Raw genomic sequence first — 56351 nt, 5'->3', positions numbered from 1 at the left:
TGGCTGCTCACCGGACTCGGGCAACTGCGGTACGAGCAGGACGAGTTCGAGGAGTCCTACGCCTACTTCCGGGACGCCCTCAGGCTGTTCGAGACTCACGACGACGTACCGCAGGGAGCGGCCCAGGCCCTGCTCGGCATGGCCACGGCCCGGCGTGAACAGGCCAGCTACCCCGAGGCGTTGCAGCTGCTCGGCGCGGCCCTGGAGCACTACGGGCGCCTCGACGACCGCGCTGCCCGGGCCCGGGTGCTGTACGGCCTCGGCTATGTGTACCGGGAACAGGGCGACGACCCCGCCGCCCGTGAGGCCTTCGCACAGGCGCTGGAGCTGTACCGGGCGGAGGGCGACCGGCACGGGGAGGCGCTGGTGCGGCGCGCCGTGGCCCTGTGCCACCGCGCGGAGGGGGAGTACGCGGAGGCCCAGCGGTTGCTGCGGGACGTGCTGCGGACCTTCGCCGACCTCCACGACACCTTCGGCGTGATGTACACCGAGCAGTCGCTGGCGAAGGTGGAGCTGCGCCTGGGCCTCCTGGACACGGCACGCGAACGGCTCGGCCGGTGCCTGGAGCTGGCCCGGGAACGGCAGGACCGGTTCGGCGAGGCACTGGTGCTGCGGACGCTGGGGGAGTGGCATCTGGCCTCCGGCGACCCCGGGGGCGGGCGGGACCCGCTGGAGCGGGCGCTGTCACTGTGGGAGGCGTTGCGGCTGCCGCTGTGGCGGGCGCGGACTCTGTGGGATCTGGCCCAGGTGCGGGAGGCCACCGGGGAGACGGGCACGGCCTCGGCAGCCCGTGCCGAAGCGATGGGCGTCTTCCGGGAGTTGGGCGCGAGGGAGGCCCGGGAGGCCGGGGAGGCGCGCGAGCGGGCGTAGGTGCGAAGGGACAAGGCGTTCATGGCGGCCGTCTCACATACCGGCGATCACGCGATCACGCGATCACGCGATCACGCGATCACGCGATCACGCGATCACGCGATCAGGCGACTGGGCGGACCGGGCTGCTGGGGGACGGCTGCGGACACCTGGGCGCCGCCCTCGTAGTCCCATGCCTCGTCCGGGTCCAGTTGCGCGCCGTGCCGGGCCGCGTCCGCGGCGATGAGCGCGCTCGCGGTCAGGGGCGGGCCCTCGTACTCGGACGCGGCAGCCATCAACCGGGCCGCCGATTCCGCTCCGGTTTCGGGCGGAATGACGAGGAGATCCCAGCGGCCGGTGCCGTAGGAGAGCAGCAGAAGCTTGTGCGGGTCGATTTCCGGGGTGAACCAGCCGACCTTGACGATGTGGCCGTCCACGGGAACCTGGCGCGGGATGACCGGCCAGTGCTCCGGGTTGACGGCGATCCGCGTGATGCGGCCCCACAAGAGGTCCAACACGTCGGTCAGCGCGGGCAGTTCGCTCAGCAGATCCCGGGAGCGGGGCCACCAGGCACCGTCCAGGAGGCCACGGGAGGTGCCGTCCGCCTTCAGGGCGAGACGCGCGGCCGGGGTTGCGGCGGGCTCCGGGTGCGGCAGGGTGGGGTGCAAGGTCGCCGACATGATGCGGACCCGTCTCCGGGCCGCCTCTGCGGCGGCCCGGGTTTCATCTCTCGCCGAGAACGACCCGGCGTGGCAGCCGGTGTGCGAAATGCCCTCGGTACTGTCGACACTACTCCGCCCTCGGCCGCGATGCGGAGTAGTGGCCGCCTAGATGTGGAGCAGTCTCTGGGTGATCTCCCGGTACTGCCTCAGCGCGTGCCGAAGTTCTTCGGACTGTGCGTCGGGGTTCTGGTCCTGCCAGCCGGCGCGCAGGAGCCGCCGGCGCTCCGCGAGGGCGTTGACGAGCTGGGCGGTGGCTTCGTCATAGGCGCTCTCGGCCTCTTCCAGTGCCCCGAGCGGGGTGTCGGCGAAGGTGTTGAGGGCGTGCCGTAGGCGCTGGACGATCTTGTCCTGTTCCGCCGACGGGAGCAGCGGCTCCGGGCTCGTGCCGCGGCGTCCGGCCGGGCCCGGAGTCTGGCCGGCCGGCTGCCGGGCGCGTGTCTGGTCGTACATCATCGGGGGCCACTTCCGTTCCGCCTGAAGGCGTCCTTGGTCTTCTCCGGGGCCTGTTTCAGGCTTCCGGAGACGCGGTCGTTGCTGCCTCGGCGTCGCAGTCGCCTGTTGCTGGTGACCCGGCCGAGCTCTTGCGTGATCCTGCCCTTCATCGCCTGCGCCCGGTTCCTGGTGCTCCGTGCGACGGTCATGGCCGGCCTCGCTCTTGTCCAGGTGCATGGCCCGGCACCCTGCGGCCTTTCCGCGTCCGACGTCGGTCCGTGTCGACGCGGCGGTGACGCGATCCGGGCCGCCTCGTCACGGCCGGGGCGGCGGCGCACATGACCGCGTCTCCGCCGCCGGCCGGTCGGGCCGTCCGGTGGCGGCGCCGGCCGATGTGGAGGGGGCGTCGACCAGCTCCGCCGTCAGGAGAGCGGTCGCGGTCGACTGCGGGGCGGTGCTCGCGCTCGCGGCGGCCATCAGCCGGGCGGCCGACGGGGCGCTGACCTCCGGAGGGACCACCAGGAGGTCCCAGCGGCCCGACGTTCCGGACAGCAGCAGGATCTTGTGCGGGTCCAGCTCCGAGGTGAACCAGCCGACCTTGACCACATGGCCGTTGACGAAAATCCGTTGCGGGATGATCGGCCAGTAGCGGGGGTTGACGGCGATACGGGTGATCCGCCCCCACAGCGGGTCCAGGACGTCGGCCAGCGCGGGCAGTTCGTCGCTGAGGTCACGGGAGCGGGGCCACCAGGCGCCGTCCAGTTCGACCTGCCCCGGGGAGGGGCCCACGGGTTTGAGGGCCAGGCGTGCGGACGGGGCCCTGAAGGGTACGGCGCGCGGCGAGGAATGGTCGGTGATCGCGGACATCGTGCGAACCCGTCTCCGAACCCCTGCGTATGAGCAGTTGCCCGGTGCCGTTGCTCACCAGGAACGACACCGGTATCGGGGCCGGTGCGCGAAGTGCTCCCGATGGGTTCACGCTACTCCCCGAAGAGGCCGAACGGACCGCTCCCGGAGATCCCCTCACGTTTGGCGGCCGTCCTGGCCCGAGGAACGGCTGGTCTCCAGCCAGGACCGCGCCGGTTCTGCCGCGCTGGTGGTGTCCACGGTGAGTTCGAGGCGGGTCCCTCCCTCGGTGTCCGCGGGATAGCTGCGCTGTTCGGTGGTGGCGAAGCAGTGACGGAGAACCTCCGCGACCCGACGGGCGACGTCGGGGGAGGCGGCGACGATACGCACGTCGGCGTGGCCGTCCGGGGGAGTTTCCTGGGGCTGCATGACGACCGTTCCCTCGGTGGGCATAAATCCGTGGACTGGATCTTCCACCCTACTCCCGACCCGTGTGACCAGCGGGCTTTCCGCCTGCTGCGGGCCGCGGAGTACCGTGAGACGAGGAAGTCACTCCGTACTCTCGCAGACAGGCGGGTGTCATGTCCGACTCCGGTTCCCCGCGTGTGACCAGGCTCCTGCCGGACGCCGTCCACCAGGCGGTGAAGCCGGGGACGGCTGTCGTACGGCTACAGACCACGGGCGACCGGCGGGGCGTCCTCGACGGGGCGTGGTGGCCGTGCTCCCGCGACATCGCAGCCGAACTTCCCGCCCTGATCTCCGCACTGACCGAGCACCTCGGGCCGCTCACGCGCGTCGGCCTGGACGCCGGAGCCTGGGACGCGCTGCCGACGCGCGTGCTCGTCGACGACCGCGTCGTCCATATCGACTCCTTCCCGGTCGGCGACGACACCGTCCTCGTCACCAGGGGCGACCAGGACTACTTCTCCCTCCTCGTCATCCCCCCGCACGCGACACCCGAGGCGGCACGCACCGCGATGGCCGAAGCGGTCCGCGCCGACAACATCACGCAAGCGGAACAGATCCTCATCAACACCGGTACCGACCGGGCGGCGCCGAGGACTTGACCGGTCGGCCGAGGCGTCGCGTCCGTGACGTGCTCGTGGGACCGGGTGCCCCCGGTCCCATTCAGCCGCCTGCCATCGCGGCCACGGTCACGGCCTCCCATCACGGCCACGGTCACGGCCTCCCGGACCTCGGACCTCGGATCAACAGCCAGGTTTCTTCACAGCTTCTCGCGCCTGACCGTCCGCCCCGGCCGCCATGAGCGGTTCCGCGGCCTCCTCGGGGGTGTCCGGTGGCACGACCATCAGGTCCCAGCGCCCCTGACCGGGCGCGAGAAGGACGATGGTGTGCGCGGCGGATGCCGTGAGGGTCCGGTGCAGCTGTACGACCTGGTTGGAGACGAGCATCCGACCGGGCGCCGCGGACCAGGTCGCCCCGTTGACCGTGACGCTGCTGATCTGGCCCCACGCGCGCGGCAACCCGGCGAGCAGTCGGGGCAGTTCGGCGAGCAGGTCGTACGAACGAGGCCACCACGCTCCGTCGATGGGGCGGGGCGTGCCGCCGCGTGGTGCCAGGCGCAGACGCAGGAGGGGATGGAAGGGAAGTGGGGGCTCTAGCGCGGTGGTCATGAGATCTCCTGTCAACTGCCGTACAGGGACGGATGGTTGATGTCAGGCGCGGCGGGCGCCGGTGGGGTCGGCGTGGTGGCGGTTGTGCCCGCTCTCGCCCCACGAGAGCAGGGCGAGGGCGAGGGCGAGGAGGCTCACGGGCTGCCCAGGCGACGGCCCGGGGCGCCGGAGTCAGTTCCGGCATACGGAAAGTCCTGTCCTCTCCACCGTACTCCCGCCGGTGTCACCACCGCGTCTGTGCGCAAGCGGCATCCCGTGGACACGGGCCGGCACCGGACAGCGGTCGCAGGAGGGCCGAACACCGGACGCCCCGACGCTACGGCCGCGACGCCGCCAGGGTCCGGGCGTGCGGGTACGTGGCCGCGCGGTGCTGGAAGGCGAGCACCTTGGGGTTCTGGACGACGCCGCGGCGGATCTCGATGGCGTGCCGGACCGTGTCGTCGGTGTCCCAGCCGTCGGGGCCCTGGAGCACGACGTCCAGATACGGCAGGAGGGCCTCGCTGTTCTCCCAGGTCGCGGAGTTCCACAGGTAGGAGGGGCTGTGGTCCACCGCGTAGTACCTGACGTGGTCACCGACGGTGAACATCGGGTCGGTGAAGGTGGTGGGCCGGGCCCATTCGAAGCCCATGCCCTCGTCGCAGGAGACGTCGATGACCAGGGTGCCGGGGGCCAGCTTGGGCAGGTCCTCGTCCAGCAGGAACATCAGCGGCGCGTCGGTGTCCTGCAGCACGCAGTTGACGATGATGTCGTGCCCGGCGAGGAACTCGGCCAGCGGCAGCGGACCGTCCTCGGTGAGGGCGACGCTGCGTCGCGGGTCGAGGGTGTCGTCGGCCTTGTCGTGGTCGAAGTGGACGATCCGCGCGGAGTGGATGGGGGAGCTGACGGCGGTGACGCCACGCGCGGTGAGCACGTCGACGTCGTGCACGCCCAGGGCGCTGAGCGCGGTCACCGCGCCGCGGGCGGTCGCGCCGAAGCCGATGACCACGGCCCGCTGCCGTCGCCCGTAGTCGCCTGTCACGCCGGTCAGCTGCATGGCGTGCAGGACCGAGGAGTACCCGGCCAGCTCGTTGTTCTTGTGGAAGACGTGCAGGTTGAAGGCGCCGCTGCGGGTCCAGTGGTTCATCGCTTCGAAGGCGATCAAAGTCAGCCGACGGTCGATGGCGGTCTGGGTGAGCCTCTCGTCCTGGACGCAGTGCGGCCAGCCCCACAGGACCTGCCCCTCGCGCAGTTCCGCAAGGTCTTGGTGGAGTGGTTTGGCCAGCAGGATGACATCGCAGTCGGCGATGAGTTCCTCGCGTGTGCGGAAGCCCGCGACGAGCGGGGCGAGCCGGCTGTCCGGGACGCCGAAATGCTCTCCGTAGTTTTCCTGGAGGTAGATGCGCTTGCGGAGACCGGCGTCGATGCGGTCGAAATGAGCGGGGTGAACGGGCAGACGATGCTCGTTTTCCTTGCGGGTCTGCGACATGATTCCGAGCGTGAGCTGCTGCAAAATGCCCCTTTGATTACTCCCTGTCTAGCACACCGGGTCAAGCCGGCGGCCGGTCGCGACGGGCGGGGCCGGGGCAGACGCACGGGCGGGGCGTCCTCGTCGACGTCTCTCTGACCGGGGACCGACCTCGACAACGGGAGTCGGGCACCCCCCTGGCGCCTACGCCCGTTCCGGGCCCGACGCCCCTGCAGCTCCCCCCGCGGACGCCTACAGGCGATCTGCAGAGCATTTGCAGAGGGCCCCGCGAAGCTCTTCCCGTGACAGACATCATCACGCTCGCCGATCCCAGGGTCGCCGCGGTGACGCACGACGAGTGCGGGGAACCGCTCGTCGATCTGCGCGAGGACGGGCACCTGCTCCTCGACGCGCGGCAGGCCGACGACGAGGGGAGCTACGCCCATCTGCGGGCCGGCGCGCTGCGGCGGCTCGTGCGGGCGCAGCGGCTGCTGCCCACGGGGATCCGCCTGCTGGTGGTGGAGGGGTACCGGCCGCCCGACCTCCAGCGCCGGTACTTCGAGCAGTACGCGGCGACCATGCGGCTGGCGCACCCGGACGCGGCTCCCGAGCGGATCCGCGAGCTGGCGAGCGCGTACATCTCGCCGCCCGAGGTCGCCCCGCACGTCAGCGGCGGCGCGGTCGACCTGACCCTGTGCGACCACACGGGCCGGGAACTGCCGCTCGGCACGGAGGTCAACGCCACCCCGGAGGAGAGCGCGGGCGCCTGCCGCACCCACGCTCCGGGCATCGGCACCGAGGCGCGCCAGTACCGGGCCCTGCTGGGCCGGGTGCTGAGCGCGACCGGTTTCGTCAACTACCCGACCGAGTGGTGGCACTGGTCGTACGGCGACCGGTACTGGGCGCTGCTGCGCCGCGTACCGGCCGCCCGCTACGGCCCCGCCGACCCGCCCCGCACTCCGGCCTGACCACCGGAGCGGGACAGCGCACCAAGAACACCGCGAGCAGATCACCGCACGGGATCACCGCACGGGGTCGCCGCGAGGATCACCGCAAGGGGGAAACGACATGCACAGCCACGCCACCTGTCCGCCACCACCGCGCGAGGCCGACGACCGCATGAGCCCGGGGGACTTCGACGCGTCCTTCACGGCCGACATGCCGCGCCTGCGCAAGCGGCTGCTGGCACTGACGGGCAATCCGCACGACGCCGACGACCTGCTCCAGGAGACCTATCTGCGGCTCTCCCGGCGGGCCCGCTCCCGGAGCCTGACGCGACAGCAGCACCCGTACGCCTACACCTGCGCCGTCGCCCTCAACCTGCTGCGCGACTCCTGGCAGCACCCCTCGCGCCGAGAACGCACCACGGACCAGCTGCCGGAGGCCGGCTGGGACGGCGGACTCGCCTCCTACGAGGCCTCCGCCACGGCGCTCGCGCTGCTCGGCGTGCTCTCCGAGAAGGAGGCCGCCGCGGTGATCCTCGTGGACCTGGAGGGACTCACCCACGACACGGCCGGGGAACGCCTCGGCGCCCATCGCGGCACGGTCCAGCGCAACCGCCTGCGCGGCCTCGCCAAGATGCGCGCCGCCCTCCACAACTGACCCGGGTGGCACACCTCCACGGGGGTGGGGTGTGCCACCCGGGTTTCCCACCGCGTCTTCCACCGCGTCTCCCACCGCGTCTCCCGCAGGCGTCACCGGCATCGCGCCGACGCCACCTCGACGAAGGAAGAGTCCCTTGACGACCATCAGCACGCGCCGCCGGACCAGCGGCGCGATCCTGGGTGCCTCCGCTCTGGCGCTCACCGCGTTCTTCTCCGCCCCGGCCCAGGCCGCACCGCAGGACACCTGCGGGGTCCTCGCGCCCGGCGCCTCGGCCACCGCGCAGGCCGCCGTCGACGCGGCCTGTTCGCAGATCGGCGTCTGGTACAGCTGGGGCGGCGGCCACGCGGCCACGCCCGGCGCCAGCTACGGCTACTACGACGGCTCCGACCCGGACAGCCTGCACGACGGCGAGCGCAAGGGCTTCGACTGCTCGGGCCTGATGCGGTACGCCTACTACCGGGCCACCGGCAGGGACCTGCTCAACGGCACCGCCAACGACCAGTTCAACAGCTCGCAGGCCTCCGCCCGGTTCTCCGCCGGGCAGGGCACCGCCCCGCTGCTGCCGGGCGACCTGATGTTCTGGGGCAACGGCCACATCCACCACGTCGCCATGTACCTGGGCGGCGGCCAGATGGTCGAGGCGTACGAGTCGGGCACCCACATCCGGGTCACCTCCGTGCGCACCGGCGGCGACTACGCGGGCGCGATCCGCGTCAACGGCTCCGGTACGCCGACCCCGCCGCCCGCGAACGGCGGCACCGTCTTCGAGACCTGGGGCACCGGCGTGCGCACCCACCGGTCGCCGAGCGTGGGCTCCGGCACCGTCGACACCTTCCCGGGCCCGACCCAGGTGTCCGTCCAGTGCCAGCAGCACGCCGAGACCGTGACCGCCGAGGGCTACACCAACGACGCCTGGGCCAAGCTCGCCGACGGTTCGTGGATGACCGTCATCTACATCAAGGGCCCGGCCTGGCTGCCCGGCGTCCCGGACTGCGGCGGCAGCAGCACCCCGCCGCCGTCCGGCGGCAGCAAGGCGTTCCAGACCTGGGGCACCGGGGTGCGCACCCACAGCGAGCCCAACGTCAACGCCGGCGTGGTCGACTACTTCGCGCAGCCCACCACGGTCAACGTGGTCTGCCAGAAGCACGCCCAGGAGGTCACGGCCGACGGCTATACCAACGACGCCTGGTCGAAGCTGACCGACGGCTCGTGGCTGACCAACATCTACATCAAGGGCCCGGCCTGGCTGGACGGCGTGGCCACCTGCTGACGCTTTCCCTCCCGAGCGGGCCGGCCGTGCACGGCCGGCCCGCTCGGGGCTCTCACCATCCCGTGAGCAGCAGATGGTTGAGGAGCAGCGCCAGTACGGCCTGCCCGGCGAGCCAGCCGCGCGCCCCCGTCAAGAAGGCGCAGGCGGGCAGCAGCCACACGGCGAACGGCAGCCAGATCCGCTCGGTCTCCGCCTTGCTCATCCCGGACAGGTCGGCGAGGAGAAGCGCGAGGAGAGCACCGAGCACCAGCAGACAGAGCCGAAGACCGACGCGGCCCTCGCCCCGCCGCCGCAGCCGGACGGCGGCCCGCCGCACCCCCGCCACCGTCGCCGGCCCCACGATCAGCACCGTGCACGCGAGGTTCGCCCACACCCAGTAGCCGTACGGCCGCACCCCGCCCGCGCCCTGGTAGTACCGCGTCACCAGCAGCCGGTACGCCTCCCACCAGTCGAACCCCGCCACGGTGAACAGCACCGGCACGACCATGAGACCGGCCAGGGCGAACAGCAGGGGCCGGCGCGAGGAGCCCCGGCCCAGCAGCAGCACCGCCCCCGCGACGACGGCCATCAGTGTCAGGCCGTACGACAGGTAGACGGTCAGCCCGAAGAGCAGACCCGAGCAGAAGCCGTACAGCACCGGCCGGGACCCCCGCACCGCGAGGGCGAGCAGGGCCACCGCCCACGCCGCCACCGCCGCGAAGTACCCGTCGGCTGAGGTGCCGACCCAGACCGCGGCCGGGGCCAGGACCAGGAAGGGGGCGGCGCGGCGGGATAGCGACTCGTCGGCGAGAGTGCGTACGGCGACCAGGACCGCGACCGCGGCGGTCGTGCCGACGGTGATGCACCAGGTACCGGCCCAGCCCCCGCCGCCCAGTCCGACGCGGTCGAGCAGGACGAAGGTGAGGGTCGCGCCCGGGGGATGCCCGGCGACATGGGCGCCCCAGTTGTCCGGCGCGTCGATCAGGATGTGGTGGGTGAAGTCCCGCAGGGCGGCCGGGATGTCGTGGAAGCGGCCCACGGCCGGGAGGTACTCGTTCCTGGTGGTCAGCTGCCCGGCGATGCCCCGCTGCCAGCCGTCCACGAGGGCCAGGGACCACGTCCAGGCCATGCCCGCGCCCCAGACGGCGAGCAGCAGCGGGCGCCAGGGGAGGCGGGCGGCGAGCGAGGGGCCGTACGCCACCACGGCGGCCGCGACGACCACCGCGGCCGGGGTGCCGGGGCCGACATGCGGGTCCCAACTCGCCAGGAGAGGCGGCCAGCCGACCCGGAGCGAGCCGTGCCGGTGCTGGATCACCGTGCCGACCAGTATCGCGGTCAGCACGAGGAGCGCGGCGCACACGGCCGCGTACAGGTCACGAAGGAGGTCCCGGTTCACGCCGTCGACGCTAGGCCGCATGCCCGCCCCCGGACGGCTGACATGCGACGACGTCAGACTTTCGTCATGGTTCGCAGACCCGTTTCCGGCCTCCCGCGGACCTACCGTCGGGGCATGGCCCGGTCTCCCTTCGCACCCTCCTTCTGGCGCAGCCCGCTGCGCGGCCCCCGGTTCACCTCGGTCCTCGGGGTCGTGCTCCTCGGCGGCATCACCCTGCTCTTCGTGACGGGGCTGCTGTCGTACGCCGCCTACAACCCTGACCTCGCGCCGGTGAACGACAAGACCCCGGACAAGGGGATCCTCGGCTTCTACCTCTTCTCCTGGCCGACGGACCCGCACTGGCTGTACCGGCTGACCCAGGGCGTCCACGTCACCCTCGGCATCACCCTGATCCCCGTCCTGCTGGCCAAGCTGTGGTCGGTGGCGCCCAAGCTGTTCACGCTGCCGCCCGCGCGGTCGCTCGCGCACGCCCTGGAGCGGATCTCGCTGCTGCTGCTGGTCGGCGGCGCCCTGTTCGAGTTCGTGACCGGGGTGCTCAACGTCCAGCTGGACTACGTCTTCCCGGGGTCCTTCTACCCGCTGCACTTCTACGGGGCGTGGGTGTTCTTCACCGCGTTCGTCGCCCACGCCGTGCTGAAGACGCCGCTGGCGCTGCGCAACCTGCGTCAACTCCGCGAGGAGAGCTCCGAGTTGGTGACACCCAACCCCCTCGCCGAGCCGACCGTGTCCCGGCGCGGGGCGCTCTGGTTCGTCGGGGGCGGTTCGCTGCTGCTGTTCCTCACCACGGCCGGGCAGAGCTTCGACGGCGTCCTGCGCAGGACCGCCCTCCTCGCCCCGCACGGCGGCGCTGAGCCGGCGTCCGGTCCGGGCGGCTTCCAGATCAACAAGACCGCCGCGTACGCCGGGATCGATCCCGCGGAGACGGGGGAGGAGGCGTGGCGGCTGGTCGTCACGGGGCGCGACGGCCGCACCGTCCGCCTCAGCCGGGCCGAACTCCTCCAACTCCCTTTGCATAGTTCGGCGTTGCCCATCGCCTGTGTGGAGGGCTGGTCGACCTCCGACCAGTGGTGGCGCGGGGTGCGGCTGCGGGACCTCGCGGCGCTCGTCGGCTACGAGGACGATCCGCCGGACCTCTTCGTGGAGTCGCTGCAACGGCACGGCGCCTTCCGGCGGGCCGCCCTGCGCGCCAACCAGGTCGCCGACCCGCGGTCCCTGCTCGCCCTGTTCGTCAACGGGGAGGACCTGACCCCCGACCACGGCCACCCGGCCCGGATCATCGTGCCCGCGGCGCCCGGTGTGCTCAACACCAAGTGGGTGGCCCGGCTGACCTTCGGAGACCTGTGATGCGGATCCCTCTCGGCAGTCCCCTCCAACTCCTCCTGCTTATCTGCTCGTTCGCCCTCGCCGGGTACGCGGGGGTGCGGCTGCTGGCGGGGGACCTCTTCGGGGTCGCGCTGTGGTTCGTGGGGGCGGCGGTCCTCCATGACCTGGTGCTGCTGCCGCTGTACGCGGCGGCGGACCGGGCGCTGGTGAGGACGGCGGGGCGGCACGTCCTGTACGTCCGGGTCCCCGCCGCCCTCTCCCTCCTGCTCCTCCTGGTGTGGTTCCCGCTGATCAGCGGGCAGGTCGCGGACCGCTACGCCTCGGCGACCGGCCTGTCCCCGGACGGCTTCCTGGCCCGCTGGCTGCTGATCACGGCGGTGCTCTTCGGCACCTCGGCGGTGGTCTTCGTCGTACGGCAGGGCAGGCCGGCGCTGGTGCGGCGGCGCAGGGCGACGAAGCAACGGCCGCCCGCCGTCCACTGATCCACGGGCGCCCAGCCGGTGCGGGCCGCGTGCCGCAGCAGGGCGGGGGTGCCGAGCCGGGCCCACGGGCGGGGGTGCCGAGCCGGGCCCACGGGAACGGGCTGCCGACGGCACCGCGGGCGTCGGTGACACGCACCTGGACGCGCTCGTCGACGTCCGGGTCGGTGACCGTCTCGGCGATCAACAGACCTCCGGGGGATAGAAGTTGGGTGATCCGGTCGAGCAGGGCCTGGGGGTCGCCGCCGATGCCGACGTTGCCGTCGACCAGCAGCGCGGTGCCCCAGCGGCCCTCGCCGGGCAGGGACTCGAAGACGGACCGCCGCAGGGCCTGCCCGCCGAGCGCGACGGTCCGGGCGACCGCGGCCTCGCTCACGTCGATCCCGAGCACGCGCCGGCCGCGGGCCCCGAGTTCGGCGACGAGCCGCCCCGGCCCGCAGCCGACGTCCAGCACTGCGCCCTCACAGCGCCGCAGCACCTCCAGGTCCGCAGCGTCCGCGGCGGCACACCAGCGCTCCAGTTCGAGCAGGAGCAGCCAGCCGTCCGAGCGACGCAGAAAGAGGGGGCCCTGGCCGGTGCGGAGGGCCTGGGTGTAGGGATCGGCGGACCAGGTGCCGTCGTGGGCGTGGGCGTGGGCGGGGGCGTCCGTCGGGCGCAGCCGCAGTGCGCCGGTGCCGAGGTCGGCCCCGGCGCCCGATCCGTCGTCGAGGCCGATCCGCACGCCCGTCACCGGGGCACCCCCGCGAGCCGTCCCAGCGCCGCCGCGAACCGTCCCCCCGGGGCCGCCCTCGCGACCAGGTGCGCGTCCCGGGCCGTGTCCACGTCCCGCAGCGGCGGCAGGTCCCGGACCCGCAGTCCGGTCAGGCGGGCACGCTGGGCCGTGCCCGTGTGGGGTGTCGACATCGGGACCCCGCGCAGCCGGGACGGGTCCGGTTCGGCCAGACCGAGTGCCCAGAAGCCGCCGTCCTCGGCCGGACCGAAGTACGCCTCGCAGTCGGCGAAGTCCACCGTGAGCAGCTCCGGGGTCACCTGGGGCGTGTCCATGCCGATGAGCAGGGCCGGTCCTTCGCAGCCCGCGAAGGCCGCGGCCAGCCGTTCGTCGAGGCCGCCCGCGCACTGCCGTACGACGTCGAAACCGGGCGGCAGCCAGGGGCCCGGCGTGCCCTCCAGGACCAGGACCCGGCGCCGGGCCGGGGTACGGGCCACCACGTCCAGGGTGTCCGCGAGGGACGCCTCGGCCAGCGCGGCCGCCTCCTCGGGGGTGAACGGCGGAGTCAGCCGGGTCTTGACCCGCCCCGGCCGGGGCTCCTTGGCGATGACGAGCAACGTGGTCACGCGCGCACCTCCGTCCCGGACTCGGCGAGGACCTGGCTCATGTCCCGCACCGCCTGCCATGTGCCCCGCCAGGTGCCCGTCACCTTGGAGGCCCCGGCGCGCGGGCGGTACGGCACGTCGTGCTCGGCGATCCGCCAGCCCGCGTCGGCCGCCCGCACCACCATCTCCAGGGGGTAGCCGCTGCGCCGGTCCGTGAGGCCGAGGGCGAGGAGGGGTGCGCGGCGGGCGGCGCGCAGCGGGCCCAGGTCGTGCAGCCGGAGGCCGGTGCGGCGGCGCAGCAGCCGGGCGAGCGCGAGGTTGCCCACCCGGGCGTGCGGGGGCCAGGCGCCACGGGCCCGCGGGCGGCGCCGGCCGAGCACGAGGTCGGCCTCGCCGGCCAGCACCTCGTCCACGAACGGCACCAGGTCCGAGGGGTCCAGCGAGGCGTCGCAGTCGCAGAAGCACACGATGTCGGCCGTGGCCGCGGTCAGCCCGGCATGGCAGGCGGCGCCGAAACCGCGCCGCTCCTCGCGGACGACGGTGGCGCCGAGGGCGTGGGCGATGTGGGCGGAGCCGTCCGTGGAGCCGTTGTCGACGACGAGCGCGCGCCAGCCGGGCGGGATGCGTTCCAGCACCCACGGCAGCGCCTCGGCCTCGTCCAGACAGGGCAGCACGACGTCCACTGACGCCGCCGGTTCGTTCACTGAAGGGGTCGTCACGATGTTCACCCTACGAACGCAGAACGGACAAACCGGACTCCGGCTCCTTACGAAACAAGGACGTCGGCGGCCGTGGGCGGCATCCGCGCACGCGGGGTGCGAGGCTGGCGGCATGGAGCAGCAGCAGTACGCACAGGCCCGGCCCCGGGTGCTCGTCGTGGACGACGACCCCACCGTCGCCGAGGTGGTCTCCGGCTACCTGGACCGCGCCGGCTACCTCGTGGACCGGGCCGCGGACGGCCCCGACGCACTCGCCCGCGCCGCCGCGCACCGCCCGGACCTCGTCGTCCTGGACCTGATGCTGCCCGGCATGGACGGCCTGGAGGTGTGCCGCCGGATGCGCGGGCGCGGGCCCGTCCCGGTCATCATGCTCACCGCCCGCGGCGACGAGGACGACCGCATCCTGGGCCTGGAGGTCGGCGCCGACGACTACGTCACCAAGCCCTTCAGCCCCCGCGAACTGGTCCTGCGTGTCGAGTCGGTGCTGCGCCGCTCCCGGCCCGCCCAGCCGGCCGGCACCCTGCGCGCGGCCGGGCTCAGCCTCGACCCCCAGGCCCGCCGCGCCACCAAGAACGGCGACGAACTCGCCCTGACCATCCGCGAGTTCGACCTCCTCGCGTTCTTCCTGCTCCACCCCGGCCGGGTCTTCGGCCGCGAGGACCTGATGCGGGAGGTGTGGGGCTGGGACTTCGGCGACCTGTCCACCGTCACCGTCCATGTGCGCAGGCTGCGCGGAAAGGTCGAGGACGACCCGGCGCGGCCGCGCCTCATCCAGACCGTGTGGGGCGTCGGATACCGCTTCGAGGACGCCGCGGGAAGCGAGGCCTGACCATGCGCGACATGCTCCTCATCGCCCTGTACGCCTTCCTCGGCGCCGCCGCCGCAGGACTCCTCGGCGCGTGGGTGCTGCTGCTGATCCGGCGCCGGTCGCTCGCCCTGCACCTCACCGTGGTCGCCGCCGTCGGCGTGACCGCGATGCTGGCCGGGACCCTCGCGGTCGCCCAGGCGATGTTCCTGTCCGGGCACGACCTGAGTGTGGTCACCACCGTCGTCCTGATGGCGGCCGTGGTCTCCCTGGCCACCGCCCTGCTGCTCGGCCGCTGGGTCGCCGCCCGCAGCCGGGCCCTCGCGCTCGCCGCCCGCTCCTTCGGCGACGGCGGCGACTTCACCTCGCCCGGCGGGCCCACGACCGCCGAACTGAACGACCTCAGCCGCGAGTTGGAGGCCACCAGCGCCAGACTCGCCGAGTCCCGGGAGCGGGAACGCGCCCTGGAGTCCTCCCGGCGTGAACTCGTCGCCTGGATCTCGCACGACCTGCGCACCCCGCTCGCCGGCCTGCGCGCGATGTCCGAGGCCCTGGAGGACGGCGTCGCCGCCGACCCCGCCCGCTACCTGAGGCAGATCCGCACCGAGGTCGAACGCCTCAACGACATGGTCGGCGACCTCTTCGAACTCTCCCGCATCCACGCGGGGGCGCTGGCGCTCAGCCCGAGCCGGATCTCCCTCTACGACCTCGTCTCCGACGCCCTCGCGGGCGCCGACCCGCTGGCCCGCGAGCACGGCGTACGGCTGGTCGGCGACCGGGTGGCGGCCGTGCCGGTCGAGGTGGACGGCAAGGAGATGAGCCGCGTCCTGGGCAACCTCCTCGTCAACGCCATCCGCCGCACCCCCGCCGACGGCACGGTCGCGGTGGCCGCCGAGCACCGTGCCGAGGGTGTCGTCCTGTCCGTCACGGACGGCTGCGGCGGCATCCCCGAGGAGGACCTGCCCCGTGTCTTCGACACCGGCTGGCGCGGCACCCACGCCCGGACACCCCCGGCCGGGGCGGGACTCGGCCTCGCGATCGTCCGCGGCATCGTGGAGGCCCACGAGGGCCGGGCCACCGTACGCAACGTGCCGGGCGGCTGCCGCTTCGAGGTGGTGCTGCCGACGCCGGTTTCCTGAAAAGACCCGCCACCGCCGCTCGAAAAACGGTGGTGCCGCCCGTGGCCGCTTTCTTTCACGGACGGCACCACCGGTCCACCGCGGGCTACGCGCCCCGCATCCCGGCGCCCGCGAACTCCCGCATCCCCTCGGCGAATCCGACCTCGGCCTTCCACCCCAGCTCCGCCCGCAGCCGCGCCGAGTCCGCCGTGATGTGCCGTACGTCCCCGAGCCGGTACTCCCCGGTGACCACGGGCTCGGGGCCGCCGTACGCCCCGGCCAGCGCGCGGGCCATCTCGCCCACGGTGTGCGGCTCGCCGCTCCCGGTGTTGTACGACGTGAGCGCGCCGCCCCTCGAACCCGCCTCCAGCGCCGCCACGTTGGCCGCCGCCACGTCCCGTACGTGCACGAAGTCCCGGCGCTGACCGCCGTCCTCGAAGACGCGCGGGGCCTCGCCGCGGGCGAGCGCGGAGCGGAAGAAGGAGGCGACGCCGGCGTAGGGGGTGTCGCGGGGCATGCCCGGCCCGTACACGTTGTGGTAGCGCAGCGCCACCGCCGAACCGCCGGTGGCCCGCGCCCAGGAGGCCGCCAGGTGCTCCTGGGCGAGCTTGGTGGTCGCGTACACGTTCCGCGGGTCGACCGGGGCGTCCTCGCCGACCAGACCGGGGGACAGGTCCGCGCCGCACTCCGGACACGGGGGCTCGAAGCGCCCCGCTTCCAGGTCGGCGACGGTGCGCGGTCCCGGCCGTACGGTCCCGTGCCGGGCGCAGGTGTAGCGACCCTCGCCGTACACCACCATCGACCCGGCCAGCACCAGCCGCCGTACCCCCGCCTCGGCCATCGCGGCCAGCAGGACCGCCGTACCGAGGTCGTTGTGGGAGACGTACTCGGGGGCGTCGGCGAAGTCCACGCCCAGGCCGACCATCGCCGCCTGGTGGCACACCGCGTCCACGCCGGTCAGGGCGCGGCGGACCGCGTCAGGGTCCCGCACGTCGGACGCCGGGTCGGCCCGGACGTCGTACACGAGGGGCTCGTGGCCCTGTGCCGCGAGTGCCTCGACGATTCGGGACCCGATGAAACCGGCGCCGCCGGTGACCAGTACACGCATGTGCCCAAGCTAGGGCGGCGACCCGCCCGGAGGGCCGGTCCGCGCCGTCACGTCACGGCTTCGTAAGACTCAGCGGCAGCGACACCGTGAACACCGTCGAGCCGGGCTCGCTGCGCAGCTCGATCGTGCCGCCGTGCGCCCGGACCAGGGAGCTCGCCACCGCGAGGCCGAGGCCGCTGCCGCCGCGGTCCCGGCTGCGGGCCTTGTCGACGCGGTAGAAGCGGTCGAAGACCCGCTCCCGGTCGCCGGCCGGGATCCCCGGCCCGCCGTCGGCGATCCGCACCTGCGCGTACCCGTCCCGCACCCGCACCCCGACCGACACCTTCGTGCCCGCCGGGGTGTGCACGGCCGCGTTGGTGAGGAGGTTGTCGAGGACCTGGCGCACGCGCTGCGGGTCGAGGCGCAGCTTCAGTGCCTGCGGGCCCTCCTCGAAGGACAGCGGATGGTGCGGGTGGCTCGCGCGGAAGGCGTCGGCCGCGTGCTCCACCAGCTCCACCAGGTCCACCTCGGCGGGCCTGAGCGGGGTCTCGACCTCGGCCGCGTCCAGGCGGGCGAGCAGCAGCAGGTCGTCCAGGAGGAACCCCATGCGGGCGGCCTCGGCGCGCAGCCGGGCCAGGTGCTTGTCGCGCTCCTCGGGGGCGTTGGCGGCCGCGTACTGGAAGAGGTCCGCGTAGCCCCGTACGGACATCAGGGGCGTGCGCAGCTCGTGCGAGGCGTCCGCGACGAACCGGCGCAGCCGCTGCTCGGCCTCCGCGCGGACCGCGAGCGAGTCGTCGATGTGCTCCAGCATGGTGTTGAACGCCGTCCGCAGCTCCTCGACCTCCGGGCCACCGCCCCGCTTGTCGGCGCGCAGCGGGAGCCGGGCCGCCGTGTCGGTGAGGTCGTGCGAGGCGATGCCGTGCGCGGTGGACGCCATGGCGCTCAGCGGCTGCAGCCCGCGCCGCAGCAGCCTGCGGCCGACCACGACGAGCGCCAGCAGGGCCAGCCCGAACGCGATCACCTGGACGGTGATCAGCCGCCGCACGGTGTCGTCGATGTCCTCCAGCGGCGCGGCGCTGACCAGGACCACCCCCGGCTCGACCTCGCAGGCCCGCAGCCGGTAGTCGCCGACGTCCCTGAGGTGCGCGGTGCTCAGGATCTCGGTGTGCGCGGCGGCCTGCGCCCCGGCCAGCGCGGTGAAGTCACCGACGTCCGTCGGCAGGTCGCCGGGGTCCTCGGGCTTGCGGATCCGCGGGGAGCCGTCCGAGACGTCGTACACGGCGTAGTACCAGCTGTAGTACTTCTTGCCCGTAAGAGTGCCGTAGTCCGCGATGCTCTTGGACTGGGCGATCTGGGCCTGCGCCAGCTGGGTGTCCAGCTGGGCCGACAGGTAGTCCCGCATGTACGTGGTCAGCGCGGTGCCCACGACCGCGAACACCACCAGGGCCAGCGCCCCGAGACCCAGCGCCAGGCGGGTGCCGAGCCGCATCCGCCGGTACGCCGACCGCACCCGGCCGAGAAGGGACCTCATTCGGCCGCCTGCCGGATCACGTACCCGAAGCCCCGCACGGTGTGGATCAGCGGCTCGCCCGTGTCGTCCAGCTTGCGGCGCAGCCGGCTGACGACCAGCTCGACGACGTTGGAGCGGCCGCCGAAGCCGTACTCCCACACGTGGTCGAGGATCTGCGCCTTGGTGAGCACGGTGGGCGACTTGCGCATCAGGTACCGCAGGACCTCGTACTCGGTCGGGGTGAGCGTGAGCAGCCGGTCGCCGCGCCGCACCTCGCGGGTGTCCTCGTCCATCGTGAGGTCCGCGACCCGCAGCACCGAGCGCTGGAAGCCGGGCCCGGTGCTGCGCCGCAGCACGGTCCGCAGCCGGGCCATCAGCTCCTCCACCGCGAACGGCTTGACCAGGTAGTCGTCCCCGCCCCGGGTGAGCCCCGCCACCCGGTCGGCGACCGCGTCCCGCGCGGTGAGGAACACCACGGGCACCATCGTGCCCGAGCGGCGCAGCCGGTCCAGGACGCCGAAACCGTCGATGTCGGGCAGCATCAGATCGAGCACCACGATGTCCGGACGGAACTCCGCGGCACGGCTGAGCGCCTCTTCACCGGAGTTCGCGGTGACCGCCTCCCAGCCCTCGTAGCGGGCGACGGTCGCCACGAGATCGGCGATCGGCGGGTCGTCGTCCACGACGAGGAGTCGTACTTTTTCCACCCGCTCATAGTGCTGCACGGGGGACGTGAAGCGGGCGCGGGATGGGCCCTGGGGCCACATCGATAAGCTCTTGAAAGTTGTACGACAGGAAAACGACAGCTCCCGCCGGAGAAGCTCGTTACCCAGGCCCCGATCAAGGAGCTAGTCCGTGACGACCGTCCAATCGCCCCCCGCGCCCCCCACGGCGATACAACGCCCCAGGGTCGTGGCCCGCACCGGGCTCTACGCCCTGCTGGCCGCGAACGCGGCCGTTGTCGCCTGGTTCTTCGCCAAGGCCGGCTTCGCCTCCAACGCGCTCATCGTGCTCGGCCGCCTCACCGGCCTGTACGCCGCGCTCATCATGGCCTTCCAGCTGGTCCTGGTGGCCCGGCTGCCCTGGCTGGACCGCCGCATCGGCATGGACCGGCTCACCTCCTGGCACCGCTGGACCGGCTTCGGCATCCTGTGGACGCTCCTCGCACACGTCGTCTTCATCAGCTTCGGCTACGCCGAGGGGACGGACGTCGGCCCCATCGGTGAGATCGTCGACCTCGCCGAGACCACCGAGGGGGTGCTGCGCGCGGTCGTCGCGTTCTTCCTGATCCTCGTGGTCGGCGCGGTCTCCGCCCGCTACGCCCGGCGCCGCCTCGCCTACGAGACCTGGCACTTCATCCACCTGTACACGTACGTCGCCGTGGTGCTGGCCTTCACCCACCAGGTCTCGGTCGGTACGACCTTCACGTCCTCGTCCGCCGCCACCGCCTACTGGTACGGCGTCTGGGGCGTCGCCCTCGGCTCGGTCGTCCTGGGCCGCGCGGTGCTCCCGCTGTGGCGCAACTGGCGCCACCAGTTCCGCGTCACCGCCGTCGTCCCGGAGAACGACAACGTCGTCTCGGTCTACATCAGCGGCAAGGACCTCGACCAACTGCCCGCCCGCGCCGGACAGTTCTTCCTGTGGCGGTTCCTGACCACCGACCGCTGGTGGCAGGCCAACCCCTTCTCCCTGTCCGCCGCCCCCGACGGCCGGACCCTGCGCCTGACCGCCAAGGCGGCCGGCGAGGGCAGCGCCGCCCTCAGGCACGTCAAGGTCGGCACCCGCGTCTTCGCCGAGGGCCCCTACGGCGCCTTCACCGCCCTGCACCGCACCCGCCCCGAGTCCGTCCTGATCGCCGGCGGCGTCGGCGTCACCCCCATCCGGGCCCTCCTGGAGGAGGTGCAGGGCCACACCGTCGTCATCTACCGGGTCGGCTCCGACCGGGACGCCGTCCTCTACGACGAGCTGCGCGACCTCGCGGACGCCAAGGGCGCCGAACTGCACCTGGTCACCGGACCGCCGGTGCCCGACAAGCTGGCGGCGGGCGAGCTGGCGCGACTCGTGCCGGACATCGCGGAACGGGACGTCTTCCTGTGCGGACCGCCCCCGATGATGACCGCGGTCCTGGGCAGCCTGCGCGAGCTGAACGTGCCCAAGGCGCAGACCCACTTCGAGCGCTTCAGCCTGGCGGGATGAGGAAGAGACCGTGAAACGAGCCATACCTGTCGTCGTCCTGAGCATCGCGGGCCTGGTCCCCGTCTGGCTGTACCAGCCCTCGTCCGGCTCCTCGACCGTCCAGGCCACCACCCCCGCGCCCTCGACGTCCTCCTCCGGGGCGCCCGGTACGAACGTGGTCACGACCACCACGATCGACACGGAGAAGGGCCCGGTCCAGCTCCAGGTGACCTTCGAGGGTTCGAAGATCGCCGCCGTGAAGATGCTCCAGCAGCCGGACCACCCGCAGACCACGGCGGCCGTGCCGAAGCTGGTCGCGGAGACCCTCCAGGCGCAGAGCGCGGACATCGACACCGTCTCCGGTGCCACGATCACCAGCGAGGCCTACAAGAAGTCCCTCCAGGCCGCGATCGACGACAACGCGAAGACGGCGTCGGCGGCCTCGTCGACCCCCTCCGACTCCCCGGCCTCCTCCTCGCAGACCGTGGACGGCACCGCGGTCGACACCGAGAAGGGCACCGTCCAGGTCCAGGTGACCTTCGAGGGTTCGAAGATCGCCGCCGTGAAGATGCTCCAGCAGCCGGACCACCCGCAGACCACGGCGGCCGTGCCGAAGCTGATCGCCGAGACCCTCCAGGCGCAGAGCGCCGACATCGACACGGTGTCCGGCGCGACCATCACCACCGGTGGCTACAAGGAGTCCCTCCAGGCCGCGATCGACGCGAAGGCATGATGGCCTGATGCACCGCGTCGAACACGTCATGAGCTTCCCCGTCTCGCTGCGGGTCGACGACGAGGACGTCCCCGAGTCCGCGGCGGACGCGGTCTTCGCGTGGCTGCGCGAGGTGGACGCCCGGTTCAGCCCGTTCAAGGAGGACAGCGAGGTGTCGCGGTACGACCGCGGCGAGCTGTCCGAGGCCGCGCTGAGCGCGGACCTGCGCGAGATCCTCGACCTGTGCGAGCACTACCGGGTCGCCACCGGCGGCGCCTTCGACGTACGCCTGCCCGGCCGCCGTCTCGACCCCTGCGCGGTGGTCAAGGGCTGGTCGGTGCAGCGGGCGGCCGACCTGCTGACGGCGGCCGGCGCGACGCGGTTCGTCCTCAACGCCGGCGGTGACGTGGCCGCCGCCGGCGGCCCCTGGCGGGTGGGCGTACGGCACCCCGAACACGCCGACAAACTGTGCACGGTCCTCTCGCTGGACAGCGGGGCGGTCGCGACGTCCGCACGCTACGAGCGCGGCGACCACATCATCGACGGCCGCACCGGACGCCCGGCGACGGGCCTGCTCAGCCTCACGGTCGTGGCGAAGACCCTGACGGAGGCCGACTCGGTCGCCACGGCGGCCTTCGCGATGGGCGCCGAAGGCGTGGACTGGGCGGCGTCCCTGGAGGGCTGCGAGGTCTTCGCGGTGGACGCGGACCGCGGGGTGCTGCGGACCCCGGGGTTCCCGGCGGCCGAGGCGAAGGCGGCCTAGCAGGTCCCCTGGACGACGGCAGGGCCCCGACCAGTGATCCCGGCCGGGGCCCTCCCGGCTACGCGCCCGCGCCGGTCTGGCCGCTGCCGCTGAGAAACGCCTCGGCGAGCACGTACGGTGCGCCGCGCGACCCACCCGGCCCTTCTGTGCCGCGACACGTGGAGGGGCGGGCTGTCGGTGCCTGGAGCCCGACGCCTGCGACCCAGGGCAGCGACGTAACACAAGCCGTCTAGACTCTGCCGGACGGCCTGCTGGACCGGCCGAATGCGGACAACTTCTGCCAGACCCGAAGGGTATTCGGCGCTTTGATACGGATAGATTCAGTCACCAAGCGGTACCCGGACGGCACGGTGGCGGTGGACCGGCTCTCGTTGGAGATTCCCGACCGCTCGATCACGGTCCTCGTCGGCCCCTCGGGCTGCGGCAAGACGACCACCCTGCGGATGATCAACCGGATGGTCGAGCCCAGCGAGGGAACCATCCTGATCGACGGCAAGGACAGCCGGCAGCAGCCGGTGAACACGCTGCGCCGGTCCATGGGATACGTCATCCAGAACGCCGGCCTCTTCCAGCACCGCACGATCGTCGACAACATCGCCACCGTGCCCCGCATGCTGGGCTGGGGCAAGGAGAAGGCGCGGGCCCGGGCCCGGGAGCTGATGGAGCGGGTCGGGCTCGACGCCTCGCTCGCCAAGCGGTACCCCTACCAGCTGTCCGGCGGACAGCAGCAGCGCGTCGGTGTGGCGCGGGCGCTCGCCGCCGATCCGCCGGTGCTGCTCATGGACGAGCCGTTCTCGGCCGTCGACCCCGTGGTCCGCAAGGGACTCCAGGACGAACTCCTGCGCATCCAGGACGAGTTGGGCAAGACCATCGTCTTCGTCACCCACGACATCGACGAGGCCGTCAAGATCGGCACGATGGTCGCCGTGATGCGCACCGGCGGCAAGCTCGCCCAGTACGCGCCGCCCGCCGAACTGCTCTCCAGCCCCGCCGACGCGTTCGTCGAGGACTTCCTCGGCACCGACCGCGGCATCCGGCGGCTCTCCTTCTTCCCCTCCGCCGGACTCCGGCTGCTGACCACGCCGGTCGTCGCCGTGGACGCCACCGCCGAGCAGATCGCCGCCCGCGGCACGGCCGACGCGCCCTACCTCCTCGTCACGGACGTGGACGGCAAGCCCCTCGGCTGGAGCGAGCCGCAGGCTCTGACCGCCGGGAGCGTCGACACCGCTGAACTCCTTCCGTACGGGCGGCCGTTCGTGGCCGGCACCGACTCGCTGCGGGCCGCACTGGACTGTGCCGTGCTCTCGCCCACCGGATGGGCCGTCGGCGTCGACGCCGACGGGCGGGTGGCCGGGGTGGTGTCCCAGCAGGCCATCGGCGAGGCGATCCGCGGGGCCCACGCCCAGGGCCGTGCGGACGCCGAGGTCAGCCCATGAGCGGGTTCTTCGACATTCCGAGCGACCTCCAGCACAGCTGGCTCGGGCTGATCGGGCTGCACCTGCGGGAAGCCCTGCTGCCGGTCCTCGCCGGACTGCTGATCGCCCTGCCGCTGTCCCAGCTGTGCGTGCGCTTCAGATGGCTGTACCCGCCGGTGCTGTGGGTGACCACCGTGCTGTACGCCATCCCCTCGCTGGCCTTCTTCGTCGTCCTCATCGACTACACCGGCCAGACCGAGCTCACGGTGATGATCCCGCTCACCGTCTACACCCTCGTCATCCTGGTCCCGGCGATCGTCGACGGCGTCCGTTCGGTGCCGCAGGAGACCCTCGCGGCCGCGACCGCGATGGGCTTCGGACCCGTACGCCGCTACCTCCAGGTCCAGTTGCCGATCGCCGTGCCCGCCATCATCGCGGGGCTGCGGGTGGCGACCGTGTCGAGCATCTCCCTCGTCAGCGTCGGCGCGCTCATCGGCAACCAGGGGGCGCTCGGCAACCTCATCAACGACGCCAACATCTACAACCGGCCCGAACTCGCCGTGAACGCCGTGGTGACCATGGCGGTCCTCGCGATCCTCGCCGACGGGCTGCTGGTCGCCCTACGACTGCTTCTGACGCCGTGGATGCCGAGCGGCGCGCGTGCGCGGCGCGCGCAGCGGCCCGAACCGGAGGTCGCCGCCCGGTGAACGTCCTGCACTTCATCAACGCCTTCTTCAGCGACAGCGCGCACTGGCAGGGCTACGACGGGATTCCCACGAGGCTCGGGGAGCACGTCCGGTACACCCTGGAGGCCCTCGCCATCGCCGCGGCGATCGGACTGCCGGTCGGTCTCGTCACCGGGCACTACGGGCGGGGCGGCAACGCGCTGGCCTTCGTCGCCGTCGCCGGACGGGCCCTGCCCACCTTCGGTCTGCTGGTGCTGATGACCCTGTCGCTCGGGTTCGGGCTGATCAACGTGATGATCCCGCTGGTCGTGCTCGCCGTGCCGCCGATCCTGGTCACCACCTACGAGGCCATGCGGTCGGTGGACCCCGCCCCGGTGGACGCGGCCCGCGGGATGGGGATGCACGAGGCGGAGGTGCTCTTCCGGGTCGAACTCCCGGTCGCCCTTCCGCTGATTCTCGGCGGGCTGCGCTCGGCGGCCATCCAGATCGTGTCGACGGCCACGATCGCCGCGTACGTCTCGCTGGGCGGACTCGGGCGGTACATCGTGGACGGGCTCTACCAGCGCGACTACGAGAAGGTGGTGGGCGGGGCGACGCTGGTCGCCGCGTTGGCGCTGGTCACCCTGGCGCTGTTCTGGGGGATCACCCGGCTCACCGTGTCGCGCGGCGTGCTCAGGAGCAACTAGTCGCGGGGCCGGGGGAGTTCGTGCCCCCGGCACCCGTCACGCCTGCGTGCGGGCGAGTGCCTGTTCCAGTACGACGAGCAGCGCGTCCCGTACCGACCCGCGCTCCCGCGCGTCGAAGACGATCACCGGGACCCGGTCGTTGACGTCCAGCGCCCAGCGGACCTCGTCCAGGGTGTGCTCGACCCTGCCGTCGAAGGCGTTGACGGCGACCGCGAACGGGATCTGCTTGTGCTCGAAGTAGTCGACCGCGGCATAGCAGTCGTCGAGGCGGCGGGTGTCGACGATGACGAGTCCGCCGAGCGCGCCCTCGACGATGTCGTCCCACATGAACCCGAAGCGTTCCTGGCCCGGCGTGCCGAAGAGGTACAGCTTCAGGGTCGGGTCGACGGTGATGCAGCCGAAGTCCATCGCGACCGTCGTCGTGGTCTTGCGCGGGGTGTGGCTGAGGTCGTCCACGCCGGCCGCGACCTCGGTGATGGCGGCCTCCGTGGTCAGCGGCTCGATCTCGGAGATCGAGCCGACCGCCGTGGTCTTGCCCACCCCGAAGCCGCCCGCGATCACCATTTTGACCGGCAGCGGCGGTCGTACGGCGGCGGAGGGCGCGGCCGAGGGCCGGGTGGCCGGTTCAGTCGGTGTCACGGAGTACCCCTCGGGAGTCGGGGATGGCACGCAGGCCGTCGATGAGCCTGCGCAGGACGGAGGCGTCGTGGGTGACGCCGGTGTCGGGCACGTGCACCGTCAACTGCCCCGCCGTACGCAGGTCCTCGGCGAGGATCCTGACCACGTTCAGGTGCAGCCGCAGCCGGGCCGCGATCTCCGCGATGGACTGCGGGATCCGGCACGCGGCGACGATGTCGTGCTGTTCGAAGGAGAGCCGGTCGAGCCCGTCGAGTCCCTCGGCGGTGGCCACCACCTGGGTCTCGACGGGCATCGTCCGGCCGGACGGATCGGGTGCCACCCGGCCGGCGGTGACGAGGAACGGCCGTACGGCGGGTACGGGACCGCCCGGCTCCGGGTCCGGAGGCGTGCTGCCGTCCGCCATGACTGCGCTTCCTCCTCGGTCAGCGCTTCGACGGGGCGCCGACGCTGTTCTTCAGTTCGAGCACGAGCTGGGGGCTGAGCGCGGCACCGGCACGGTTCGCGAACAACGTCATCTCGTACGCGATGTTGCCGAGCTTGGCCTCCTTGTCGGTGACGACGCCGAGCACGGCGCCGCTGCCGATCGCCGAGACCAGCACATGGCCGCCCTCCAGGTCGATGATGACCTTGTTGAGGCCGCCCAGGCCGTAGTTGCCGGAGGCTCCGGCGGCCAGGCTCGTGATGCCGGAGACGATCGCGGCCAGGCGCTCGGAGTCGGCCGGCTCGCGCAGTTCCGACACGGCGATGAGCAGCCCGTCCGAGGACACGGCGATGGCGTCGACGACGCCCGCGGTCTCCGTCGCGAAACGGTTCAGCAGCCAGGTGAAGTCGGCTGCGGCGGCCTGCAGGTCGGCGGGCGTGGTGCCTTCCGTAGGCGTGTCACCTGTGGACGTGCTCACTGCTCCGCTCCTTCCGGGGAGTGGTTCTGGTCGTGCGGGGGGTTGGATGCGGTCTGGTGGGTCTCCACGGCGTTCCCGAGTACGGGTCTGCTGTGGCTGCCGGTGTCGCTGTCCCGGTGGGCGCGCTCCACGGCCGCCTCGAACTCGTCGAGCGCGTCGCGTACGGCCTCGGGGTCGGCGGGCGGGAGCGGAGCCGTCTTCTGCACGGCCTCGGCGCCGACGGTGGTGCGCAGGGTGGCACCGCGGACGCGGCGGCGCAGCGGGCGGGAGGCCTCGCCTCCCTCGCCGGTCCCGGGTTCTTCGCCGGTGCGGGCCTTCGGGACGAACGGGGGTGCGGGAGAAGGGGGTTCGGAGACCGCGGACGCGGTGTCCGGGCCGGTGGGGGCCGTGTCGCGGTGCGGCACCCGGCGCGGGAGCGGGGTGTGATCGCCGCCGGCGGCCCCCCTGACACCGGGCCCGGAGGCAGCGGTACCCCGGGCCACCGGGCCCGCGGCCGCCTCCTGGCCGGAGTCGGGGCGTACGGCCGTAGGACCTGTCGCTCGGACCGGATCCGGGGCCTGCGTCGTGTCCGAGGCGCTGTCCGAGGCCCAGGCCGGGACCGGGCGCATCCCCGCGGCGGCGTCCGAACCGACACCCGCGGCGGCGGCCGGAACCGCGCCGGAGCGCGCTGCGACCGCGGCCGGCCCGGAGGCTGCCGCCGAGACCGTACGGGACTCCGCCGCCGCGGCCGTAAGGGCGCCGGAGTGGTCCGCGGCGACCGCCACCGGGCTCATCGTCAGCAGGAGCGAGGAGGGGATGGTCACCTCGGCCGTGACGCCGCCTCCCGGGGTGCGGGAGAGAGCCACGCTCACGTCCCAGCGGCGCGCCAGGGTGCCGACCACGAACAGGCCGAGCACCTTCGTCGGGACCAGGTCAAGGCGTTCGCGGCGGATGAGGCGGGCATTCTCCTCCTCCAGGCGCTCGGCGCTCATACCGAGACCGTGGTCGGAGATCACGACCAGCGCGCCCTCGTGGCCGTCCTTGACGATCACCTCGACGGGGCTGCCCGCGGGCGAGAACGCCACGGCGTTCTCGACGAGTTCGGCCACCATCAGCGTGAGGTCGCCGATGATGTCCGGCTCGACCATGACCTCCGTGCCGACCTGGAGGGAGACCCGCTGGAAGCCCTCGATCTGGCCGAGCGCGGCACGGACGACGTTGGTGAGGGCGAGCGGCCCGGAGTCGAGGACCGTCTCGCGGATGCCGGCCAGCAGCATCAGGCTGTCGGCGTTGCGGCGCAGCCGGACCGCGATGTGGTCGATGCTGTAGAGGCGTTCCAGGAGCGCCGGGTCCGTCTCGCCGCGCTCGACCGCGTCGATCAGGGCCAGCTGCCGGGTGGTCAGGTTGCTGACCCGGCGGCCCACGTTGCCGAACATCTCGGCGACGTTGCGGCGGCTGAGCACCTGGCGTTCGAGGAGCGCGAGCGACGTGGTCTGCACCTGGTTGAACACGTCGGCGAGGTCACCGATCTCGTCCTTCGCGGTGACCGGCATCTCCTGAAGCCGCGGCGGACCGTCGTCCTCGGCGTCGTCGTCGGCCACGCGGGCGAGCTCACGACCCGCCACCTCCGCGACCTGCTTGGCGGCACCGGTCAGCGCCTGCACCGGACGCACCACCGAGCGCCGTACCGCGACCGAGAAGGCGAGCCAGAGCACGAAGCCGAGCAGCGCCGCGCCCAGCAGCCAGGCGGCGTTCGTGCGCGCCTCCCGGGAGGCGGCGTCGGCGCGGTCGGCGATCTGGTCGATCAGCGAGGTGGTGGTCTTCAGCCGGGTCCGGGCCTGGGCGCGGTAGTCCGGGTAGGAGTCGAGCGCCGTCTGGAAGGCGGCCTGGATCTCGGACTGGGTCTCCGCCTGGAGCGATCCCGGGTCGATCTGGAGCTCGGCGTACTGCCGGGCGATCGTCGCCTGCGCGGTGTTGTGCTCGATGTCGCCGAGTTCCTCGGACTGCGCCGGGGTCGCGAACCGGCCGAAGCGCTCGACCTGGTGGGTGTACTCGTCGTAGGAGCCGATCGCGCCGATCAGCTCGATGAGGGCGTTGGAGTCACCGGTCGTCGCGGAGAAGACACCGGTCTCGAAGGAGCCGTGTGCCGCGTCGGCGCGCAGCAGCGAGTCGAGCAGGTTGCCGGTGAAGGTGGCCGCGAGGGCCGGGTTCCGGTCGAGTCCGAGGCCGTCGATCAGACCCTTGGCGGCGTCGCTGTAGGCCGGGTCGATGTTGTCGGCGGGCAGATAGGCCTTCTCGATGGTGTTGCGCAGGTCCTCGAGCCCGTTGACCTCGCGCAGCGCCCGGGCCTCGTCCTGCGGCAGCCGGTCGCCGAAGGTCGCGCGGACCTTCTCGACCTGGTTGTCCACGCGGGTCTGCGCCTCGCGGTAGGCGGTCTGCGAGGGGGTGTCGCCGCTCCGGTTGGACTGGTGGCGCACGGAGAGCAGGACGGCCTGCTGGTGCTCGGCCTCCAACTGCCCCACGAGCTTGGCCACCTGGGCGCTGTCACGGACCAGCTGGGCCGCGTCCGAGGCGTCCTGGGACTGGCCGACCTGGTCGGCGAAGAGATAGGCCAGCAGCACGGCGACCACCGCGAGCGGCACACCCACCAGGATGTTCAGCTTGCGCCGGAACGGCCAGCGCTCGGCGAAGTCCCGTATACCCCGTCTGCCGCTGCCACGTATGCCGTCCCGGGCCGGCGACGGTGCCGACCGGGTGGACGCGCCCACCTCGTTCGTGGACACCAGCCCTCCTTCGTGGGGTGTCTCGGTCTCGGCGCGTGAGAACGCGCACGACCGGGCCTGATCGCTACGGGACGGTGCACAGGGACACCTGAGTGGCTCCCGCACGCCTGTGTGACCGGCGCCAACTTCGGCGAGACTACAGCCTCTTCGGACAGCGCTTGCCGCTGCCCTGAGTCAAGAATCCGTTACAACCCGCACGGCACCCCGCGGGCCGGTTTCGCTCTTCCTTCACAACCGGCTACGGGTTGGCGTCAATTGTGACCAGGCCGGTCTTGACTGAGCCAGAACAGGCTGGATTGGATCAGTGCAAGGGCTTCCCTCCTCGAACGCCCTTGAACCACCTTGAATCCCCTGAGTTCCGGAACGGGAATCGTGACTTCTACCGCCGCACACCGCAGGTCCATCAGGAAGAACCCCGGCGTGGCCGCCGTCGCGCTCGCCGCCGCCGCGGTCCTGCTGGCGGGATGCGGGTCCTCCGACGACACCTCCGACCCGCTCTCCGAGGACACGGGCGCCGCCGCCGGCGGCGACACCGTCGTCGTCGGCTCGAACAACTTCGCCGAGAGCATCCTGCTCGCCGACATCTACGGCGAGGCCCTGAAGGCGAAGGGCATCAAGGTCACCTACAAGCCCAACATCGGCAGCCGCGAGACCACCTACGGCCTCCTGAAGAACGGCTCCATCACCGTCCTTCCCGAGTACAACGGCTCGCTCCTCGCCTACCTGGACAAGGACGCGAAGCAGGAGTCGGCGCAGGCCGTGGACGCCGCGACCAAGGCCAAGCTCGACTCCAAGCTGACGCTGCTCGACTCCGCGCCCGCGGAGAACAAGGACTCGGTCACGATCAACGCGGAGACCGCGAAGAAGTACAGCCTGACCGCCGCGTCCACCCTCGCCGACCTCAAGGAGGTCGCCCCGAACCTGGTCATCGGCGGCTCGCCGGAGTTCCAGACCCGGCAGCAGGGCCTGCTGGGCCTCGAGTCCCAGTACGGACTGAAGTTCAAGTCCTTCAAGGCGCTCGACGCGGGCGGCCCGCTGACCCAGGCGGCGCTGAAGAAGAACACCGTGCAGGCCGCGGACGTCTTCACGACCGACCCGACCATCACCAAGGAGAAGTTCGTCGTCCTCCAGGACCCGAAGAACCTCTTCGGCTTCGCGAACGTGACCCCGCTGGTCTACAAGTCCGGTCTCAGCCAGGAGGGCGTGGCCGCCCTGAACGCGGTCTCGGCCAAGCTGGACACCAAGGCCCTGCTCGACATGGACTCCCAGGTCCAGCTGGACAGCAAGGACCCGCTGGACGTGGCGAAGGCCTGGCTGAAGACGAACGGTCTGGGCTGACCTCGCTCGATGACCGGCGTGGGTGCGGATGGGCCCGCGCCGGTCAGTTGTCTCCTTTGTCTCGTTCGCAGACTCGCCGGAACGGCAGTTCGGGTATGTACAACGACCATTCCCCGGCGGTGAGGTCACGTCCCACGCGGTCGCAGACGGAACGGGCGACCAGGGCGGGGGCCAGTGGGGTCGCCGCCAGGTAGGTCTTGTGAACGACGCCGTTGTCGGACGACTCCTCGTAGGTGCTGTAGAGGTGCCGGCCCTTCCGGTCCAGGGCCATGGTGGCGAACGGGACCCAGCGCCACGCCGTCGGCAGCGGTGGACCGAGTCTGCGCAGGGACGCCAGATCCCACAACTGCACGCTTGTTTCGAGGGGCCCCAGTACCGCCAGTGTGGAACCGTCCTGGGAGAAGGCGAGCATGCCGCCCATGGACAGCGTTCCCAATCCCTGGTTGTAGGCGTTGTCCCCGTCCAGAGCGACGAGCTTCCTGGTGAGTCTCCCGTCCCACAGCGCCAGCCCGCCGGCGTAGTCGGACGCGGCGAGCATCTTCCCGTCCGGGCTGAAGGCGGCCTGAGTCGCCGTGTCGTACTGGGCGAGTCGGACGTGTCGCGTGCGGCCGGTCATGAGGTCGACCACCGCTCCCGTCGCGGTGACCAGTCGCCGTCCGTCCGGGGAGAGGGCCAGCGGAGCGCCGGTCCCCGACGGTGATGCCCAGACGAGGCGGCCCGTCGCCGTGGCGCGTGCCTCGACGGTGTCGTGCGAGGACGTCACGACGAGGACGCTGCCGTCGCCGCTCAACAAGAAACCGCTGTCGAGACGGTTTCCCACTCCTCCGAAGGGAACGACGAACACGATCGTCCGCAGGAGACGGCGAGCGCGGGTGTCCCACACCCCGGCTGTCCCGGACCGGGGATCGGCGAGTGCCAGGAAGCGGCCGTCATCGCTGAGCGCCATCGGAACGGCCTCGGGCGGCCCGGCCGATGTCCCCCGCCGCACGGTGGCGGTGATCGGGCGGCCGAGGAGTCTGCCGGACGCGGGATCCTCGACGCGTACGGTGATGTGTCCGCGGCCGACGACCTCGCGGGCCAGGACCCGCCCGTCGTCGGACAACAGGGTGTTTCCGGCCGGGCCGCTCGCCCCTCCCACCACGGCGCCGGCCAGCAGGTCCACCGACCTCAGGGCCGGTCCCGCGTCGGGGGTGCGGATGAAGCGCACCGTGCGACCGTCGTCGGCGAGGGACAGTGACGCGGCTCCCTCGTGCTGCAGGGGGTAGACGGCCCGGGGGATCGCCCCCGCCGTGTCCGGCCCCCCGGGCTCGAACAGCTGGATCTGCCGGTCGTCGGCCACCGCGAGGGCCTTGCCGTCCCGCCGGAAGGCCAGCGTGACCAGGAAGGCGTTCGGCCTGTCGGCCGTGAACCGTATGCCCTCGTACGCGGGATCCTGCTTGCCGGTGTCCGCGCGCCACACTCGCACATCGCCGAGGGCGTACGCTCCGGAGTGGACGAGCCCCGCCAGCCGTGAACCGTCGTCGCTGAACCTGACGGAACCGGTGTGGCATTCGGTGATGTCGGTGTCGGTGACAAGTGGCCGCCCCACTCGGCGTGCCGATGTGATGTCCCACAGCTCCAACGACCCGTCCCACGCACACAGGGCCAGACGGCCGGTGCCGGAGAGGTCGCCCTCGACCTGGGTGTCGGGGGAGTAGTCGCGGGGGATCCGAGCCAGCAGGTGACGCGACGGCACGTCCCACACCTGGACATGGTGATCGTCCTTCACCACCAGCGCCTTTCCGGCAGCCCCCAGAGCCAGCACCTCGCTGTCTTCGTCGCCGAAACTCCCGGGAACCGCGGCCCTGCCGCCGTCGTTCCAGACCCTGACCCCCTCCATGGTGGACACGGCCAGGGCATCCCCGGCGGGGCTGAGAGCCGCGCTCGGGTAGGTCCCCGACGGTTTGGTCAGCCGCCGTTCCTGGCGCAGGCGGTGCGTTGCGGCGTCGTAGACCCGGAGCACGCCCTTCTCGGTGAACCCGAGCAGAGTCGAGCCGTCCCGGCTGAGCGCGATGTCCATCCGCGGCAACGTGAACGTGTCGGCGTCCTGCTGTGCCGCGGCCGACAGCAGCCCGCTGCGCGCCTCGAACACCGGGGAGACCCGCCATGCGGCGACATTCAGCAGCATGGCCGCCCGAGGGTCGAACTTCCGCAGCGAATCCGCGCGGGCCGCGATGTTCCGGGCCACCATGTCCCGTTCCTGTTGGGCGATCACCCGGGCCCGGTAGGAGTTCGACCTGCTCTTCTGCCAGATCAGGACCCCTGCGGTCAGGGAGAAGACCAGCAGTGTCGCCACGACCCCGACGAGATACCGTCGCTGACGTGCTCTGCGCTGCTGCTGGAGTGCGGAGGACTCGATGAACTCCTTTTCCAGTGGCGTGAGTCGCAGGTGATCGGGAGCCTCGGCAGCCCACTTGACCTCCTGTCCGAGCTGTTCGCCCTGATGCAGCGCCGAGCGGGGCCGCCCCTCGGACTCCCAGCGCAGCGCGGCGGCACCCAGTCGCCGGTGTCCCCGCAGCCGGTCCCGGTCGGCCCGCACCCAGTCCCGCAACCGGGGCCAGGCCCGCAAAAGGGCGGGACTGGTCGGCTGGACGGTCGGGCCGTCCCGGGTGAGCAGGCCCGCCGCGGTGAACGAGTCGAGCGCCTTGCGCGCCGGCCCCGAGTCGCCCGGGCGGCAGGCGTCCAGGATCTCCTCGACCCGGGCGGCGCGTACGGAGTCCTGCCTGCCCTGTGGATCCACCCCGGGCTGGATCAGGCGAAGGAAGGCCGACCTGGCGGCGGCCTGGGCCGCGGGATCCAGTTGGCAGTAGGTGTGCTCCGCGATGGTGCCGAGCGGCATGTGGGAGACGGAGACGCCCGCGGAGGGCCGGACCACGAGACCTCGGCCGTTCTGGCCGTCGGCCTCCAGATCCCGAACAGTGTCGAGCCCCTCGATCACCAGACCGTGCAACAGCCTCAGTGCGTCTGGGCGTTGGTCCGGATCCTTGCTCAGGGCGGCTGCGGTGAGGGCGCGCAGCGGATCGGGCAGCGGTGTGAGGTCGGGTTGGTGCTCCCCGACCCGCCGGGTGACCTCGCCAAGAGTTTCCGCGCTGAAGGCGTCCCGGGCCGTAGCCGCGAAATAGACGGTGGCCCCCCAGGCGAAGACATCCGCCGCCGGCCCCGCCGGGCCGCCGTTCAGCACCTCGGGCGCCATGTAGCAGGGAGTGCCGGTGAGTCCACCGGTCGCGGTGAGCGTCATGTCCGCCGTCCGCGCGATGCCGAAGTCGATGACCCGTGGCCCGTCAGGGCCCAGGATGACGTTGTCCGGCTTGATGTCCCGGTGCACGACACCGGCTTGGTGGATCGCCGCGAGCGCGGTCGCCATGGCGATGGCGAGTCGGCGTACGTCGTCACCCGCCAACGGCCCGTCCTGGAGCACCCTCGCGCGCAGACTCGGGCCGGCCACGAACTCACTGACCAGGTAAGGCTGTTCGGCGTCGGCTTCGGCTCGCAACAGTTTCGCGGTGCAGAAGGACGCGACTCGCTGGACGGCCTGTGCCTCCTTGAGAAGCCTGCCGCGTGAGTCAGGATCCCCTGCCACCTCGGGACGCAGCACCTTGACCGCCACGCGAATGCCCGAGTCGTCGTAGGCCTCGTAGACGATGCCCTGGCCACCGGACCCCAGTCGGGCGGCCACCCAGTAGTTCCCCACCTTCAGTGGGTCGCCGGGCAGAAGATGATCCCGTCGCATGCCGTCCCCCCGTCCCTCGCCTGGTGGGACGCATCGGGAGAACATCCGGTTTCGGCGGCTTTCCTGACCGGGCATCCGTATCGTGGTGTTCCGACGGTCACTTGGGGGAGTGATGACCGAGCCTGAAACCGATCTGATCGCACAGCTGTTCTTCGGCCGCGACGACGCCGAGAACGACAACCAGAGCGGACTGCTCCAGGTTGGTTTCCGCCCCAACTCGGCCTACGACGCCGCCCTGACAGGCCGCAAGTCGCTCGTCATCGGCCGCAAGGGGGCCGGAAAGAGTGCCATCTGCATGCGGCTGATGGCGCCGGGCGTCTATCCGGGTGCCACGGTGCTCATCACCCCGGATGACGCGGCCGGTGAGGAGATCCGTCGCTTCGAACTCCAGGGCCTGACCCCCGACACCGCCAAGTCACTGATCTGGCGGTACGTGTTCGCGGTCCAGGCCGCCCGCCATCTGGTGCGACACGCAAGACAACACCGCCGGATCACTCCGCCGAGCGTGCGCGTCCTCAAGAGGTTTCTGCGGGCGAGCGGCGAGGGCGACGAACTACGCCTCTACGACCGGCTGTTGAACGGACGGCGCGGCCTGCAGTCCTCGCTCGCCCTGGAGGCCTTCGGGGTGAAGGCCTCCGTGGACCTGGCCGGTGCCTCCGAAGGGGCCAGGGCCGACCGTCAGCTGAGGGTGCTGGAGAAGGGGGTGCTCGCGGCGTTCACGGAGCTGCGCTGCGGGACACAGCACGAACCACTGCTGCTGCTGGTCGACCAGGTCGAGCAGGTGTGGTCTCTCGACCCGGACAGCAACTCCATGGTGGTGGGCCTGCTGCTGGCCTCGAAACACGCGGCTGCCGCCTTCCCCCGGGCGGTGCGATGTGTGCTGTTCCTGCGCTCCGACATCTACGACAGTCTCATCTTCGGCAACGCCGACAAGTTCCGCGGGGACGAGGCCCGCATCGGCTGGACCTACGAGGATCTGTACGATGTCTCGCTGATCCGCGCCCGTGCCTCCCTCAGGGCTTCGCTCACCCCGGAACAGCTGTGGGGCGAGGTCTTCCCGGCCCGCGTCGAGGGTGAGGAGACGGCCGGCTACCTGTTCTCCCGGGCGCTGCCCCGCCCCCGGGACGCGATCCAGTTCCTGAACCTGTGCCGGGACACCGCGAAGGAACGAGGTCACCGCAGGGTGAGCGAGGCCGACGTCCTGCTGGCCACTGTGCAGTTCTCGCAGTGGAAGCTTCAGGACCTGGCGAATGAGTACCTGGTCAACTACCCCTTTCTCGCCCGGCTCTTCGCCATGTTGGAAGGAGCCGGGTTCGTCGTGCTGCGGGGCGCCCTGCAGCAGCGTTTCGACGCCCATCGCGAGGCGCTGCACCGGCAGTTCCCCGAGTACGCCGAAGTCCTCACCCTGGAAGGGGTCATCGACACGTTGTTCGCGGTGAACTTCCTCGGCGTCAAGAGAGGCAACGGCGTGGTCTACGCCGGAGGTGCGCAGCAGACCATTCAGTCGCACGAGACGGAGTTCCACATCCATCCTTGTTTCCGTCCGGCCCTCAGCGCGCTCGCCCCCATCGAACTCCACCCCTACAACCCGCGCACGCAGTCGCACCGACTCGAGTCGCAGCAGGTGTCCCTGCCGTTCCCACTGGACGCGGGATTCGTCGTCGGGCGTGAATTCGGCTTGCTGGACAGTTTGCTGACGTCATGTGAACGGATTCTCCGACAGCTCGCGCGAGCCGAACTGCCCGAAGAGGTCAGGAGCGAGGTGTCCCGGCAGGTCGGGCGCATCCTGAGCGAGGCTTCCGCGGTACGTGAGCGGCTGCGCGAGGGGCAGTACGTGAACGTGGACTGGCATGTGGTGGAGGCCGCGGACTACCTCGGTGCCCTTGCGGGCGGCCTCGTCGCGCACGGGATGGGCGACGAGGACCACGCGGGAGGCTCGTACGTCGTTCAGCGTATTCAGCGCGAGGCGGCGACCCTGATCAGGGCGGTGGGCGGGGCCGGCGGCGGATCGCTCAGGAGCGGCGAGTCGAACTGAGCGCGGCACCGCCCAGGCTCTTGCCTGCCCTTGAGGAGGGCACGCGGTCCTCCACCGGCGGGCGGCCGCGCAAGGTGCTGTGGATCGGCGGCAGCGATGGGTACGGGGTCGCGGTTGACCTGGCGGACACGCTCCAGACGCTGATCAGCCTGTACGGCCCGTCCCGGCTGCGGGGCGTCGGCTGCGCCTGCCGGGCCCGCTCGACGTCGAGCCGGGCCTGGTGACCCTGCTGCCCGCGCGCATGCCCGGCTGGAACCGCTTCCCGGTACGGGACTGGTTCGAGGAGCGCTTCGCCGTGCCGGTCGCCGTCGCCCGCGGACGACGCATGCCGTGCTCGTCAAGATCGGCTCTCTGGAGCCGGAACTGTTCGCGACGGCCGCCGACCGGAAGACCGCTCTCACCCCGGGAACCGGCGACCGAGCCTGCCGCGCCTCGGGCGCCACGGCATCCGCGCCCGATGTTCCCCTTCGACCGGGAGTGCCCGCACCGGGCGGCCGGTTTGACCGGCCTAGTCGACGGCCGCGGCGATCAGCAGGTCCAGGAGAGTGATCAGCACGTCCCGGGACGACTCCCGCAGCCGGGCGTCGCACAGCACCACCGGGACCTCGCGCGGCAGGGCGAGGGACTCCCTGATGTCCTCGGCCGGATACGGGTGCCGGCCGTCGAAGCCGTTCACCGCGACGACGAAGGGGATGCGCCGGCGTTCGAAGAAGTCCACGGCGGCGAAGCTCGACTCCGGGCGGCGGACGTCGATCAGGACGACCGCGCCCAGGGCGCCGACGGCGAGGTCGTTCCACATGAACCAGAACCGCTGCTGCCCCGGCGTGCCGAAGAGATAGAGCACGAGTTCGTCGCTGATCGTGATCCGGCCGAAGTCCATGGCCACGGTCGTGGCCCGCTTCTCCTCGATCCCGGCGAGGTCGTCGACGCCCAGGCCCGCGACGGTGAGGGGTTCCTCCGTGCGCAGCGGGGCGATCTCGCTGACCGACCCGACCATGGTGGTCTTGCCGACACCGAAGCCCCCGGCGATCAGGATCTTGACGGTGTCGGGCGCGGCGGGAGTACCGGCTGTCCCGGCGGCGAGCGTGTCAGAGCCGGCCAAGGCCTTCCCTCACTTTCTGCAACAGGTCCAGGTCCGGGGTGCGGGGCGAGACGGGGCGCGGCGGGTGCGCCGTGATCAGGCCCGCCTCCAGGAGGTCGCACAGCATGATCACGACCACGCTGACCGGGAGGTCGAGCAGCGCGGCCAGCTCCGCCACGGCGACCGGGCGGGCGCACCGGCGCAGGATGCGGGTCTGCTCGGCCTGCGGGCGTGGCGCCTGCTCCGGTGGCGGGTCCACCGCGGTCACCGTCGTGATGAGGGTGAAGTCGGCGCGACTGGGTCTGGTCCGTCCACCGGTCAGGGCGAACGGGCGCACCAGCCGGCCGGACGCGTCACTGTCGGTCACCTCACCCGCCGGTGGGGCCGATGCCGGCCCGGGGTGCCGCGCTCAGGTGCTCGCCGATCTTCTTCACCAGCATGTTCATCTGGTACGCCACGACACCGACGTCGGCGTTCGGTCCGGTGAGGACGACGAGATGGGCGCCGGGGCCCGCGGAGGTGAGGATCAGGAAACTGTTGGCCATCTCGATGAGCGCCTGACGCACCGGTCCGCCGCGGAAGTCCATGCTGACGCCCTTGCTCAGGCTCATCAGACCGGACGCGGTCGCCGCCAGCCGCTCGGCGTCGTCGCGCAGGAACCCGGTGGACTTGCTGACGACCAGCCCGTCCTCCGAGAGCACGACGGCCTGCGTCACGTCGGCGACCCGCTCCACGAGTCCGGTGAGCAGCTGGTCCAGCTGGGTGTGCGTGGCGGGGGTGGGGCGTGTCATGGCGTGTCCTTCACGAGCGATCGGTATGCGGAGTAGGGGCGACGACGACCGCGTCCTGCGGGGCGCCGGGCGGGGCGGTCCCGGCGGCGGGCGGATCGTGGGGGGCGGTCGCTTCGGCGGGGGGCGGTTGGTCTTCGGCAGGGGTGTCCTGGGCGGTGGCCGGGGCGTTGAGGGGGCGGGGCCGGCCGGGGCTGCCGGCTGGGGTGCCCGGGGTGGGGGCGCCCTCCGCAGCGGCCGCGTCTTCCGGAACGCCGTCGCCGGTGGACCCGGCCTCGGCGGTGCCGAGCGGGCCGGTCCTGTGGGGCGTGGCTTCCTTCGGTACGTCGGCCGGTGCGGTCCCCGCGGTCAAGTCCTCCAGGGTGCCGGGGGGACCGTCGTCCTCGTCCCGGGCGCGGAGCGTGCCGCGCTGGAATCCGGCGAGCGAGGAGGCGGCGTGGTCGGCGGTGAACTCGTCGGCGCCCTCGTCCTCGCGGACGGCCGGAGCGTCCTCCCGCAGCTCGACGGCCAGACTGGTCTGCGGCACCCGCCGGGGGAGCGGCGCCGGCCCGTCCGGGCGGGATGCGGGGGACGGGGCGACGCCGGTGCCACGGCCCTCGGGCAGGCGCCCGGGCGTCACCGGTCCGGCCACGGACTCGTCACTCCCGCTGTCGGTCGGGCCTCCCGAGCTCGGAGCGTCCGCCAGGTCCGCCCGGTCTCCGGAAGCCGTGACGTCCGCCGAGGCCGCCGGGTCGCCGGAACTCCGGACGCTCTCAAGGGGAGCGGCACCACCGGCACCTCGGACGTCCTCCGCACGCCCCCGCCCCGCCGCCGAAGGCGTCGCCCCCGAAAGGCCCTGCGTCTCGTCCTCCTCCCGTACGACGATCTCGTGCGGGATCAGGACGATCGCCGTCGTTCCGCCGTACGGCGAGGCGCGCAGGGTCACCTGGATGCCGTGGCGGTCGGCGAGCCGGGCGATGACGAACATGCCGAGGCGCAGGTCGTCGGCGAGGGCGACCACGTCGAACTTGGGCGCCTCGGCCAGGTGGGCGTTGAAGGCGGCGTACTCGTCCTCCGACATGCCGAGGCCCCGGTCCTCGACCTCGACGGCCAGCCCCTTGGCGACCAGGGCGGCCCGTACCCCGACGGGACTCGGCGCGGGGGAGTACAGCGTGGCGTTCTCGATCAGCTCGGCCAGCAGGTGGATCACGTCCGCCACCGCGGGCGGCGCCAGGCAGACCTCCTCCTCCGTGTGCACCTGCACCCGCTGGTACTCGGCGACCTCGCCCACCGCACTGCGCAGGATGTCGACCAGTGCGACCGGCTCGGTCCAGCTGCGCCGCGGCCGCCCGCCGCTGATGATGACCAGGTTCTCCTCGTACCGCCGCAACTGGCTGGCCGTGGAGTCGAGTTCGTACAGACCTGCCAGCACGTCCGGGTCCTGGTGCTCGCGCTCCAGCGTGTCCAGCCGGCTGAGCTGGAGGTTGACCAGGTTCTGGCTCTGCCGGGCGATCCCGAGGATCACCTTCTGGAAACCCCGCCTGGTGTCGGCGAGTTCGACGGCGGTCTCCACGGCCGTCCGCTGTGCCGTGTTGAACGCCTTGGCCACCTGCCCCAGTTCGTCCGGGCCGTAGTCCAGCTCCGGCGCCGCCCGGTCGATGTCGACCTTCTCGCCGCGCTCCAGCCGTGCCACCACGTCCGGCAGCCGTTCCTGCGCGAGCCCCAGCGTGGCCTCCCGCAGACCCCGCAGCCGCCGGGACAGCGAGCGGGTGATCCGCCAGGACATGACGAGGCAGATCAACAGCGCGACCAGCCCGCCCGCACTGAGCGAGGCCGCCGTCAGCAGCTGCTCGTGCGCCTTGTCCGCGCTCCGGTCCAGCAGACCCGAGGTCTGCTGCCGGATCAGGGCGGTGTAGCGCACGGACACCTTCGCCATCGCGGCCGTCCACCGCTTCCCCGCGTCCGGCAGCGCCACCCGGCCCGTGCCGCCGGCCGGCCGCGCGGCGAGGACCTGGTCCTCGACCTCCGTCAGGGTCCGCCAGTCCGCGCTCGCCAGGATCCGCTCGGTCTGCGTCTTCGCGCTGCCGCTCAACGCGGGCACGATCTGGTCCTCGACGAGCCACCGGCGCGTGTTCACCAGCTGGACGAACTGCTCCCAGGCCTTCTCGTCGAGGTGCCCGGACGGCCAGGCCAGGGTGAGCGCGACGTCTTCCTGCGAGGTCAGCTCGGCCGCGTGTTCGAGGGCGACGAGCGGTCCGGCCTGCGAGGTGAGGTCACCGTCGTCGACCTGCGAGAGCTGCTGGAAGGCGTGGATCTGGTCGTCGATGATCGATGTGTACTGGTCTAGGGCCTGCTGGGCGGTGATGTCGGTGGGGCGGTCCACCTGGTCGCGGTAGTACTCCAGGCTGCCCACCGAGCCGAGGACCGAGTACAGCTGGTCGGCGATGCGCGAGGGCGCCCGCTGGATCTCCTCGGACCGCCGCACGAGCTGGGCGACCGCCGCGTCCGTCGCCGCGCGCTTCTCGTCCAGGGCGGCCCGGGAACCGGGCACCCTGGCCAGCCAGGCGGCGGACACGGCCCGTTCGCCCTGCAGCGCGAGCGTGGTCTCGGTGCCCATCGCGCCGGTCGACCTGCTCAGCTCGGTCTGCGAGCGCAGCCGTAGGCCTTCCGAGAACAACTGCGTGGTCGTCACACCCCACATCGCGGTGAGGGTGACGCTCGGCACCAGCGCCAGCATGATCAGGGAGAGACGTATGGAGCCGAGGCGGCGCCGGGCACCTTTCCGGTCGGGCATGGTCGTCCTTGGGCGGTCAGGGTGAGCGGAGTGGGCTGTTCCTGGGGAGCTGTCGTCGGGTCTGGGTCACCGTGTGCCGGCGGCGGCGAACTTCGCTACCGCGGCGACGTTCGTCCGGGTGACGAACGCGGGCCCGGTGAGCACGGGAGCCACACCGCCCCCGCTGATGTTGCCGTTCGTTCTGTACAGCCACAGCGAGTCCACCGCGAGGTAGCCCTGCAGATACGGCTGCTGGTCCACCGCGAACTGCAGGCTCCCGGCGCGGATCGCCTTGACCACGTCGTCGTTGAGATCGAAGGTGGCGACCTGGGCCCTGCTGCCGGCCGCCTTCACCGAGTCCACGGCGTCGAGCGCGAACTGCGCGCCGAGGGTGACGACCTCGTCGATGCCGGGGTCCTGCCGCAGCCTGGCCGTGAGGACGCCGTCCACGGCCTCGGGGTCGGTGCCCTCCACGTACAGGTTCTCGGTCTCGCCGGCGAAGGTCTTCTTCACACCGGCGCAGCGCGCCTCCAGGGCGACATTGCCCCGCTCGTGGATGACGCACAGGGCGTGCTTGGCCTTGAGGCCGTTCAGCTTGTCCCCGACGGCCCCCCCGGTGACGATCTCGTCCTGGCCGAAGTACTCCAGGACCCCCTGGGACTTCCAGGCGTCGATACCGGAGTTGAGCGCCACCACCGGGATGCCCGCCGCGCGCGCCGCGGCCACCGGAGCCTTCATCGCGGCGGGTTTGGCCAGGGTCACCGCGATGCCGTCGACCCGGTCGCTGATCGCGTCGCGCACCAGCCGGGCCTGTCCCGCCGCGTCGGAGTCGTTCGCGTACGTCAGCTCGACACCGTCCTTGGCGGCGGCGACCTCGGCCCCCTTGCGCACCCGCTCCCAGAAGGCGTCGTCCTTGCCCGCATGGGTGATCAGGGCGATCCGCAACCGCGCGGCGCTCGCCCCTTTCGCCGCGCCCGTGCCCGCGTCGAGCCCGGAGTCGTCGGCGGCACCGGAGCAGCCGGCGAGCAGCAGGAGGACGGCGGAGGCGAGGGCGGCCACGCGCAAAGATCTCAAGGAAGTCCGAGGTGGGGGAGGAGTGTTCATGGGTGCGGCACCTCGCTGTGCGGCCTAGCAGGCGGAACGCGAAAGTGCGGCCGGAACGCGGGCGCGTCGGCCGGTTAACTTCCACTGGCCAGGAGCCAACCGCGTGTGACCGCCGGTAGTCAAGTGATCAGCCCCTTGTAGTGACTTCTCGGTTCCGCATCGTAATGATCTTCAGGGCGGCGTGCAGCAGGAGGCGGGGGTGGCGGGGTTGCGTTCCCGGCCTGAGTGTCCTCCTCTTCCGGCCCTCGCGGAGGGGGGAACCCCTCGGATCGAGGCCGGCCCCACGGACTCCGGACGGCGCGCGGGTGGAGGGGAGCGACCAGGTCCCGGCCGCGCACCCCGTCGCCGTACGGCAGGAGGCTGAACGCGTCGGTGAGCGGCTGGAGTTCGGGCCCGTACGACAGGTGGACCGTGACCCGCCCCGGACGGATCCGGCGCCCGCGCGGACGTCCGGCCACCGCGGGGTCTTGCTGACGGTGCCCGGAAAGGGGGCCTGCGTCGTCACGCGCGACGGCGGCACGGCGGTCGCGGAACGCGTCGGACCGCGCAGACCGCCCGGCGTGTGAGGGGCGGGTCTGCGCGGTCCGGGGCCCCCGGGAGAGGGCGGATGCGCGAGCCGGCTGCGGGAGCGGCCCGCGTATCCGGGTTACCGGGCGGCGGGCTACCGGGCGGCCTGCGGAGTGCCGGCGGCGATTCCGGCCTGAGCCGTGTGGGTGTCGGAACCGGTCGGTCCCGGGTCGGCCGCCGGAGCGTCCTGTGCCGACCCCCGCCGCTCGCGGCGGCTCACCCGCGGGTCCTGGTCGGGCAGCCAGCCGAAGGTCAGGACGCTGCCCACGACCCCCAGCAGGAGGCCGACCATGAAGCCGCCCATGTTCGAGGTGACCCAGCTGCCCATGGAGATCAGGACGCCGGTGATCGAGTAGAAGAGGCGCTGGGCGGGGCTGAAGAGGATCAGCAGCCCCAGCACCACCATCAGGGTCGGCAGGAGGTAGCCCGCCGCTCCCTGCATCCCGACGTGCAGGACGACCTTCACCGAGGCCTTCATCGTGAGCAGGATCCAGGCCCCGCCCAGGGTGAGCCACAGTCCTCCGAAGAAGGGGCGTCCGTACACCCAGCGGGTGAACGCGTCCTGCTGGGCCACGGCGGGCTGCTGTCCCTCCACCCGGTCGGGCCCGCTCACCGGCTCCTGACCCTCCATCAGCAGGCCTTGCTGCTGAAGCTGAGCTTGAGGCCGGGCAGCTTGAACACGCCTGCCGTGGTGGCGTAGTTGGTCTGGCGCAGGGCGTCGATGTGCACGGTGTCGGACTGCTGGCTGAAGACGCCGATGGGACCCTTCACACCCGCCTTGGTGAGGGTGCTGGCGTCGTTGCCGATCTCGATGTTGCGGAAGGAGGCGTTACCGGTCATCTCGGTCGAGTCGGTGGTCAGGTCGGTCGCCTGGACCTTGTCCTTCCCGTTGCCCGCCTCGATCTTCAGGTTGGTGCCGCCCAGGTCGACGCTCTGGCACAGCTTGGAGAGGGTCGCGTCCTTGATGGCGGAGGTCACGACCAGCACCTGCCCGCCGGTGTCACCGGCGTTCGGGCTGTTGTCCGCCATGTTGTCGAGTCCGCCGAACTGCTCGAACCCGGTGCCGTCGAGGCTTTCCGCGGTGACCGTGAAGGGCATGCCGGAGATGGCGAACTGCACACCCAGGGCGCCCTGGGCGGTCATGATCGCGAGACCCGCGGTGATCGCGACGGCCGGCACGGCCATGACCGCGGCCCGGCGCCCGCTGACCCGTCCGCGTCTCGCGCGGCTGTCGGGGGCTTCGGGGGTGGAACCGCTTTCGGGGGTCTCGGAGGTGGTGCCGACGGACGAGGCCATGTGCTGCTCCCAGGGGCATAGTCAACGCAAGTGATGCTCACGTGCGGTTGTGCGGCTTCAGTGGCTTGTTGTCCTGGCGCGGACGGTGACTGCGGCGCACGGCTCCTTACAGCCCCCGGCGGCTGCAAGGGCTTACCCGTACTCCGCGGTAATGGCACGGAAGTTACCGGCGGTTACGCCCAGGGGTCAAGCAAGTTGTGAGTAAAGGGTGTTGATTATGTGCCGCCTGTGATCAACAACGTCCCCGCCAGGCGGAAAAACCGCCGTTCGATGATCAACTCCCGTCCACCACCTTGACGTTGACGGATGATCAGGTCTACAACTCTCCCTGGCTTCCCCCGGATCCGTGGCGCCGGATCCAAGCCGCCGGGCGGCATCTGCCCACGTTCCCGGACGATCTGTCCATCCGGGCTCCGCACCGCCCGATTCCCACCCTCCACGGCACCCGTACCGGCCGCTTCCCCCCTGGGCCGTGCCGGGCCCGCCCTCTCTCGCCGGTCCGGCCGGCGCCCTCCCCCATGGGGCATCCGGCCGCCCACCGGCTGCATGCCGCTGCCGGTCCGTCACGTACGGAGAAGGCGTGACGGACCGGCAACGGCGGACGCCGACGCGCGTCCGCGCCCCCCCGCACCCACCCTCACCTCACGAAAGAGGCAACCCCGCATGCGTATGCGTTCTCTGCTCTCCCTCACCGCCGCTGCCGCCGCCTTCGCGCTTCCGGTGGCCGTGGCCGCCTCCGCCCCCGCCGCGGCGGACGACGTCGCGGTCCTCACCACCGGCTCGGCCGGCGGCGCCCCCGTGGCCGAGGGCACGGCCATCAGCGCGTCCCTGGCCAGTGGCACCACCGCGACCCTCTACTCCAGCTCGACGGGCACCAGCGGGATCACCTGCACGGCGTCCACCTTCAACGCCACGGTCGGCAGCAACCCCACCGCGCCGGGCACCGCCACCGAGTCCCTGACCGGGCAGACCTTCAGCGGCTGCTCCTCCAACGTGGTCGGTGTCCTCGGCGTCACCAGCATCACGGTCAACAACCTGCCGTACACCACCGACGTGTCCTCCGACGGCACCGTCACCGTGACCCCGGCGAGCGGTTCCACCATCCAGACCACCGTCGTGCTGCGCACCCTGCTGGGCAGCGTCAGCTGTGTCTACCAGGCGGCGGGCGGCCTGTCCGGCACGGCCGACAACAGCGACAACAGCATCCAGTTCGCCAACCAGCAGTTCACCCGGACGTCCGGTTCCTCGCTCTGCCCCGCCAGCGGCTTCTGGACCGCGAAGTACAGCCCGGTGACCGCCGACGGCCAGCCGGTCTACGTCAACTGAGCTACGTAGCCGCGTAGTTCAGCGTCGGCGCAGACGAAGCGCCAGGGCGGCGCCACCGGTGAGCACCAGGACCCCGGCGGCGCCGCCCGCCAGCATGGGCGCGGAAGGACCGGAGCCGGGATCGGCGTCGGCGGCCACCGGAGTGGAGTCGGGGACGGCACCGCCCGCCGAGCGCGCCACGGAAGGCGTCGGCGAGGCGGCGGCGGCCGCGGTGGTCGGCGCCGACCTGCTCGCGGGCTCCTTCTTCGCGGTCCTCGACGGGGCCGGGGAGGCAGCCGCACCCGCCCCGGCACCCCTGTCCGCGGCACCGCTGTCCCCGGCACCGCTGTCCCCGGCCGCCGCCGGGAACACCACGTCCGCGCACGAGTAGTACGTGTCCGCCGTGCTGCTGTTCTGCCAGATCGTGTACAGCACCTGCCGGCCCGTGCGGTCCTTAGGCAGCGTCATCCTGATCCGGTACGCGCCGTCGGTGAGCGCCGGGTCCTTCACCTCGGCGAACGGCCGCTCCGGAAGGTCGGACCACTTCAGCGGCTTCGACGGGTCGTAGCCGGGCTCGGTGAGGTACATGCGGAACGTGCCGGTGTGCGGGATCGTCGAGACGTACTTCATGGTCAGGGCCGCGCCGGGGGACAGGCGGGTGGCCGGCCAGTCGGAGCGGGCCAGGTCGAGACCCCGGTAGGCGGGCAGGCCACCGCTGCACAGCTTCCCGTCGGGGATCGTCTGCCGGTCCCGGCCGTTCACGTTCGCGACCCGCAGGTTGTCCCAGGCGGTGAAGGGCGAGCCGTTCGCCGCCACGGCCGCCCGGCACGCGGCCGTGCCCGAGGAGCCGCCGTCGGGGGAGCAGGCGAAGACCCGGCTGACCGGATCCGTGGGAGCGCCGTGGGCCTGCGCGGGGGCCGCCGCGAACACGGTCAGCAGGAACGGGGACAGGGCGGCGAGCGCCGCACTCGTACGGCGGGCGGTTGTCCAGGGCATCCGGGCCATCCGGAACGCCTCCTCGAGCGGCGCGGGAACGACGGGCTTCCGTGCAGTACGGGACACGGGCCTCCCGCGTTCACCGGCGTACCGGTTCGTTCGCCGCCGAGCAGACGCGGGCAAAGCGGCCATGCGCGGTCAACCGGCCACTGCAGAGGGTGGGTTCTCGGCCGGATCAAGGGTTTCCCCTGTATCCGCATGACCTTCTCTTTGCCTATCGTTCGACCACAGCTGACCCACAGGTAACCCCGAACAGGTCACGCTTCCCCGTCTCGGCCGGCCCGCGCTCTTGGCTTCACCCCCCTGCCGCTTCATCGACGAAGCAATTCGACCGCCGCTCCGCGCTGCCCGGAGCACGGCCAAGAAAGGCAAGCCCTTGCGTACCTCCCCCTCGCTCCGGCGGAAGCTGATATCCGCCGCCGCCGTCTCCGCCGCCCTCCTCTCCGTCGGTACGGCCACCGTCGCCGCCGCCCAGGACACCCCCGCCCAGCGGGCCGCCGTTCCGGCCGCGCTCACCGAGGCGGCCCCCGGCATCCAGGCCGAGCGCCTCATCGTCGGCTACAAGTCCGGCGCCGCAGAGGCCACGTCGAACAAGGCCGCCGAGGCCGACGCCGCCGCCAAGGACGCCGACTTCCAGCGCAGACTCGGCACCGGGGCCGCCCTCGTCGACCTGGGCGCGGACGCCGGCAGGGCCGAAGTCGCCGACGCGGTCGCCGAGTTCAAGGCCGATCCGCAGGTCGCCTACGTCGTACCGGACCGCCTCAACAAGCCGCAGGCCGACCCGAACGACACCGAGTACGGCAAGCAGTGGGACCTGTTCGAGTCCACCGCGGGCATGAACGTGCCCGGCGCCTGGGCGACCTCGACCGGCACCGGCGTGACCGTCGCCGTCATCGACACCGGCTACGTCACCCACTCCGACCTCGCCGCGAACATCGTCGGCGGCTACGACTTCATCTCCGACACCGCGGTCTCCGTCGACGGCGACGGCCGCGACAGCAACCCGGCCGACCCCGGCGACTACTACGCGGCCAACGAGTGCGGCTCGGGCATCCCGGCCTCCAGCTCCTCCTGGCACGGCACGCACGTCGCCGGCACGATCGCCGCGGTCACGAACAACAGCAAGGGTGTCGCGGGCATCGCGTACGGCGCGAAGATCTCCCCGGTGCGCGTGCTCGGCAAGTGCGGCGGCTACGACTCCGACATCATCGACGCCATCACCTGGGCGTCCGGCGGCACCGTCTCCGGTGTGCCCGCCAACACCAACGTCGCCAAGGTCATCAACATGAGCCTCGGCGGCGACGGCGCCTGCACCTCGGCGACCCAGACCGCCATCAACAACGCCGTGAGCCGCGGTACGACCGTCGTCGTGGCCGCCGGCAACGACAACGAGAACGTCTCCGGCCACTCCCCGGGCAACTGCAACAACATCATCTCGGTCGCCGCGACCAACCGCACCGGCGCGAAGGCCTCGTACTCCAACTACGGCTCCCTCGTGGACATCTCGGCGCCCGGCGGCCAGACCAGCACCGGCACCGCCAACGGCATCCTGTCCACGCTCAACTCCGGTGCCTCGACGCCGTCTTCGGAGTCGTACGCCTACTACCAGGGCACCAGCATGGCCACTCCGCACATCGCGGGCCTGGTCGCTCTGGTGAAGTCGGCGAACTCCTCGCTGACCCCGGCGCAGATCGAGACCGCCATCAAGAACAACGCCCGCCCGCTGCCGGGCGCCTGCTCCGGCGGCTGCGGCGCGGGTCTCGCGGACGCGGCCAAGACGGTGGCGGCCGTGAGCGGCGGCGGTACGACCACGGGAACCACCTTCTCCAGCACCACCGCGGTCGCCATCCCGGACAACGGCTCCGCGATCGAGTCCTCCATCGCCGTCAGCGGCCGCAGCGGCAACGCCCCCTCGGCCCTCCAGGTCGGCGTCGACATCACCCACACCTACCGCGGTGACCTGGTGATCGGCCTCGTCGCCCCCGACGGCACGGTGTACAGCCTGAAGGCGGCGAGCTCCTCGGACTCCGCGGACAACGTCAACACCACCTACACCGTCAACGCCTCCTCCGAGACGGCCAACGGCACCTGGAAGCTCCGCGTCCAGGACACGGCCGCGCAGGACACGGGCACGCTCAACGGCTGGAAGCTGACCTTCTGAGCCAACTCCCCTGAACAGGTGGGCCGGCCGGTGCGGATGGGGCACCGGCCGGCCCACCTCGCGTGCGCCCCGTGAAACGAACGCCTCCGATCACGTCTCGGCGCCCACGAGTTCACCGCTCTCGACCGACGCCAGTACCCGTGCCCCCCGGTCGGGCCGGCTGTCGAGTCCGACCAACAGCCCCGGCACCGCGATGCTCGGCAGCAGATGGGCCCACAGTACGGAGATCCGGTGCCCGATGTCCTCCCGCCCGTTGAGCGCCCGGGACATCAACTGCACCCCGGCGAAGGCCCCGACCAGCAGATCGGCCGTGTTCCGCGGCTCTACCGTCGGCAGCAACTCGCCCTGCGCGCGGGCCTCTTGCAGCATCTCCACCAAGCGCTCGCTCCACTGCCGGAACGGCCCCGTGTGATCGACACCCGGCGGTGCGCACTGATCCACCGTCAGCCTCACGCTCCCCTTCAGCAGCGCGTTGGTCCGCAGCCGCTGCCCGAAGACGAACGTGGTGTCGACGATCTCCTGCACCTTGCACGGATGCGGCGGTACGGCCCCCAGGGAAAGCTGCTCGTCGAGCACCGCCTGAGCCAGGGACTGCTTGGAGGAGAAGTGGAAGTACAGGGCACCTTTGGTGACTTCGGCCCGCTCCAGCACCATCGCGATGGTGCTCGCGGCGTACCCGTGCTCGTCGAAGACAGCGCCCGCGGCCTCCACGATCGTCCTGCGTGTCCTGATGGCGCGCTCCTGTCTCGCCATAAGAACCCCTCCCATGCGCCGAGTTCGGATCTCGTCCGGTCTCGATCAGGTCACATTGAAAACAGACCGGAATGCCTCGTACTCTATCGCTCACCGGCACGGGCACCTCACCGTCCGTCATCGCTTCGGAGGAACGAGGGGGATACATGCCACAGTCGCGGCAGTCCACGCAGGCCCCGGCCGGGTCCGGGACCCTGACGGCCACCGTCCCCCGTGAGTTCGTGCACCGCGCGGCCGTGGCGGAGATCCTGCTCACCGGCTGGACCAGGACGGGTGCCGACCGGTTCACCATGACCGCGCAGTGGCCGCGCGCCCACCAGTTACACGTGTCCCCGGACCGCTCGGCGTACGAGCCCTTACTCGTTGCAGAAACGGTCCGCCAGTGCGGGGCGCTCCTCGCTCACGCGGTCTACCAGGTCCCGCTCGGGCATCAGTTCGTGTTGCGGGAACTGCGGGTCGACACGCACCCCGAGCACCTGGCCGTCGGCGCGGCCCCCGCCGAACCCGTCGTCGACATCACCGTCACGGAGGTCCGCCGTCGCGCCGGCCGCCCGGCCGCGCTCCGCTACGACAGCGTCGTACGCCTGGGCGGTGAGCGGGTCGCGACCGGCCGCATAGCCGTGACCTGGACGAACGAGTCCGTCTACCGCCGACTGCGCGGGGGCCGCACCGCCGACGTGGGAGCCCTGCGGCTGCCGCGCCCCCTGCCCCCTCCGCTGCCCGCCGAGGCGGTGGGGCGGGCGCTGCGCGCCGACGTCCTCCTGTCGCCCGGCGCACCCCCCGGTCGCTGGCAACTCCGGGTCGATACCGCGCACCCCGTTTTCTTCGACCACCCGCTGGACCACATCCCCGGCATGCTCCTCCTGGAAGCCGCCCGCCAGGCGGCACTGGCACACACGGGGGAGGAACGCCGGGTGCCCGCGTCCTTCCACGCCACGTTTCACCAGTTCGCGGAGTTCGACCGGCCGGTCTGGATGGAAGTGAGCGAGGCGGTCGGCGCGGACGTACAAGTCGTCGCGCTGCAAGGGGAATCGGTGGCCTTCGAGTGCCGGGTGGGTGCCGTCGCAGGGTGAGTTATCGTGTACAGGGAGTAAGAAACAAACGGCATGACCCGTTCTTTTCCGTACCAGGAGTGTGCAGTCGATGCCGAGGCAGTTACGCGCTGAACAGACCCGAGCGACGATCATCACCGCCGCCGCCGACCTGTTCGACCGCCGTGGCTATGAGTCGACCAGTCTCAGCGACATCGTCGAGCACGCCCAAGTCACCAAGGGCGCGCTGTACTTCCACTTCGCGGCGAAGGACGACCTCGCCCACGCGATCATGGAGATCCAGTCGCGGACCTCGCGGCAGCTGGCGGGGGACGTGGACGCCCGGGGCTACACCTCGCTGGAGTCGCTGGTGCGCATCACCTTCGGGATAGCGCGGCTGTCGGTCGAAGGGCCGGTGCTCCGCGCCGGGTTACGGCTTGCCACGGGGAGCGTGGAGGTGCGGCCGCCGCTCAGGCATCCGTTCACGGAGTGGCTGGACCTGGCCACAGGGAGACTGGCCGGGGCGGTCAAGGAGTCCGACCTTCATCCGGACACCGACGTGGACGCGGTGGCGCACTCGCTCGTGTGCTTCTTCGTCGGGACACGGGTGGTGGGACGGCGTCTGGAACCGGTGGGACGGCAGCCGCGAAGACTCGCGCAGATGTGGCACGTGATGATCCGGGGACTGGTGCCGGTGCCGCGGCGGGCGCGGTATCTGGCGCTGGTGAGCCAGCTCGAGCAGGAGTCCAGGGGCGGATGAGCGCCGTGCGGGCTCGGCCGGTCGCCGCGTGCGGTTGGCTACAGTCGCGGCATGTCTCGCAGCGCTGACGTCATCCTCGGCAACGACCCCGGCTCCTTCCCGCACAGCGTGCTCGCCGAGCGGCATCCCGCGATCATCCGGCAGGTGCGGGAGGCCTTTCCCTACGGCCCCGCGCAGCGCCGTGCGCTCGACGCACTGCTCGACAGCTGTACCGAGGGTGTGATCGAGCCGCTCCCGGACGGGGCCTGGGGAGAGTGGGGGATCGACGCGTACGCGGGGCGGTCCTGGTTCGACGTGCCGTGGCTCTGGTCGGAGAGCTACTTCTACCGGCGGCTCCTCGACGCCGTGGGGTACTTCGGCCCCGGCCCCTGGCAGGGCATCGATCCGTTCCGGCCGTCCAAGCTCGCCGAACTCGACTCCCAGGAGACGGACGAGGAACTGGCCGCACTGGACTCGCTCGCTTCCCTCCCGGCGGACGAGAAGGGCGCGGCTCTGCTGCACGGGTCGCTGTGGGGCAACCGGGCCGACCTCGGATTCCGGCTCTCCGACGGGGAGGCGGAGGGCCGGGCCGCCGTACCGGACCTGGTCGCCGACGACAGCGAACGGCTCTGGTCACTGCTCGACGGCTCCGGCACCCTCTGCCTCATCGCCGACAACGCCGGGCGCGAGCTGATCCCCGATCTCCTCCTCCTCGCCCACCTCCTCGGACACGGCCGTATCGAGCGGGCGGTCCTGCATGTGAAGCCGTACCCCTACTACGTCTCCGACGCGACCACCGCCGATGTGGTCGACGCGCTGCGGCGGCTCGTGCGGGCACCGGGGGAGGCCGCCGGGTACGGACGCAGGCTGTGGGAGGCCATGGCCGACGGACGGCTCGACGTCCGCGCGCACCCCTTCTCCTGCGCCCCGCTGCCGTACGAGGACATGCCCGACGGCCTCCGCACGGAGCTCGGCGGAGCCGCGCTGACCGTGCTGAAGGGCGACCTCAACTACCGTCGCCTGGTGGGGGACCGGTGGTGGGCGCCGACCACGCCCTTCGCCGACGCGACCGGCTACTTCCCGGGTCCGGTCGCCGCGCTGCGCACGCTGAAGTCCGACGTGGTCACCGGGCTCGACCAGAGCACGGAGGCCGCGCTGGACCGAGCGGAGGGGCGGCGCTGGCGGACGGGTGGGACGCACGCGCTCATCCAGGTGCGGCTCTGAGGGGCGTTATGCTGCCGACTTGTACCGGTGGGCTGCCATACGTCCCGCCGACGGGCAGCGAAAGAGGACGTCATTGACCCCGCGGTACCTGAGAAATCCTGGGGAGCCCGTCTACGACGTGGACGCGCGGCGCTATCTCGACGTCACCGACGCCCGTGACGAGGCCGACCTGCACGACGTGTTCACGGACATCTACCGCACCAACCGCTGGGGTTCCGACGAGACCCGTTCCGGACCGGGCTCCGAACTCCAGCGCATGAAGCGGGTGATCGGGCAACTCAGCACTCTCGTCGCCGACTTGGGTGTCCGCTCGGTGCTGGACGCGCCGTGCGGGGACTTCAACTGGATGCGGTACGTCGATCTGCACGGCGCCTCCTACCTCGGCGGGGACGTCGTCGCGGAACTCGTCACGGCCAACCGCGCCGATCACCCCGGCCCGGGGCGGGAGTTCCAGCTGCTCGACTTCACCGCCCAGCCGGTGCCGCGCGTCGATCTCATCGTGTGCCGGGACGCCCTCGTGCACTTCTCCTACCAGCACGTGGTGGAGGCGCTGACCCGTTTCCGGGAGAGCGGCTCGCGCTACCTGCTCACCACGACCTTCCCCCGCACCTCCGCCAACACCGACATCGTCACGGGCTGGTGGCGGCCGATCAACCTCCGGCTGGCCCCCTTCGGCCTGCCCGAGCCGCTCCAGGTCATCGGCGACGACGAGTCCGACGACTTCTACGACGACAAGACCCTCGCCCTGTGGGACCTCGCGCAGATCCCGGCCCACTTCCCGGGCTACGAGCCCGCCGTCGCCGAGTCCGGATCCCTGGGCGCCTGATCCTCGGGACGCAGGCGGGCGAGTGCCTCCTGAACGGCCAGAGTCCTTGGGTGCCGTAACCCCAGCACCTCCTCGCAGGCATCGCGCACCTGCATGAACTCCGCCTCCGCGTCCGACAGTTCACCCTTGAGGCACAGCAGGTCGGCCAGGTTGTGCCGCACCGCCAGAGTCCCCGGATGCCGGGGCCCCAGCGTCTCCACGCAGTCCGCGAGCACCGTCCGGTACTCCGCCTCCGCCTGCTCGACGCGTCCGCGCAGATGCAGCACGTGCGCGGCGCCGTGCCGTACGGACAGGGTCAGCAGATGCTGTTCGCCCAGCACGGCGCGCCGGGCCTCGTAGACCTCCCTGAACTCCTGCTCCGCAGCGGCGAGCCGGCCCTGGTCCTTGAGGAGGTCGGCGATGTTGTGGCGGACCGCGAGGGTGCCCGGATGGCGGGGGCCCAGCGTCTCCACGCAGTCCGCCAGGACCGTGCGGTACTCCGTCTCGGCCCGCTCCGTGCGGCCTCGCAGATGCAGCACGTGCGCGGCGCCGTGCCGTACCGACAGGGTGAGCAGGTGCTGTTCGCCCAGCACCTGCCGGCGTGCCGCGTACACCTCCCTGAATTCGGCCTCCGCCGCTTCCAGTTGACCCCGCTCCATGAGCAGGTCGGCCAGGTTGTGCCGGACCGCCAGGGTGTGCGGATGCATGTCGCCGAGCAGCCGGCGGCGGACCTCGAAGACCTCACGGAACTCGGTCTCCGCGTCACCGGGCCAGCCGCGGTCCCGCAGCACGGTGGCCAGGCCGTGCCGGGCGGCCACGGTCTCGGGATGGTCCTCCCCGTAGGCGTCGGCGCGCAGCCCGAGCACCGTACGGAACTCGTGCTCGGCCTCGGTCAGCAGGCCGCGGTCGCGCAGGACGTCGGCGAGGTCATGGCGCACGGCGACCGTGTTCGGGTGGCGCTCGCCGAGTACGTCCGCACACACCCGGAGCGTTTCCCGCAGCTCCTGCTCCGCCTGCCGGAACATGCCCCGCTCGTGCAGGACTTGAGCCATCTCGTGGCGGGTGACCAGGGTGTCGGGGTGACTTTCGCCGAGCGTCTCGCGGTAGGCGTCCAGAACCAGTCGGTAGTCCTCCTCTGCCTCCGCGAGCAGCCCTCGGTAACGGGCCATCCAGGCCACGCCCTTGCGCGCCGCGAGGGTCTGCGGATCCCGCTCGCCCAGCAGGGCCCGGCGCGTGGCGTGGACCGCGCGGTACTCGGTCTCCGCTTCGACGGGGCGGCCCCGGTCGCACAGCAGGTTCGCCAGCGCGTACCGGGCGTCGGCGGTCTCGCCGGCCGTGTCGCCGAACAGGGCCCGGGTGTCCTCGAGGACGGTACGAAGCAGCGACTCCGCCGCCGACAGCCGCCCCCGCAGCTGGAGCAAGTGGGCCGCGGCCGACCGTACTTCGAGCGCGTCCGGGTCACGTGGACCGCACGCCAGCACCACCGGCTCGCATGCCCCCAGCACCTCCTCGGCGCGGTCCAGCCAGCCCCGCCGGATCAGATGCCGGGCCCCGGCTGCCGCCGCCCGCAGCGCCTTGGAGACCAGCTCGTCGTCCGCCTCGTACGGGTCGCCGATCAGGGCCAGCGGGGCGTCGCAGTGCGGGAGCAGCAGCCGCCAGCGCGGCCAGTCGCGCGGGTCGTCCTCGCTCAGCTCGGCGGTGGCGCACACGACCAGGTCGGCGACGACGGCCGCGTACTCCCTCAGGTGCTCGGCGAGGTCCCGCTGGAGCCGGCCGGCGTCCCGCACGAGCGGGTGCATCAGCAGGGTGCGGGTGTGGTCGTCGCCGCCGCGCGGGGTGTGCAGCTCGACCAGACCGAAGTCGGCCAGGGAGGTGAGCGCGGTGAACAGCTCCTGGGGCGTGACACCGGGCAGCAGCGTCGAGGCCGCCAGCCGGTCGGGGCGCAGCAGGCCGACCAGCGGCACCGGCGCCTCGCCCAGACAGCACAACAGCCGCATCAGCGGCCGGGCCTGGACGATGCCCCGCCGCTCCAGGAGGTCGAGCGACAGCTCCCAGGTGCCGGTCACCGGCACCGAGTAGTTGCTGCCCTGGTGCCCGGGCGGGTGCTCGTCGAGGAGTTCGGCGAAGCGCTCGTCGAGGGCCACGCGGTAGTCGGCGTACGTCCGCACGGTCGTCGTGCCCGGCCAGGCGGGGAACGCCGAGGCCGCCGCGAGATGCGAGCCCGCGATGCGCAGCGCCAGCGGCAGCCCGCCGAGCCGCCGGGTCAGCAGCCGGGCGTCCTCCCGTGAACCGGCCCGCTCCCCGGCGAGGTCCCAGAGCACCTCGGTGGCGTCGTCCTCCTCCAGGGCGTCGACCGAGTGCAGGGTCGCCCACGGTCCCCACGTCGTCGGGCTGCTGTCCCGGCTGGTGATCAGCACCAGCCCCGGCAGCTCCGCGGCGGGCCGGATCCAGCCCCTGCCCTCCGCCAACCGGCCGTAGGGGGCCAGGTGTTCGGGCTCGTCGGCGTTGTCCACCACCAGCAGCCAGGGGTTCGCGGTGTCGCACAGCCGCCGCCACAGCAGGTCCGTCGCGCTCGAACGCCCCGACCAGGCACGGTCGATGAGATCCGCGGGGGTGCCCAGCGCGGCCACCACCTCACGCATCCCGGCGCTCAGTGTGGCCGGGTTCTTCGCGGTCACCCACCACACGTCGACGTTCAGCGCGGCGGCGTAGGCGGCGATCTCCAGGGCGACCGTGGTCTTCCCGCTCCCGCCCATGCCGTGCAGCACCCGCACACCCGAAGTCGGCTTGCCCACCAGCTGTTTGAGCGTGTCGAGGAGCGGCTCCCGGCCGCGCACCCGGCGGTCGAGCCGGCCCAGGGGAGGTGCGACGGTCAGCGCGCCCGGGGCGCGGACCGGCTCCAGCGGAACCTGGGACTGCTGGACCTGGATGAACACCGGGCGGGCGAAGCCGGAGAACTCCTGGACGAACTGGGCCAGCAGACCGGACAGCGCGGGATCGCCCGCCAGCAGGCCGCGCAGGGTGGTGTCCCACTCCCGCCGCTGCTCCCGCAGCATGATCTCGCGCCGGTCCGGCGGCGCCGCGTCGAGCGCCGCGCGGGCCCGGTCCAGCCGCTCGACGTCCTCCCGCCGCAGGAACCGCGCCATCCGCTGCCGGGCCGCCTGCCAGGCATCGGTGGTCATCAGCCCGACCATCGTGCCCGCGGCGGCGGCAGCGGTCTGGGTGAACAACTCTGGCCCGAACATCGAGGACCCCCTGTCGGCACACACCACGACGGCTACGTCCGAACCCCTCTCCTGTCTTCAGGTTCTCATGTCAGGCGGACGTGAAGGGGGGTG

The 56351-nt window shown here is 71.9% G+C and carries 52 protein-coding genes and 2 pseudogenes (1 of these 54 cut by a window edge); 26 read left to right on the top strand and 28 right to left on the bottom strand.

What is annotated here, in order from left to right; translation table 11 throughout:
• Positions 1-870, top strand: partial view of a BTAD domain-containing putative transcriptional regulator gene (locus ACFYZ8_RS22960; RefSeq protein WP_388537100.1) — the 3' end only. Its footprint begins 2379 nt before the window's first position; only the last 870 of its 3249 coding nucleotides appear in the window; the start codon falls outside the window, past its left edge; it ends in the stop codon at positions 868-870.
• 95 nt (positions 871-965) lie between these two features.
• Here the strand turns inward: ACFYZ8_RS22960 and ACFYZ8_RS22955 are convergent, their stop codons facing one another.
• From ACFYZ8_RS22955 to ACFYZ8_RS22940, 4 genes are all read right to left on the bottom strand, one after another.
• Positions 966-1529: a DUF5994 family protein gene (locus tag ACFYZ8_RS22955; protein ID WP_388537098.1), complete on the bottom strand. Its 564-nt coding sequence runs from the start codon at positions 1527-1529 to the stop codon at positions 966-968.
• A gap of 147 nt (positions 1530-1676) precedes the next feature.
• Positions 1677-2024: a hypothetical protein gene (locus tag ACFYZ8_RS22950; RefSeq protein WP_359028875.1), complete on the bottom strand. Its 348-nt coding sequence runs from the start codon at positions 2022-2024 to the stop codon at positions 1677-1679.
• Between the two features lie 294 nt (positions 2025-2318).
• The gene (locus ACFYZ8_RS22945; protein ID WP_388537096.1) at positions 2319-2870 is read right to left on the bottom strand and encodes a DUF5994 family protein; all 552 of its coding nucleotides are present in this window, start codon (positions 2868-2870) and stop codon (positions 2319-2321) included.
• A gap of 156 nt (positions 2871-3026) precedes the next feature.
• A complete protein-coding gene (locus ACFYZ8_RS22940) occupies positions 3027-3278 on the bottom strand; it encodes a hypothetical protein (RefSeq protein ID WP_359028873.1) in 252 nt (83 codons plus the stop codon).
• Between the two features lie 152 nt (positions 3279-3430).
• Between ACFYZ8_RS22940 and ACFYZ8_RS22935 the strand changes: the two genes are divergently transcribed.
• Positions 3431-3916, top strand: a complete 486-nt coding sequence (locus tag ACFYZ8_RS22935) for a DUF5994 family protein (RefSeq protein WP_388537094.1) — start codon at positions 3431-3433, stop codon at positions 3914-3916.
• A 141-nt stretch (positions 3917-4057) separates the two neighbouring features.
• Here the strand turns inward: ACFYZ8_RS22935 and ACFYZ8_RS22930 are convergent, their stop codons facing one another.
• The gene (locus tag ACFYZ8_RS22930) at positions 4058-4483 is read right to left on the bottom strand and encodes a DUF5994 family protein (RefSeq protein ID WP_359028871.1); all 426 of its coding nucleotides are present in this window, start codon (positions 4481-4483) and stop codon (positions 4058-4060) included.
• A 316-nt stretch (positions 4484-4799) separates the two neighbouring features.
• Positions 4800-5972: a N(5)-(carboxyethyl)ornithine synthase gene (locus ACFYZ8_RS22925; protein WP_388537092.1), complete on the bottom strand. Its 1173-nt coding sequence runs from the start codon at positions 5970-5972 to the stop codon at positions 4800-4802.
• Positions 5973-6229: 257 nt separating this feature from the next.
• Between ACFYZ8_RS22925 and ACFYZ8_RS22920 the strand changes: the two genes are divergently transcribed.
• The 3 genes from ACFYZ8_RS22920 (at position 6230) to ACFYZ8_RS22910 (ending at position 8802) form a co-directional block, all read left to right on the top strand.
• Positions 6230-6895, top strand: coding sequence for a M15 family metallopeptidase (locus ACFYZ8_RS22920; RefSeq protein WP_388537090.1), 666 nt, complete (start codon positions 6230-6232; stop codon positions 6893-6895).
• A gap of 100 nt (positions 6896-6995) precedes the next feature.
• Entirely contained in the window at positions 6996-7529 is a 534-nt protein-coding gene (locus ACFYZ8_RS22915) for an RNA polymerase sigma factor (RefSeq protein WP_359028868.1), read from the top strand.
• A 136-nt stretch (positions 7530-7665) separates the two neighbouring features.
• The gene (locus ACFYZ8_RS22910) at positions 7666-8802 is read left to right on the top strand and encodes a C40 family peptidase (protein WP_359028867.1); all 1137 of its coding nucleotides are present in this window, start codon (positions 7666-7668) and stop codon (positions 8800-8802) included.
• A 52-nt stretch (positions 8803-8854) separates the two neighbouring features.
• Here the strand turns inward: ACFYZ8_RS22910 and ACFYZ8_RS22905 are convergent, their stop codons facing one another.
• Positions 8855-10198: a hypothetical protein gene (locus tag ACFYZ8_RS22905; RefSeq protein WP_388537088.1), complete on the bottom strand. Its 1344-nt coding sequence runs from the start codon at positions 10196-10198 to the stop codon at positions 8855-8857.
• A gap of 93 nt (positions 10199-10291) precedes the next feature.
• Here ACFYZ8_RS22905 and ACFYZ8_RS22900 point away from each other — a divergent pair, with 93 nt between their 5' ends.
• Positions 10292-11521, top strand: a complete 1230-nt coding sequence (locus ACFYZ8_RS22900) for a molybdopterin-dependent oxidoreductase (RefSeq protein WP_388537086.1) — start codon at positions 10292-10294, stop codon at positions 11519-11521.
• Positions 11521-11982, top strand: a complete 462-nt coding sequence (locus ACFYZ8_RS22895; protein WP_388537085.1) for a hypothetical protein — start codon at positions 11521-11523, stop codon at positions 11980-11982. The genes ACFYZ8_RS22900 and ACFYZ8_RS22895 overlap by 1 nt, the downstream gene beginning before the upstream one ends.
• Here the strand turns inward: ACFYZ8_RS22895 and ACFYZ8_RS22890 are convergent.
• Genes ACFYZ8_RS22890 through ACFYZ8_RS22880 form a run of 3 tightly spaced genes read right to left on the bottom strand, consistent with a single transcriptional unit; the run spans position 11870 to position 14021 of the window.
• Complete coding sequence (locus ACFYZ8_RS22890) at positions 11870-12709, bottom strand: class I SAM-dependent methyltransferase (protein ID WP_388537083.1); 840 nt, start codon at positions 12707-12709, stop codon at positions 11870-11872. The genes ACFYZ8_RS22895 and ACFYZ8_RS22890 overlap by 113 nt on opposite strands.
• On the bottom strand, positions 12706-13314 hold the full coding sequence (locus tag ACFYZ8_RS22885; RefSeq protein ID WP_388537081.1) for a DUF2064 domain-containing protein: 609 nt from the start codon (positions 13312-13314) through the stop codon (positions 12706-12708). Before ACFYZ8_RS22885 ends, ACFYZ8_RS22890 begins: the two co-directional genes overlap by 4 nt.
• Positions 13311-14021, bottom strand: coding sequence for a glycosyltransferase family 2 protein (locus ACFYZ8_RS22880; RefSeq protein WP_388537079.1), 711 nt, complete (start codon positions 14019-14021; stop codon positions 13311-13313). The genes ACFYZ8_RS22885 and ACFYZ8_RS22880 overlap by 4 nt, the downstream gene beginning before the upstream one ends.
• Before the next feature lie 103 nt (positions 14022-14124).
• Between ACFYZ8_RS22880 and ACFYZ8_RS22875 the strand changes: the two genes are divergently transcribed.
• Positions 14125-14841: a response regulator transcription factor gene (locus tag ACFYZ8_RS22875; protein ID WP_359028862.1), complete on the top strand. Its 717-nt coding sequence runs from the start codon at positions 14125-14127 to the stop codon at positions 14839-14841.
• Positions 14842-14843: 2 nt separating this feature from the next.
• Complete coding sequence (locus tag ACFYZ8_RS22870; protein ID WP_388537077.1) at positions 14844-15956, top strand: sensor histidine kinase; 1113 nt, start codon at positions 14844-14846, stop codon at positions 15954-15956.
• 85 nt (positions 15957-16041) lie between these two features.
• Here the strand turns inward: ACFYZ8_RS22870 and ACFYZ8_RS22865 are convergent, their stop codons facing one another.
• From ACFYZ8_RS22865 to ACFYZ8_RS22855, 3 genes are read right to left on the bottom strand one after another with little or no spacing between them, the layout of a single operon-like run.
• On the bottom strand, positions 16042-17043 hold the full coding sequence (locus tag ACFYZ8_RS22865) for an NAD-dependent epimerase/dehydratase family protein (protein ID WP_359028860.1): 1002 nt from the start codon (positions 17041-17043) through the stop codon (positions 16042-16044).
• A 52-nt stretch (positions 17044-17095) separates the two neighbouring features.
• Positions 17096-18553: a sensor histidine kinase gene (locus tag ACFYZ8_RS22860; RefSeq protein WP_388537075.1), complete on the bottom strand. Its 1458-nt coding sequence runs from the start codon at positions 18551-18553 to the stop codon at positions 17096-17098.
• A complete protein-coding gene (locus tag ACFYZ8_RS22855; RefSeq protein WP_359028858.1) occupies positions 18550-19239 on the bottom strand; it encodes a response regulator transcription factor in 690 nt (229 codons plus the stop codon). Before ACFYZ8_RS22855 ends, ACFYZ8_RS22860 begins: the two co-directional genes overlap by 4 nt.
• Positions 19240-19387: 148 nt before the next feature.
• On the opposite strand from ACFYZ8_RS22855, the gene ACFYZ8_RS22850 reads away from it, so the two are divergent.
• From ACFYZ8_RS22850 to ACFYZ8_RS22825, 6 genes are all read left to right on the top strand, one after another.
• On the top strand, positions 19388-20728 hold the full coding sequence (locus ACFYZ8_RS22850; RefSeq protein ID WP_359028857.1) for a ferredoxin reductase family protein: 1341 nt from the start codon (positions 19388-19390) through the stop codon (positions 20726-20728).
• Positions 20729-20738: 10 nt separating this feature from the next.
• On the top strand, positions 20739-21440 hold the full coding sequence (locus ACFYZ8_RS22845; protein WP_388537073.1) for an FMN-binding protein: 702 nt from the start codon (positions 20739-20741) through the stop codon (positions 21438-21440).
• A gap of 7 nt (positions 21441-21447) precedes the next feature.
• Positions 21448-22182, top strand: a complete 735-nt coding sequence (locus tag ACFYZ8_RS22840) for an FAD:protein FMN transferase (protein ID WP_388537071.1) — start codon at positions 21448-21450, stop codon at positions 22180-22182.
• 305 nt (positions 22183-22487) lie between these two features.
• A complete protein-coding gene (locus ACFYZ8_RS22835; RefSeq protein ID WP_388537069.1) occupies positions 22488-23618 on the top strand; it encodes an ABC transporter ATP-binding protein in 1131 nt (376 codons plus the stop codon).
• Entirely contained in the window at positions 23615-24304 is a 690-nt protein-coding gene (locus ACFYZ8_RS22830; protein ID WP_359028853.1) for an ABC transporter permease subunit, read from the top strand. The genes ACFYZ8_RS22835 and ACFYZ8_RS22830 overlap by 4 nt, the downstream gene beginning before the upstream one ends.
• Positions 24301-24969 carry an ABC transporter permease gene (locus ACFYZ8_RS22825; RefSeq protein WP_359028852.1) on the top strand — a complete coding sequence of 223 codons (669 nt, stop codon included), beginning with the start codon at positions 24301-24303 and terminating at the stop codon, positions 24967-24969. Before ACFYZ8_RS22830 ends, ACFYZ8_RS22825 begins: the two co-directional genes overlap by 4 nt.
• A 36-nt stretch (positions 24970-25005) precedes the next feature.
• Here ACFYZ8_RS22825 and ACFYZ8_RS22820 read toward each other — a convergent pair whose 3' ends face one another.
• The 4 genes from ACFYZ8_RS22820 to ACFYZ8_RS22805 are packed head-to-tail and all read right to left on the bottom strand — an operon-like array spanning position 25006 to position 29269.
• Positions 25006-25608 (bottom strand): ATP/GTP-binding protein, encoded by a 603-nt coding sequence (locus tag ACFYZ8_RS22820; protein WP_356014051.1) that lies wholly within the window; start codon positions 25606-25608, stop codon positions 25006-25008.
• Complete coding sequence (locus ACFYZ8_RS22815) at positions 25595-26011, bottom strand: DUF742 domain-containing protein (protein WP_359028851.1); 417 nt, start codon at positions 26009-26011, stop codon at positions 25595-25597. Before ACFYZ8_RS22815 ends, ACFYZ8_RS22820 begins: the two co-directional genes overlap by 14 nt.
• Before the next feature lie 19 nt (positions 26012-26030).
• On the bottom strand, positions 26031-26507 hold the full coding sequence (locus ACFYZ8_RS22810; protein ID WP_359028850.1) for a roadblock/LC7 domain-containing protein: 477 nt from the start codon (positions 26505-26507) through the stop codon (positions 26031-26033).
• The gene (locus tag ACFYZ8_RS22805; RefSeq protein ID WP_388537066.1) at positions 26504-29269 is read right to left on the bottom strand and encodes an ATP-binding protein; all 2766 of its coding nucleotides are present in this window, start codon (positions 29267-29269) and stop codon (positions 26504-26506) included. The genes ACFYZ8_RS22810 and ACFYZ8_RS22805 overlap by 4 nt, the downstream gene beginning before the upstream one ends.
• Positions 29270-29641: 372 nt before the next feature.
• Between ACFYZ8_RS22805 and ACFYZ8_RS22800 the strand changes: the two genes are divergently transcribed.
• Entirely contained in the window at positions 29642-30607 is a 966-nt protein-coding gene (locus tag ACFYZ8_RS22800; RefSeq protein WP_388537065.1) for an ABC transporter substrate-binding protein, read from the top strand.
• Positions 30608-30650: 43 nt separating this feature from the next.
• Here ACFYZ8_RS22800 and ACFYZ8_RS22795 read toward each other — a convergent pair whose 3' ends face one another.
• Positions 30651-34376 (bottom strand): protein kinase, encoded by a 3726-nt coding sequence (locus ACFYZ8_RS22795; protein ID WP_388537063.1) that lies wholly within the window; start codon positions 34374-34376, stop codon positions 30651-30653.
• A 112-nt stretch (positions 34377-34488) separates the two neighbouring features.
• On the opposite strand from ACFYZ8_RS22795, the gene ACFYZ8_RS22790 reads away from it, so the two are divergent.
• From ACFYZ8_RS22790 to ACFYZ8_RS22780, 3 genes and pseudogenes are all read left to right on the top strand, one after another.
• Complete coding sequence (locus ACFYZ8_RS22790; protein WP_388537061.1) at positions 34489-36411, top strand: P-loop ATPase, Sll1717 family; 1923 nt, start codon at positions 34489-34491, stop codon at positions 36409-36411.
• Between the two features lie 32 nt (positions 36412-36443).
• A pseudogene (locus tag ACFYZ8_RS22785) lies at positions 36444-36721 on the top strand (ROK family transcriptional regulator); the annotation flags it as partial.
• Positions 36722-36723: 2 nt separating this feature from the next.
• A pseudogene (locus ACFYZ8_RS22780) lies at positions 36724-36887 on the top strand (microcystinase MlrC family protease); the annotation flags it as partial.
• Positions 36888-36919: 32 nt separating this feature from the next.
• Here the strand turns inward: ACFYZ8_RS22780 and ACFYZ8_RS22775 are convergent.
• From ACFYZ8_RS22775 to ACFYZ8_RS22755, 5 genes are all read right to left on the bottom strand, one after another.
• Complete coding sequence (locus ACFYZ8_RS22775) at positions 36920-37513, bottom strand: ATP/GTP-binding protein (protein ID WP_359028845.1); 594 nt, start codon at positions 37511-37513, stop codon at positions 36920-36922.
• Positions 37500-37859, bottom strand: coding sequence for a DUF742 domain-containing protein (locus tag ACFYZ8_RS22770; RefSeq protein WP_359028844.1), 360 nt, complete (start codon positions 37857-37859; stop codon positions 37500-37502). Before ACFYZ8_RS22770 ends, ACFYZ8_RS22775 begins: the two co-directional genes overlap by 14 nt.
• A gap of 1 nt (position 37860) precedes the next feature.
• Positions 37861-38283: a roadblock/LC7 domain-containing protein gene (locus ACFYZ8_RS22765; protein WP_030313681.1), complete on the bottom strand. Its 423-nt coding sequence runs from the start codon at positions 38281-38283 to the stop codon at positions 37861-37863.
• Between the two features lie 10 nt (positions 38284-38293).
• Entirely contained in the window at positions 38294-41053 is a 2760-nt protein-coding gene (locus ACFYZ8_RS22760; protein ID WP_388537059.1) for a nitrate- and nitrite sensing domain-containing protein, read from the bottom strand.
• A 66-nt stretch (positions 41054-41119) separates the two neighbouring features.
• Positions 41120-42136 (bottom strand): substrate-binding domain-containing protein, encoded by a 1017-nt coding sequence (locus ACFYZ8_RS22755; protein WP_359028841.1) that lies wholly within the window; start codon positions 42134-42136, stop codon positions 41120-41122.
• Between the two features lie 305 nt (positions 42137-42441).
• On the opposite strand from ACFYZ8_RS22755, the gene ACFYZ8_RS22750 reads away from it, so the two are divergent.
• A complete protein-coding gene (locus ACFYZ8_RS22750) occupies positions 42442-42702 on the top strand; it encodes a hypothetical protein (protein ID WP_388537057.1) in 261 nt (86 codons plus the stop codon).
• A gap of 95 nt (positions 42703-42797) precedes the next feature.
• On the opposite strand, the gene ACFYZ8_RS22745 is transcribed toward ACFYZ8_RS22750, so the two are convergent.
• Both ACFYZ8_RS22745 and ACFYZ8_RS22740 read right to left on the bottom strand, forming a co-directional pair.
• Positions 42798-43334, bottom strand: coding sequence for a DUF6114 domain-containing protein (locus ACFYZ8_RS22745; RefSeq protein WP_388537055.1), 537 nt, complete (start codon positions 43332-43334; stop codon positions 42798-42800).
• Complete coding sequence (locus ACFYZ8_RS22740) at positions 43334-43999, bottom strand: DUF6230 family protein (RefSeq protein ID WP_359028838.1); 666 nt, start codon at positions 43997-43999, stop codon at positions 43334-43336. The genes ACFYZ8_RS22745 and ACFYZ8_RS22740 overlap by 1 nt, the downstream gene beginning before the upstream one ends.
• A gap of 663 nt (positions 44000-44662) precedes the next feature.
• Between ACFYZ8_RS22740 and ACFYZ8_RS22735 the strand changes: the two genes are divergently transcribed.
• Entirely contained in the window at positions 44663-45325 is a 663-nt protein-coding gene (locus tag ACFYZ8_RS22735; RefSeq protein ID WP_359028837.1) for a Tat pathway signal sequence domain protein, read from the top strand.
• Positions 45326-45343: 18 nt separating this feature from the next.
• Here ACFYZ8_RS22735 and ACFYZ8_RS22730 read toward each other — a convergent pair whose 3' ends face one another.
• Complete coding sequence (locus ACFYZ8_RS22730) at positions 45344-46309, bottom strand: lytic polysaccharide monooxygenase (protein ID WP_388537053.1); 966 nt, start codon at positions 46307-46309, stop codon at positions 45344-45346.
• Between the two features lie 367 nt (positions 46310-46676).
• Between ACFYZ8_RS22730 and ACFYZ8_RS22725 the strand changes: the two genes are divergently transcribed.
• On the top strand, positions 46677-48461 hold the full coding sequence (locus ACFYZ8_RS22725) for a S8 family serine peptidase (RefSeq protein WP_388537051.1): 1785 nt from the start codon (positions 46677-46679) through the stop codon (positions 48459-48461).
• A 90-nt stretch (positions 48462-48551) separates the two neighbouring features.
• Here the strand turns inward: ACFYZ8_RS22725 and ACFYZ8_RS22720 are convergent, their stop codons facing one another.
• Positions 48552-49214 (bottom strand): ScbR family autoregulator-binding transcription factor, encoded by a 663-nt coding sequence (locus tag ACFYZ8_RS22720; RefSeq protein WP_388537049.1) that lies wholly within the window; start codon positions 49212-49214, stop codon positions 48552-48554.
• Positions 49215-49360: 146 nt separating this feature from the next.
• Between ACFYZ8_RS22720 and ACFYZ8_RS22715 the strand changes: the two genes are divergently transcribed.
• From ACFYZ8_RS22715 to ACFYZ8_RS22700, 4 genes are all read left to right on the top strand, one after another.
• Positions 49361-50287: a ScbA/BarX family gamma-butyrolactone biosynthesis protein gene (locus ACFYZ8_RS22715; protein ID WP_388537047.1), complete on the top strand. Its 927-nt coding sequence runs from the start codon at positions 49361-49363 to the stop codon at positions 50285-50287.
• A 70-nt stretch (positions 50288-50357) separates the two neighbouring features.
• Positions 50358-51005, top strand: a complete 648-nt coding sequence (locus ACFYZ8_RS22710; protein WP_359028832.1) for a ScbR family autoregulator-binding transcription factor — start codon at positions 50358-50360, stop codon at positions 51003-51005.
• 51 nt (positions 51006-51056) lie between these two features.
• A complete protein-coding gene (locus ACFYZ8_RS22705; protein WP_388537045.1) occupies positions 51057-52208 on the top strand; it encodes a damage-control phosphatase ARMT1 family protein in 1152 nt (383 codons plus the stop codon).
• 73 nt (positions 52209-52281) lie between these two features.
• Positions 52282-53034, top strand: coding sequence for a class I SAM-dependent methyltransferase (locus ACFYZ8_RS22700; protein ID WP_388537044.1), 753 nt, complete (start codon positions 52282-52284; stop codon positions 53032-53034).
• Here the strand turns inward: ACFYZ8_RS22700 and ACFYZ8_RS22695 are convergent.
• Positions 52992-56258, bottom strand: a complete 3267-nt coding sequence (locus ACFYZ8_RS22695; protein WP_388537043.1) for a tetratricopeptide repeat protein — start codon at positions 56256-56258, stop codon at positions 52992-52994. The two genes, ACFYZ8_RS22700 and ACFYZ8_RS22695, sit on opposite strands and share 43 nt — an antisense overlap.
• Between the last annotated feature and the right edge of the window lie 93 nt (positions 56259-56351).

The sequence above is a fragment of the Streptomyces sp. NPDC001668 genome, assembly GCF_042893155.1.
Taxonomy (GTDB): domain Bacteria; phylum Actinomycetota; class Actinomycetes; order Streptomycetales; family Streptomycetaceae; genus Streptomyces.
Note: the sequence above shows the minus strand (reverse complement) of the source record. Positions and strands in the feature narration are given on the sequence as shown.

Coding starts and splice junctions, on each gene's coding strand:
- ACFYZ8_RS22955 (WP_388537098.1), bottom strand. CDS start 1,529: ATGTCGGCGACCTTGCACCCCACCCTGCCGCACCCGGAGCCCGCCGCA.
- ACFYZ8_RS22950 (WP_359028875.1), bottom strand. CDS start 2,024: ATGATGTACGACCAGACACGCGCCCGGCAGCCGGCCGGCCAGACTCCG.
- ACFYZ8_RS22945 (WP_388537096.1), bottom strand. CDS start 2,870: ATGTCCGCGATCACCGACCATTCCTCGCCGCGCGCCGTACCCTTCAGG.
- ACFYZ8_RS22940 (WP_359028873.1), bottom strand. CDS start 3,278: ATGCAGCCCCAGGAAACTCCCCCGGACGGCCACGCCGACGTGCGTATC.
- ACFYZ8_RS22935 (WP_388537094.1), top strand. CDS start 3,431: ATGTCCGACTCCGGTTCCCCGCGTGTGACCAGGCTCCTGCCGGACGCC.
- ACFYZ8_RS22930 (WP_359028871.1), bottom strand. CDS start 4,483: ATGACCACCGCGCTAGAGCCCCCACTTCCCTTCCATCCCCTCCTGCGT.
- ACFYZ8_RS22915 (WP_359028868.1), top strand. CDS start 6,996: ATGCACAGCCACGCCACCTGTCCGCCACCACCGCGCGAGGCCGACGAC.
- ACFYZ8_RS22905 (WP_388537088.1), bottom strand. CDS start 10,198: ATGCGGCCTAGCGTCGACGGCGTGAACCGGGACCTCCTTCGTGACCTG.
- ACFYZ8_RS22900 (WP_388537086.1), top strand. CDS start 10,292: ATGGCCCGGTCTCCCTTCGCACCCTCCTTCTGGCGCAGCCCGCTGCGC.
- ACFYZ8_RS22895 (WP_388537085.1), top strand. CDS start 11,521: ATGCGGATCCCTCTCGGCAGTCCCCTCCAACTCCTCCTGCTTATCTGC.
- ACFYZ8_RS22875 (WP_359028862.1), top strand. CDS start 14,125: ATGGAGCAGCAGCAGTACGCACAGGCCCGGCCCCGGGTGCTCGTCGTG.
- ACFYZ8_RS22870 (WP_388537077.1), top strand. CDS start 14,844: ATGCGCGACATGCTCCTCATCGCCCTGTACGCCTTCCTCGGCGCCGCC.
- ACFYZ8_RS22865 (WP_359028860.1), bottom strand. CDS start 17,043: ATGCGTGTACTGGTCACCGGCGGCGCCGGTTTCATCGGGTCCCGAATC.
- ACFYZ8_RS22860 (WP_388537075.1), bottom strand. CDS start 18,553: ATGAGGTCCCTTCTCGGCCGGGTGCGGTCGGCGTACCGGCGGATGCGG.
- ACFYZ8_RS22840 (WP_388537071.1), top strand. CDS start 21,448: ATGCACCGCGTCGAACACGTCATGAGCTTCCCCGTCTCGCTGCGGGTC.
- ACFYZ8_RS22830 (WP_359028853.1), top strand. CDS start 23,615: ATGAGCGGGTTCTTCGACATTCCGAGCGACCTCCAGCACAGCTGGCTC.
- ACFYZ8_RS22815 (WP_359028851.1), bottom strand. CDS start 26,011: ATGGCGGACGGCAGCACGCCTCCGGACCCGGAGCCGGGCGGTCCCGTA.
- ACFYZ8_RS22795 (WP_388537063.1), bottom strand. CDS start 34,376: ATGCGACGGGATCATCTTCTGCCCGGCGACCCACTGAAGGTGGGGAAC.
- ACFYZ8_RS22790 (WP_388537061.1), top strand. CDS start 34,489: ATGACCGAGCCTGAAACCGATCTGATCGCACAGCTGTTCTTCGGCCGC.
- ACFYZ8_RS22765 (WP_030313681.1), bottom strand. CDS start 38,283: ATGACACGCCCCACCCCCGCCACGCACACCCAGCTGGACCAGCTGCTC.
- ACFYZ8_RS22760 (WP_388537059.1), bottom strand. CDS start 41,053: ATGCCCGACCGGAAAGGTGCCCGGCGCCGCCTCGGCTCCATACGTCTC.
- ACFYZ8_RS22755 (WP_359028841.1), bottom strand. CDS start 42,136: ATGAACACTCCTCCCCCACCTCGGACTTCCTTGAGATCTTTGCGCGTG.
- ACFYZ8_RS22745 (WP_388537055.1), bottom strand. CDS start 43,334: ATGGAGGGTCAGGAGCCGGTGAGCGGGCCCGACCGGGTGGAGGGACAG.
- ACFYZ8_RS22740 (WP_359028838.1), bottom strand. CDS start 43,999: ATGGCCTCGTCCGTCGGCACCACCTCCGAGACCCCCGAAAGCGGTTCC.
- ACFYZ8_RS22735 (WP_359028837.1), top strand. CDS start 44,663: ATGCGTATGCGTTCTCTGCTCTCCCTCACCGCCGCTGCCGCCGCCTTC.
- ACFYZ8_RS22730 (WP_388537053.1), bottom strand. CDS start 46,309: ATGGCCCGGATGCCCTGGACAACCGCCCGCCGTACGAGTGCGGCGCTC.
- ACFYZ8_RS22720 (WP_388537049.1), bottom strand. CDS start 49,214: ATGGCGAGACAGGAGCGCGCCATCAGGACACGCAGGACGATCGTGGAG.
- ACFYZ8_RS22715 (WP_388537047.1), top strand. CDS start 49,361: ATGCCACAGTCGCGGCAGTCCACGCAGGCCCCGGCCGGGTCCGGGACC.
- ACFYZ8_RS22710 (WP_359028832.1), top strand. CDS start 50,358: ATGCCGAGGCAGTTACGCGCTGAACAGACCCGAGCGACGATCATCACC.
- ACFYZ8_RS22705 (WP_388537045.1), top strand. CDS start 51,057: ATGTCTCGCAGCGCTGACGTCATCCTCGGCAACGACCCCGGCTCCTTC.
- ACFYZ8_RS22695 (WP_388537043.1), bottom strand. CDS start 56,258: ATGTTCGGGCCAGAGTTGTTCACCCAGACCGCTGCCGCCGCCGCGGGC.